Source organism: Nocardiopsis alkaliphila YIM 80379, from assembly GCF_000341005.1.
In the GTDB taxonomy this organism is placed as follows: domain Bacteria; phylum Actinomycetota; class Actinomycetes; order Streptosporangiales; family Streptosporangiaceae; genus Nocardiopsis; species Nocardiopsis alkaliphila.
Genome location: NZ_ANBD01000054.1, coordinates 1 through 57442, shown reverse-complemented (window position 1 = coordinate 57442; position 57442 = coordinate 1). Strand labels below are relative to the sequence as shown.

55 protein-coding genes, 3 tRNA genes, 1 other RNA gene and 1 pseudogene (1 of these 60 cut by a window edge) are annotated in these 57442 nt (G+C 66.6%); 30 read left to right on the top strand and 30 right to left on the bottom strand.

Annotated features, from left to right (window positions below; all coding sequences use genetic code 11):
- Nucleotides 1-285, bottom strand: partial view of a WYL domain-containing protein gene (locus tag D472_RS25095; protein WP_017604100.1) — the 5' portion only. The gene continues 147 nt to the left of window position 1, outside the view; only the first 285 of its 432 coding nucleotides appear in the window; the start codon lies at nt 283-285; its stop codon lies off the left edge, out of view.
- 246 nt (nt 286-531) lie between these two features.
- Here D472_RS25095 and D472_RS0108715 point away from each other — a divergent pair, with 246 nt between their 5' ends.
- Nucleotides 532-930 carry a helix-turn-helix domain-containing protein gene (locus D472_RS0108715; protein ID WP_239642937.1) on the top strand — a complete coding sequence of 133 codons (399 nt, stop codon included), beginning with the start codon at nt 532-534 and terminating at the stop codon, nt 928-930.
- The gene (locus tag D472_RS0108710) at nt 923-2194 is read left to right on the top strand and encodes a HipA domain-containing protein (protein ID WP_017604098.1); all 1272 of its coding nucleotides are present in this window, start codon (nt 923-925) and stop codon (nt 2192-2194) included. Before D472_RS0108715 ends, D472_RS0108710 begins: the two co-directional genes overlap by 8 nt.
- Before the next feature lie 86 nt (nt 2195-2280).
- Here D472_RS0108710 and D472_RS27500 read toward each other — a convergent pair whose 3' ends face one another.
- From D472_RS27500 to D472_RS0108695, 4 genes are all read right to left on the bottom strand, one after another.
- Nucleotides 2281-2691, bottom strand: coding sequence for an integrase core domain-containing protein (locus tag D472_RS27500; RefSeq protein ID WP_152447919.1), 411 nt, complete (start codon nt 2689-2691; stop codon nt 2281-2283).
- 162 nt (nt 2692-2853) lie between these two features.
- Nucleotides 2854-3201, bottom strand: coding sequence for a helix-turn-helix domain-containing protein (locus D472_RS28120; protein ID WP_161625102.1), 348 nt, complete (start codon nt 3199-3201; stop codon nt 2854-2856).
- 421 nt (nt 3202-3622) lie between these two features.
- Nucleotides 3623-3698, bottom strand: a tRNA-Arg gene (locus D472_RS0108700).
- 151 nt (nt 3699-3849) lie between these two features.
- A complete protein-coding gene (locus D472_RS0108695; protein WP_017604097.1) occupies nt 3850-5100 on the bottom strand; it encodes an aspartate aminotransferase family protein in 1251 nt (416 codons plus the stop codon).
- Nucleotides 5101-5239: 139 nt separating this feature from the next.
- Between D472_RS0108695 and D472_RS0108690 the strand changes: the two genes are divergently transcribed.
- Nucleotides 5240-6706: an NAD-dependent succinate-semialdehyde dehydrogenase gene (locus tag D472_RS0108690; RefSeq protein ID WP_017604096.1), complete on the top strand. Its 1467-nt coding sequence runs from the start codon at nt 5240-5242 to the stop codon at nt 6704-6706.
- A gap of 90 nt (nt 6707-6796) precedes the next feature.
- Here D472_RS0108690 and D472_RS0108685 read toward each other — a convergent pair whose 3' ends face one another.
- The 4 genes from D472_RS0108685 to D472_RS0108670 form a co-directional block, all read right to left on the bottom strand.
- Nucleotides 6797-7501 carry a GntR family transcriptional regulator gene (locus tag D472_RS0108685; RefSeq protein ID WP_017604095.1) on the bottom strand — a complete coding sequence of 235 codons (705 nt, stop codon included), beginning with the start codon at nt 7499-7501 and terminating at the stop codon, nt 6797-6799.
- Nucleotides 7502-7608: 107 nt separating this feature from the next.
- Nucleotides 7609-8355 (bottom strand): maleate cis-trans isomerase family protein, encoded by a 747-nt coding sequence (locus D472_RS0108680; protein WP_017604094.1) that lies wholly within the window; start codon nt 8353-8355, stop codon nt 7609-7611.
- 66 nt (nt 8356-8421) lie between these two features.
- Complete coding sequence (locus tag D472_RS0108675) at nt 8422-9249, bottom strand: maleate cis-trans isomerase family protein (RefSeq protein WP_017604093.1); 828 nt, start codon at nt 9247-9249, stop codon at nt 8422-8424.
- A 144-nt stretch (nt 9250-9393) separates the two neighbouring features.
- A complete protein-coding gene (locus D472_RS0108670; RefSeq protein ID WP_017604092.1) occupies nt 9394-9876 on the bottom strand; it encodes a DUF3830 family protein in 483 nt (160 codons plus the stop codon).
- A gap of 322 nt (nt 9877-10198) precedes the next feature.
- Here D472_RS0108670 and D472_RS0108665 point away from each other — a divergent pair, with 322 nt between their 5' ends.
- The 8 genes from D472_RS0108665 (at nt 10199) to D472_RS25085 (ending at nt 18025) form a co-directional block, all read left to right on the top strand.
- Nucleotides 10199-11236 carry a D-2-hydroxyacid dehydrogenase gene (locus tag D472_RS0108665; protein WP_017604091.1) on the top strand — a complete coding sequence of 346 codons (1038 nt, stop codon included), beginning with the start codon at nt 10199-10201 and terminating at the stop codon, nt 11234-11236.
- 26 nt (nt 11237-11262) lie between these two features.
- Nucleotides 11263-12765 carry an amidase gene (locus D472_RS0108660; RefSeq protein ID WP_017604090.1) on the top strand — a complete coding sequence of 501 codons (1503 nt, stop codon included), beginning with the start codon at nt 11263-11265 and terminating at the stop codon, nt 12763-12765.
- Between the two features lie 244 nt (nt 12766-13009).
- Nucleotides 13010-13681: a response regulator gene (locus D472_RS0108655; RefSeq protein ID WP_017604089.1), complete on the top strand. Its 672-nt coding sequence runs from the start codon at nt 13010-13012 to the stop codon at nt 13679-13681.
- A gap of 126 nt (nt 13682-13807) precedes the next feature.
- Nucleotides 13808-14191, top strand: coding sequence for a hypothetical protein (locus D472_RS0108650; protein ID WP_017604088.1), 384 nt, complete (start codon nt 13808-13810; stop codon nt 14189-14191).
- Nucleotides 14184-15809, top strand: coding sequence for a HAMP domain-containing sensor histidine kinase (locus D472_RS0108645; protein WP_017604087.1), 1626 nt, complete (start codon nt 14184-14186; stop codon nt 15807-15809). Before D472_RS0108650 ends, D472_RS0108645 begins: the two co-directional genes overlap by 8 nt.
- Nucleotides 15806-16465 (top strand): response regulator transcription factor, encoded by a 660-nt coding sequence (locus D472_RS0108640; RefSeq protein ID WP_017604086.1) that lies wholly within the window; start codon nt 15806-15808, stop codon nt 16463-16465. Before D472_RS0108645 ends, D472_RS0108640 begins: the two co-directional genes overlap by 4 nt.
- A 97-nt stretch (nt 16466-16562) precedes the next feature.
- On the top strand, nt 16563-17168 hold the full coding sequence (locus D472_RS0108635; protein WP_033303422.1) for a DUF4956 domain-containing protein: 606 nt from the start codon (nt 16563-16565) through the stop codon (nt 17166-17168).
- Nucleotides 17165-18025: a polyphosphate polymerase domain-containing protein gene (locus D472_RS25085; protein WP_017604084.1), complete on the top strand. Its 861-nt coding sequence runs from the start codon at nt 17165-17167 to the stop codon at nt 18023-18025. The genes D472_RS0108635 and D472_RS25085 overlap by 4 nt, the downstream gene beginning before the upstream one ends.
- A gap of 242 nt (nt 18026-18267) precedes the next feature.
- Here D472_RS25085 and D472_RS0108625 read toward each other — a convergent pair whose 3' ends face one another.
- From D472_RS0108625 to D472_RS0108615, 3 genes are all read right to left on the bottom strand, one after another.
- Nucleotides 18268-18570, bottom strand: a complete 303-nt coding sequence (locus tag D472_RS0108625) for a hypothetical protein (protein ID WP_338036512.1) — start codon at nt 18568-18570, stop codon at nt 18268-18270.
- A gap of 193 nt (nt 18571-18763) precedes the next feature.
- Nucleotides 18764-20713, bottom strand: a complete 1950-nt coding sequence (locus tag D472_RS0108620; protein WP_017604082.1) for a heavy metal translocating P-type ATPase — start codon at nt 20711-20713, stop codon at nt 18764-18766.
- A 251-nt stretch (nt 20714-20964) separates the two neighbouring features.
- Complete coding sequence (locus D472_RS0108615) at nt 20965-21750, bottom strand: phosphatase PAP2 family protein (RefSeq protein WP_017604081.1); 786 nt, start codon at nt 21748-21750, stop codon at nt 20965-20967.
- A 711-nt stretch (nt 21751-22461) separates the two neighbouring features.
- Between D472_RS0108615 and D472_RS0108610 the strand changes: the two genes are divergently transcribed.
- The 6 genes and pseudogenes from D472_RS0108610 (at nt 22462) to D472_RS0108585 (ending at nt 28741) form a co-directional block, all read left to right on the top strand.
- Nucleotides 22462-23139: a GntR family transcriptional regulator gene (locus D472_RS0108610; RefSeq protein WP_017604080.1), complete on the top strand. Its 678-nt coding sequence runs from the start codon at nt 22462-22464 to the stop codon at nt 23137-23139.
- Between the two features lie 535 nt (nt 23140-23674).
- Nucleotides 23675-24753, top strand: a pseudogene (locus D472_RS26675) (thiamine pyrophosphate-dependent enzyme).
- Nucleotides 24754-24769: 16 nt separating this feature from the next.
- Entirely contained in the window at nt 24770-25783 is a 1014-nt protein-coding gene (locus tag D472_RS0108600; protein WP_017604079.1) for an alpha-ketoacid dehydrogenase subunit beta, read from the top strand.
- 12 nt (nt 25784-25795) lie between these two features.
- A complete protein-coding gene (locus D472_RS0108595) occupies nt 25796-27124 on the top strand; it encodes a dihydrolipoamide acetyltransferase family protein (protein ID WP_017604078.1) in 1329 nt (442 codons plus the stop codon).
- 119 nt (nt 27125-27243) lie between these two features.
- Nucleotides 27244-28338 carry a hypothetical protein gene (locus D472_RS0108590; RefSeq protein ID WP_017604077.1) on the top strand — a complete coding sequence of 365 codons (1095 nt, stop codon included), beginning with the start codon at nt 27244-27246 and terminating at the stop codon, nt 28336-28338.
- 22 nt (nt 28339-28360) lie between these two features.
- Entirely contained in the window at nt 28361-28741 is a 381-nt protein-coding gene (locus D472_RS0108585; protein ID WP_033303420.1) for a DUF952 domain-containing protein, read from the top strand.
- Nucleotides 28742-28940: 199 nt separating this feature from the next.
- On the opposite strand, the gene D472_RS0108580 is transcribed toward D472_RS0108585, so the two are convergent.
- Nucleotides 28941-29324 carry a PLD nuclease N-terminal domain-containing protein gene (locus D472_RS0108580; RefSeq protein ID WP_017604075.1) on the bottom strand — a complete coding sequence of 128 codons (384 nt, stop codon included), beginning with the start codon at nt 29322-29324 and terminating at the stop codon, nt 28941-28943.
- Between the two features lie 347 nt (nt 29325-29671).
- Here D472_RS0108580 and D472_RS0108575 point away from each other — a divergent pair, with 347 nt between their 5' ends.
- Nucleotides 29672-30406, top strand: a complete 735-nt coding sequence (locus tag D472_RS0108575; protein WP_017604074.1) for a GntR family transcriptional regulator — start codon at nt 29672-29674, stop codon at nt 30404-30406.
- A 118-nt stretch (nt 30407-30524) separates the two neighbouring features.
- On the opposite strand, the gene D472_RS0108570 is transcribed toward D472_RS0108575, so the two are convergent.
- The 4 genes from D472_RS0108570 to D472_RS0108555 all read right to left on the bottom strand — a co-directional run bounded on the left by D472_RS0108570 (nt 30525) and on the right by D472_RS0108555 (nt 34126).
- Nucleotides 30525-31583 (bottom strand): aspartate-semialdehyde dehydrogenase, encoded by a 1059-nt coding sequence (locus D472_RS0108570; protein ID WP_017604073.1) that lies wholly within the window; start codon nt 31581-31583, stop codon nt 30525-30527.
- Nucleotides 31580-32851, bottom strand: coding sequence for an aspartate kinase (locus D472_RS0108565; protein WP_083903415.1), 1272 nt, complete (start codon nt 32849-32851; stop codon nt 31580-31582). Before D472_RS0108565 ends, D472_RS0108570 begins: the two co-directional genes overlap by 4 nt.
- 181 nt (nt 32852-33032) lie before the next feature.
- The gene (gene recR / locus D472_RS0108560; protein WP_017604071.1) at nt 33033-33632 is read right to left on the bottom strand and encodes a recombination mediator RecR; all 600 of its coding nucleotides are present in this window, start codon (nt 33630-33632) and stop codon (nt 33033-33035) included.
- A gap of 158 nt (nt 33633-33790) precedes the next feature.
- On the bottom strand, nt 33791-34126 hold the full coding sequence (locus tag D472_RS0108555; RefSeq protein ID WP_026117509.1) for a YbaB/EbfC family nucleoid-associated protein: 336 nt from the start codon (nt 34124-34126) through the stop codon (nt 33791-33793).
- 607 nt (nt 34127-34733) lie between these two features.
- Here D472_RS0108555 and D472_RS0108545 point away from each other — a divergent pair.
- Together D472_RS0108545 and D472_RS29015 are read left to right on the top strand one after the other, a co-directional pair.
- Nucleotides 34734-35882: a methyltransferase domain-containing protein gene (locus tag D472_RS0108545; RefSeq protein WP_026117508.1), complete on the top strand. Its 1149-nt coding sequence runs from the start codon at nt 34734-34736 to the stop codon at nt 35880-35882.
- A gap of 142 nt (nt 35883-36024) precedes the next feature.
- Nucleotides 36025-36153 (top strand): hypothetical protein, encoded by a 129-nt coding sequence (locus D472_RS29015; protein ID WP_017604067.1) that lies wholly within the window; start codon nt 36025-36027, stop codon nt 36151-36153.
- Nucleotides 36154-36244: 91 nt separating this feature from the next.
- On the opposite strand, the gene D472_RS0108535 is transcribed toward D472_RS29015, so the two are convergent.
- Complete coding sequence (locus tag D472_RS0108535) at nt 36245-38419, bottom strand: DNA polymerase III subunit gamma and tau (RefSeq protein WP_017604066.1); 2175 nt, start codon at nt 38417-38419, stop codon at nt 36245-36247.
- 116 nt (nt 38420-38535) lie between these two features.
- An RNA gene (gene ffs / locus D472_RS27490) (signal recognition particle sRNA small type) lies at nt 38536-38631 on the bottom strand.
- Between the two features lie 108 nt (nt 38632-38739).
- Between ffs and D472_RS0108530 the strand changes: the two genes are divergently transcribed.
- The 3 genes from D472_RS0108530 to D472_RS0108520 all read left to right on the top strand — a co-directional run bounded on the left by D472_RS0108530 (nt 38740) and on the right by D472_RS0108520 (nt 41861).
- Nucleotides 38740-38827, top strand: a tRNA-Ser gene (locus D472_RS0108530).
- A gap of 408 nt (nt 38828-39235) precedes the next feature.
- Nucleotides 39236-41257 carry an NADPH-dependent 2,4-dienoyl-CoA reductase gene (locus tag D472_RS0108525; RefSeq protein WP_017604065.1) on the top strand — a complete coding sequence of 674 codons (2022 nt, stop codon included), beginning with the start codon at nt 39236-39238 and terminating at the stop codon, nt 41255-41257.
- 55 nt (nt 41258-41312) lie between these two features.
- The gene (locus D472_RS0108520) at nt 41313-41861 is read left to right on the top strand and encodes a PadR family transcriptional regulator (RefSeq protein WP_017604064.1); all 549 of its coding nucleotides are present in this window, start codon (nt 41313-41315) and stop codon (nt 41859-41861) included.
- Between the two features lie 36 nt (nt 41862-41897).
- Here D472_RS0108520 and D472_RS0108515 read toward each other — a convergent pair.
- From D472_RS0108515 to D472_RS0108500, 4 genes are all read right to left on the bottom strand, one after another.
- A tRNA-Ser gene (locus D472_RS0108515) sits at nt 41898-41985 on the bottom strand.
- 10 nt (nt 41986-41995) lie between these two features.
- Complete coding sequence (locus D472_RS0108510; RefSeq protein WP_033303426.1) at nt 41996-42448, bottom strand: nucleoside deaminase; 453 nt, start codon at nt 42446-42448, stop codon at nt 41996-41998.
- Between the two features lie 44 nt (nt 42449-42492).
- Complete coding sequence (locus D472_RS0108505; RefSeq protein ID WP_017604062.1) at nt 42493-42981, bottom strand: tRNA adenosine deaminase-associated protein; 489 nt, start codon at nt 42979-42981, stop codon at nt 42493-42495.
- A gap of 39 nt (nt 42982-43020) precedes the next feature.
- Entirely contained in the window at nt 43021-43521 is a 501-nt protein-coding gene (locus D472_RS0108500; protein WP_033303417.1) for a tRNA adenosine deaminase-associated protein, read from the bottom strand.
- A 323-nt stretch (nt 43522-43844) separates the two neighbouring features.
- On the opposite strand from D472_RS0108500, the gene upp reads away from it, so the two are divergent.
- The 6 genes from upp to abc-f all read left to right on the top strand — a co-directional run bounded on the left by upp (nt 43845) and on the right by abc-f (nt 48882).
- Entirely contained in the window at nt 43845-44498 is a 654-nt protein-coding gene (upp, locus tag D472_RS0108495) for a uracil phosphoribosyltransferase (RefSeq protein WP_017604060.1), read from the top strand.
- Nucleotides 44499-44946: 448 nt separating this feature from the next.
- Nucleotides 44947-45189, top strand: coding sequence for a hypothetical protein (locus tag D472_RS0108490; protein ID WP_017604059.1), 243 nt, complete (start codon nt 44947-44949; stop codon nt 45187-45189).
- A gap of 360 nt (nt 45190-45549) precedes the next feature.
- The gene (locus tag D472_RS28605; RefSeq protein ID WP_017604058.1) at nt 45550-45714 is read left to right on the top strand and encodes a hypothetical protein; all 165 of its coding nucleotides are present in this window, start codon (nt 45550-45552) and stop codon (nt 45712-45714) included.
- A 19-nt stretch (nt 45715-45733) separates the two neighbouring features.
- Nucleotides 45734-46249, top strand: a complete 516-nt coding sequence (locus D472_RS0108480; protein ID WP_017604057.1) for a PH domain-containing protein — start codon at nt 45734-45736, stop codon at nt 46247-46249.
- Between the two features lie 252 nt (nt 46250-46501).
- On the top strand, nt 46502-46732 hold the full coding sequence (locus D472_RS0108475) for a hypothetical protein (RefSeq protein ID WP_017604056.1): 231 nt from the start codon (nt 46502-46504) through the stop codon (nt 46730-46732).
- Between the two features lie 455 nt (nt 46733-47187).
- Entirely contained in the window at nt 47188-48882 is a 1695-nt protein-coding gene (gene abc-f, locus D472_RS0108470; RefSeq protein ID WP_017604055.1) for a ribosomal protection-like ABC-F family protein, read from the top strand.
- A 73-nt stretch (nt 48883-48955) separates the two neighbouring features.
- Here the strand turns inward: abc-f and dnaB are convergent, their stop codons facing one another.
- Nucleotides 48956-50308, bottom strand: coding sequence for a replicative DNA helicase (gene dnaB / locus D472_RS0108465; protein WP_017604054.1), 1353 nt, complete (start codon nt 50306-50308; stop codon nt 48956-48958).
- Nucleotides 50309-50654: 346 nt separating this feature from the next.
- Between dnaB and D472_RS0108460 the strand changes: the two genes are divergently transcribed.
- A complete protein-coding gene (locus D472_RS0108460) occupies nt 50655-52004 on the top strand; it encodes an MATE family efflux transporter (protein WP_017604053.1) in 1350 nt (449 codons plus the stop codon).
- A 19-nt stretch (nt 52005-52023) separates the two neighbouring features.
- Here the strand turns inward: D472_RS0108460 and D472_RS0108455 are convergent, their stop codons facing one another.
- From D472_RS0108455 to D472_RS25070, 6 genes are all read right to left on the bottom strand, one after another.
- Nucleotides 52024-52857: a peptidoglycan recognition protein family protein gene (locus D472_RS0108455; RefSeq protein ID WP_017604052.1), complete on the bottom strand. Its 834-nt coding sequence runs from the start codon at nt 52855-52857 to the stop codon at nt 52024-52026.
- Between the two features lie 176 nt (nt 52858-53033).
- Nucleotides 53034-53480, bottom strand: coding sequence for a 50S ribosomal protein L9 (gene rplI, locus D472_RS0108450; RefSeq protein ID WP_017604051.1), 447 nt, complete (start codon nt 53478-53480; stop codon nt 53034-53036).
- Nucleotides 53481-53507: 27 nt separating this feature from the next.
- Nucleotides 53508-53744: a 30S ribosomal protein S18 gene (gene rpsR / locus D472_RS0108445; RefSeq protein WP_013155832.1), complete on the bottom strand. Its 237-nt coding sequence runs from the start codon at nt 53742-53744 to the stop codon at nt 53508-53510.
- A 117-nt stretch (nt 53745-53861) separates the two neighbouring features.
- On the bottom strand, nt 53862-54443 hold the full coding sequence (locus tag D472_RS0108440) for a single-stranded DNA-binding protein (protein ID WP_017604050.1): 582 nt from the start codon (nt 54441-54443) through the stop codon (nt 53862-53864).
- Nucleotides 54444-54560: 117 nt separating this feature from the next.
- Nucleotides 54561-54851 (bottom strand): 30S ribosomal protein S6, encoded by a 291-nt coding sequence (gene rpsF, locus D472_RS0108435; protein ID WP_017604049.1) that lies wholly within the window; start codon nt 54849-54851, stop codon nt 54561-54563.
- A 297-nt stretch (nt 54852-55148) separates the two neighbouring features.
- On the bottom strand, nt 55149-57442 hold a 2294-nt coding region (locus tag D472_RS25070), incomplete at its 5' end, for a transglycosylase domain-containing protein (RefSeq protein WP_017604048.1).

The following is a 57442-nucleotide window of genomic DNA, read 5'->3' as shown; positions in this document are numbered from 1 at the left end:
CGACCCCATCCTCAGGAAACACTTCTCGTCACTCACCGGTTCCACCGTGCCGAGGGTCGGGGGCACCTCATCGGCCACCTCGGTGGCCGACCCATGCGTCATCAGTACTGCCTCGTAGCGAAACCGTGCGGTCTTCGAACCGGTGGAGAAGAAGTCGGTCAGGTCATCGACCGGCAGCGACCGCGAAGAGAACCCGGGACCTGGCGGCGCACGGATCTCCAGCCGATCCTGAGAGTTCCGCACACCCTGCGCCGCCCATGCCGTGGGAGCCGACTCGAGTCCCATGACCGACGTCAGACGGCGGCCGCGGGATGGTCTTGCCCCGCTGCGCAGGCCATGCCGCACGAAACCCACAGAATCTCCTCGGCAGGGCGAGTCGGAGTTTCGTGTGGACGCCCCCGCATGTTCATCGGTCGACCTGAAGTCGTCCACCGCCCATCGATTCTACTGTCCTCGCTCGAGGACAACTCGTGTTTGTCCTCGTTCGAGGACATGCTTACAATGTCCTCGAACGAGGACGGAGAACATGCGATGCCGGAAGAGTTCACGCTGACAGGGTGGTCCAAACTCGGCGCTCTGGTCCGCGATAAGCGGCTCTCCCAGGGCCTCAGCCAGACGGCCCTGGCAGTCCGGGCCGGTGTCTCCCGCTCCTGGCTGGCCCGCGTCGAGGCCGGACACCGCGGCGCCGAATTGGAGCCCTTACTGCGACTCTTCGCCGCCCTGGACCTCACCCTCACCCTGCGATCAAACGGCGACGCGCCACAGGCGCAGCAGAGCTCCGATCGGACCCGTGCCGCACCCGCGCAGAAGACGGGCACCCGGCAGGACGAACCGGACGACGTCGGCGCCGACCTGAGGACGGCCTCGCGAGCGCGCCGGGCCTCCTGGGGCCTGCCGACCGCTGACACCAGGAGCACCGACGATGATTGAGCGCTTGGCCGTCCTACTGTCAGGTGAGGTCGTGGGACACCTGGAACGCGCAGCCTCCGACGAGGACCCGACGTTCTCCTATACGGCTGAGTACGTGCGCGACGGCGAGGTGGCACTCTCCGCGCGCCTGCCCATCCAACGAGCCGCACACCCAGCGAAAAGAGTCAGCCCGTACCTGTTCGGGCTGCTTCCCGAGAACGAGGGCGCGCGCGCCGCGTGGTCCGACCAACTCGGGGTCTCGGTCGACGATGCCTTCGGCATCCTCGCGGCGATGGGCTGGGACTGTCCAGGAGCCGTCCAGTTCTGTCGCGAGGAGGACCTGGAGGAGCTTCGCACACGCGAGGGCGAACACCAACCGACCAGCGACACCGAGATCGCCGCGCGGATCCGCGCACTCGCCGGAGATGAGCCGTCCTGGACGATGCCAGGGGAACACTGGTCGTTGGGCGGGCAGCAGGAGAAGTTCGCACTCGCGAGGATCGACGGGCGCTGGCACACGGCCCACGGCAGCGCTGCCACCACGCACATCGTCAAGCCGGGGATCAAGCAACTGCACCACCAGGCCCTGGTCGAGCACGTCACCATGGAGGCGGCCTCGGCCGTGGAGGTGGTCGTCGCCAAGAGCACCCTCACCCGGTTCGACGACCAGTGGGCCATCGTGATCGACCGCTTCGACCGGTCCCTGTCCGGCGATCGTGTCCTGCGCACGCACCAAGAGGACTTCGCGCAAGCGTGCGGGCGAATGCCCGCGCACAAGTACGAGTCCCGCAACGGACCGGGACTCGCGGACATGATGCGGGTCCTCATCCGCGAGTCGACCGGTTTGTTCGACGACCGGCTCGCCCTCGCGGACTTCCTGATCGTCAACCTGGTGGCCGGAGCCCCCGACGGGCACGCGAAGAACATCTCTGTGCTGCGCGCACCGGGGCTGACCCGGGTGGCTCCGCTGTACGACCTGGCCACGGGTCTGGCCTACGACGCTCGGAAAGTCGACAGGTCGGTGGCCCTGTCCATCGGCGGGGAGCGCATCGCGTCGCGGATCAGACGCCACCAGTTGAGGAAGGCCGCTGACACCCTCGGGCTGGATCCGGAACTCCTGATCGGGCGCGTGGTGATGTTGGCCGAGGCGTTCCCGAGGGCGTTCGAGGAAGTACTGGAAGGGCTTGCCGGTTTCGTCCCAGGCGCCCAGGATGTTGCTGAGAGGGCTCTTCCCGTGCTGCGGGCCCACACCCGGCACATCCTGGACCGCCTCGGCGATCACTGATATCCGATGGCTTCACCCCCGATCTTCTGAGGCCACCGCCGTGGGGCATCGCGGAAGATGTCAAGTCAAATGAGACGTTGACCTGCTCAAACAATCTGTGGTGTGGGGTCTGAACGGCGGGCCGGGTCGTTGATCCACACCGTCTCGGGCAGCCGAGGCGGCTCCGGTCGGCGCGAGAACCGCTCCGGATGGGCGGCATAGGCCTGGTCCAGGGCCCGGGCCCGCTGCTCGCGGACCTGCCCGGCGGTACCGAAGTGCACCGACGCAGGGCTGTGGTACCCGATCCCCGAATGTCGGTGCTCGTGGTCGTAGTAGGCCATGAACCCCTCCAACCACTCACGGGCGTGCGCCAACGACGCGAACCGGTCCGGGTAGGCGCGTACTCGAGGGTCTTGACTGCGCCTCGGAGTACGGGTTATCGGAGTTCTCGGGCCGCGAATGCGAACGCTCGATAACCCCAGGTCCAACAGCAACTGACAGACCTCCTTGGAGGTCATCGCCGCACCCCGGTCGGCGTGCACCACCCCGGGAGGCACCCCGTTCGCCGCGGCCAGACCCTTGAGCAGCTCCGCGCCCGCGCCCCGGACTCGGCCCGCTCCACCGTGTGCGCCACCACGTACCGGGAGTAGATGTCGATGACCCCGTAGGCGTGGAAGTACTCACCACGCCGGGGAACTTTGAGGCGGGTGATGTCTCAGGTGAACACCTGCCCCGGTGCGTCCGCGCGGAGTTCGGGCACGGTCTTGGGCGGGTGGGTGGCGGCTCTCTCCGGCCTGGCCGTGTGTGCGCAGGATCCGGTACATCGTGGACACCGAGCAGTGGCAGCGGCCCTCGTCCAGTTTTCGGGCGCAGATCTGGGCGGGCGGCAGGTCGGCGTAGGGCTCGCTGTTCATCAACTCCAGCACCCGGACCCATTCATCGTCGGTGAGTGCAGCCGGGTAAGGGTCGCGTGGCCGGCTCCTTTGACCGGGGTTGGTGCGGGGGCAGGCGCCAGTGGTAGGTGTCACGGGAACGGCCGAGCAGGCGGCAACGCCCGTCGATACAGGTAGTAGACCCCGTGCTCTTCCCCGGCCGGATGTCAGCGGTCGATGCCTTGCTTCGAGCGAGGCATCATCCGCAAGGAGTTTTTCCGATCCCGGGTGGGGGATCGACCTTGAAGGGCCTGCTGGAGGCCTGATCCCCACCTTCGGGCCAAAGGACGGTGTTCTGGGGGCGTGGATACGGTAATCGCAATCCGACGAAAGTCGGCCGAACATCTGAAACGGTTGGCTCCCACCGGAGCTCACAGGAATAACAGCAGCTCAGAGCTGGTATGTCTTGGAGTCCACTTGGCTCCCATGCCGGAGCCGGGTGTGCACCGGCACCGCGAACAGAATGGCCCCGAACCGCGTTTCCGCAGTTCAGGGCCATTCTGCCACTGTCTCAAGGTGGCGCACTCGGGAGGACTCGAACCCCCAACCTTCTGATCCGTAGTCAGATGCTCTATCCATTGAGCTACGAGTGCATGTTGTTCAGTTGTGTGTCGCCCGGGTGGCTTGGTGCTCTCCCTTACGACGTCTCCGACTCTATCACGGTGTCAGAGTGGGTTCGCGCCATTTTCCGGTGTGAGCCAGGCCATGCGGACGCCGCCGATCGATCGGCGGCGTCCGGGCGGGTCAGGCGACCTCCTCCACGGAGGACGCCCACAGTTCGAGGGCGGAGTCGACCTGGTCGGCGTCGACGATGAGCGGCGGAATGAAGCGGACGACGTTCCCGGCCGGGCCGCAGGTCAGCAGGAGCAACCCGTTCTCGGCGGCTGCCCGTTGAGCGCGCTGTGCGGTGTCGCCGTCGGGCGAACCGTCGGCCTTGACGAACTCGCAGGCCCGCATCAGGCCGCGGCCTCGAACGTCGCCGATGGCCGGGTGCGACTCGGCGATCTTGGCCAGGCCCTGTTGGAGGCGCTCCCCTTGGCGGGCGGAGTTCTCCACGAGCCCTTCTTCTTGGATGACGTCCAGGGTGGCCAGTGCTCCGGCGCAGGCGACGGCGTTGCCGCCGTAGGTGCCGCCTTGGGACCCCGGCCAGGCCTTGTCCATGATGGCCGAGGGCGCGGCGATGGCGGAGAGCGGAAAGCCACTGGCCAGGCCCTTGGCGGTGATGACGATGTCCGGTCGGATACCGGAGGGCTCGTGGCCCCAGAAGGTGCCGGTACGCCCGAAGCCGGTCTGTACCTCGTCCGCGACCAGCAGGAACCCGTGCTGGTCGGCGCGCTCGCGCAGTCCTTGGAGGAAGGTGTCCGGAGCAGGAACGTAGCCACCCTCGCCCAGGACCGGTTCGATGAACACGGCGGCGGTGTCCTTGGGGGAGGTGACCGTGGCGAACTGGTAGTCGAGTTCACGCAGGGCGTGGGCGACGGCGTCGGCCTCGGACATGCCCAGACGGTAGGCGTACGGGAAGGGACTGACCACCACACCGGGCACGAGCGGGCCGATCCCGGCGCGGATCTTGGTGCCGGAGGTGGTCAAGGACGCGGCGCCCATGGTTCGGCCGTGGAAGGAGCCCTGGAAGACGATGGCGTTCTGACGTCCGGTGGCTTGCCGGGCCAGGCGCAGGGCCGCCTCGACCGCCTCACTCCCGGAGTTGACGTAGAACAACCGGTCGAGCCCTTCGGGCAGAACCTCTCCGAGGCGTTCGGTGAGTCGCAGCAGTGGCCGGTGCATCACGGTGGTGTACTGGCCGTGGATCAGCGTCGCGACCTGTTCCTGTGCGGCGGCGACCACCTTGGGATGGCAGTGACCGGTGCTGGTCACGCCGATTCCGGCGGTGAAGTCCAGGAAACGGCGGTCGTCCTCGTCGTAGATGTGGACACCTTCACCTCGCGCGGCGATGACCGGGGTCGCCTGCTTGAGGGCCGGGGAGAGATCCGCCATGCGATGGCCTCAATTCCTTCTGTTGGATTCCGTAGGATTGTTGACAATCGACGATGCTATGGAAACATCCGGGGCGCGGTGGTGTCCAGCGGACTCACGCCGGGCAGTTCTTTGACACGAGTCGATCGAGGAGCCAGGCATGTCGGATCGGGAAGCACACGTCGTCGCGCAGGTGAACAAGATGCTCTTCCTCGGCGGGAAGTGGCGTGAATCCTCATCGGGGTCCACCTTCCCCGTCGAGGACCCCTCTACTCGCAAGGTGCTCTGCGAGGTCGCGAACGCGAGCGAGGACGACGCCATGGAGGCCCTGGAGATCGCGGACAGGACCCAGCCCGAGTGGGCGAAGACCTCCCCTCGAGAGCGCAGCGAAATCCTGCACCGGGGCTACCGACTGTTGATGGACCATCAGGAGGAACTGGCGATCCTGATGACCCTGGAGATGGGCAAACCACTGGCCGAGGCCAAGGGAGAGATCGCCTACGCCGCCGAGTTCTTCCGCTGGTTCTCCGAGGAGGCGGTGCGGATCGAGGGTGGGTTCTCCACCTCACCGGATGGCAAGTCGCGCTTCCTCATCATGCGTCAGCCGGTCGGACCCAGCATGCTCATCACCCCTTGGAACTTTCCCATGGCGATGGGCACCCGCAAGATCGGGCCGGCCATCGCAGCGGGCTGCACGATGATCCTCAAGCCCGCACAGCAGACCCCCTTGTCGGCGCTGGCGTTGGCCAACATCCTCACCGAGGCGGGCCTGCCCGAAGGTGTGCTGAGCGTCCTGCCCACCACGGACGCGGGCGGGATCACCGAGCCGCTGCTCACCGACGGCCGGATCCGCAAGGTGTCCTTCACCGGCTCTACCGCGGTGGGGCGCAAACTGTTGGAACAGAGCGCCGGTCAGGTGCTGCGGACCTCCATGGAGCTGGGTGGTAACGCCCCGTTCATCGTGTTCGACGACGCCGACCTGGACGCCGCGGTCGATGGGGCGATGCTGGCCAAGATGCGCAACATCGGTGAGGCCTGCACGGCGGCGAACCGGATCTACGCCCAGTCCGGGATCGCGGAGGAGTTCTCACGTCGGCTCAGCGAACGCATGGGCGCGCTCCGTTCGGGCCGGGGCCTGGACGACGACGTGGAAGTGGGGCCGCTGATCGACGAGAAGGCCCTGCGAAAGGTGCAGGAGTTGGTCGACGACGCCGTGGAGCGCGGCGCGAACGTACTGGTGGGCGGCGGCCCCGGTGAGGGGCCGGGACACTTCTATCAGCCGACGGTGTTGGCGAACGTACCGTTCGCGGCGGAGTTGTCCACCACCGAGATCTTCGGTCCGGTGGCCCCGGTGATGCCGTTCGACACCGAGGAAGAGGTCGTCCAGGCGGCCAACGACACCGAGTACGGCCTGGTGAGCTACCTGTACACCCAGGACCTGAATCGTGCCTTCCGAGTCAGTGAGGCCTTGGAGGCCGGCATGGTCGGACTGAACCAGGGTGTGGTGTCCAACCCGGCGGCCCCGTTCGGCGGGGTGAAGCACTCGGGGCTGGGTCGCGAGGGTGGCCGGGTCGGCGTCGAGGAGTTCCTGAACACGAAGTACGTGGGGATCGGCGGGCTCTCCTGACCACCGGGATCCTTCGGGACGGAAAGGGGCCGGGGCCGCCGCGCGGTGCCCGCCCCTCTTCCTCGGTCCTGGTGTCCGGTACCTTCCGGCTCAGTCCACCGAATCGGCCCCCGGCCGTTCGCCGTCTCCCGCCTCGACCTCCCCGTTGATGCGAGCGACGGTGTCCAGCATGTGCGACTCGATCAGGGAGAGCAGCCGCTCCTCCGCGCCCTCGACGATGGCGTCCAGGATTCGTCGGTGCTCCTCCAGCAGCTCCTCCGGCTCGGGATAGACCTTCTGCATCACCGTCAGGCACATACGGGTCTCCACCAGCAGCGTCTGGGCCATGCGCTCCAGCCGAGAGTTGCCCGAACAGCTCACCAGGGTCCGATGGAACTCCTGGTCGGCGTCGCTCATCTCGTCCCGGTCTCCATGAGCGGCGGCCTCCACCAGCCGGTCCACCGCAGGGGTGAGTCGGGCCAGCGCCTCACCCCGGTTGCCCCGCATGATCAGCTCGCACGCCGCCCGTTCCACCGCGAGCCGGGCGACGTAGACGTCCCGGACGTCCGAGGGGGCCAATTCCCGCACGAACAGGCCCCTGTGTCGTTCGCTGCGGAGCAGACCCTCTTGGACCAGACGCTGCGTCGCCTCCCGGAGCGGCCCTCGGCTCACTCCGAGTCGTCCGGCGAGTTCGGCCTCACCGAGCTGGTCTCCGGGGGACAGGGAACCGTACATGATCGCCGAACGCAGTTGGTCGGCGATCAACTCGGCGGTGGAGCGCCGTGGGACGGGTCTGAGCTGGCCAGGGGCTGACATGGGTTTTCCCTTCTCGGGGTCGGGGTCACAAGGCGATCGAGACGTCGGCCGAGGTCATGGGGTGGCGGCCCTCGATGAACACCACGGGCACGGGCCGGCCACCGAGGCTAACGGGCGGCGAAGGCGCTACGGACCATGGAGGATCCGGAACGGAACAGGTCGCCCGGTCCAGAACGCGCATCGCCTCGGCCCGCCAGACGCAGCCCTTCCCAGACACTGACCTGGTTGGCGGTGAGCACCGTCTTGCCCACAAGCGCCTCCATGGGGTCGATGAGATCCGCACTGTGCAAGGCGGTGTCCGGCACCAGGATCGCCTCGGCCCGGGGGTGGTCGTTGGAGATGACGAAGTCGAGAGCCTCCTCGGGTTCCACAAGTCCCACCTCCGCCGCGGTGGTGATGCCACGAGCGGTCATGGACACGACGGTGATTCCCGCTTCGGTGAGCAAGTCCACGAAGCGTCGGGCGACGTCGTCGGGATAGGTCGCGGCGATGGCGACCCGCCGAACGCGTAGTTGGCGCAGGGCGTGCACGAAGGCGAAGGAAGTGCTGGAGGTGGGGACTCCCACGATGTCGCGCACCCCTTGAACCTGCCGGCGGGCCCCCTCCCAGCCGTACACGAAGCTGCCACTGGTACAGGCCCAGACCACGGAGTCGACCTCCATAGTGGCCAACTCTCGGGCTCCTTCGGCCAGCACGTCCTGACCGCCGACCTCCAGCAGGGCGTCCACCCGGTGTGCGTCCTCGCGCATGAGTGTGTGGACCAAGGGCAGTTCGACACCACCGAGGCGCTCGGCGAAGACCGGGTAGTCGTCCTCGGCGCTGTGACCGGGGTAAAGGAATCCGACGCGGGTCATGTTCTCTCCTTGGGTCCGTGATGCCCTCCCGGGCGGTGGCTGGAAGTGCCGGCGTGGGCGTGTTCCTCAGGCGGCGGTGGGCGCGGCCACGTCGATCAGGCTCTGTCCGTGTGCGACGGCGCGGCGGCCGGCCGCGTGCATGACGGCCCACATGGTGACCTGGTTGGCCGCGATGACCGGTTTACCCAGTTCGCGTTCCAAGGGCGCGATGATGTCGTAGGTGAGGACGTTGGTACAGCTGATGAACACCGCTCGCGCCTCGGGGCGATCGACCTCCCGCACCGCGCGGGAGACCTCGGCGTAGGTGACCCTCCAGATGTGGCTGAGCAGGCCGAGCCCGACACTGGAGGTGACGCCGATGCCGTGTTCGGTGAGGTAGTGCAACAAGCGTTCGGTCACCTCGTTCACGTACGGGGTGACCACCGCGATCCGATCGACGTCGAGGATCTCCAGGGCATTGATCAGCGCCCCCGAGGTGGTGACGGCCCGTGGGGCTCCCGCCGCGAGTATGGTGCGGTGGAGTTCGCGTTCGCCCTTGGCGCCATGGACGAAGCTGCCGGAGGCGCAGGCATAGCCCACGGCCAAGGGTTCGGGGGCCATGAGCGCCCGGACGGCCCGGGTCACCCCCCTCCCCTTGCTGAGGACGGCGGCCTGGTCGACCGTGACCGGCACGTGGACGTAGGGCAGGCGGGTGACGTGCAGCGAGACGTCATCGGGCGTCCACCTCCACAGTTCACGGTCGAGGGCGAAGTCATAGGGGGCGATGACGCCCACCCCGGCCTGCCAGGGTGTCGTGGTCGCCGCCGACGGTTCGACGACACTCTGCGTGGGCACCACTCCGGTCGTGTGTTCGGGGCCGCCCTCGAGGGCCGCTCCGGTTCCCTGGGTTCGCATCGGTCACTCACCTCCCGTTGATGTGCTCGGTTCGTGTGCGAAATGACTGGTGTGCGGGGTGATGCGGTGTGGAATGGAACGGCGGCGGAGCTCTTCCGAAGACCCCCCGACGCGCGGTGGTGGCCACTGGACGAGGGTCGCCGGTCAGCGTTCCCATCGTTCGTACAGGAGGCGTTCGCCGACACTGCCGGAACGCCAGACGTCGTTGCAGGCCTGGGCCATGGCGGGCAGGTTCTCCACGACGGTGGCGAACACGTTGCCGGGCACCCAGCCCACGTCACCGTTGATCAGCAGGTTGTTGCGGCCGTAGAAGAGGGCCAGGTCGGTCACCCCGGGGAGGTGGCCGATGCCCTTGTCCTCCTTGAAGGAACGGTCGAGCATTCCGGAATCGAAGGAGAAGTAGACGATGTCGCCGGGGATCGGCGTGACGGTGGGGTTCTCTTGGCCGGGTTCGGGATCGGCGAACCTCGGCACCATCGTGTAGACCTCGTTGCGCGCGTACTTGGCGTGTTGGGCGGCGTCGCCTTGGGGCAGCGCGTTCCACACGGCCTCACAGGTGCGGGGTGCGTCCTCGTCGAGGAGTTCCGCGACACACCAGACGCCGCGTCGAGCGAGTGTGACGGTCATGTACCTGGGCAATCGGGTTCCCTTCGGCGGGGCCTACAGGGTCCACAAGAGCGACCCGACCCGTGGTTCCGGGCCACTGAGGTCACAGTGATGTTGATTGTCGACAATCCTAGGATCAACCAACCGGGTACGGCAATAGTTCTGCTTCGGTACGGGTATCCCAGCAGTGCCATCGGGGTACAGAAGTGCACTTTCGCCCCAGAACGAACACTTTTGTGGATTGTTGACAATCCCATGTGCGCTCCCTAGCGTTTCTCGTGCAGGGCGAACCAGCACCCCGACGGCACCACAGGTAACCGTCGCTACCGGAAAGCTCTCATCAGTGAACCGTCCGCCCAGTACCAACACCGTCTTCGCACCCGAACGCCCTCGGCTGCTGGTTCTCCACGGGGAGGACCTGCCCCCGGACCACGAACGCCTCGATGACCACCCCGGCCTCGGCGAGGTCGTCTACACCACCGCCGACGGACTGTCCGCCGCCCTTCCCGGAACCGACGCGCTCTTGGTGTGGGATCTGTTCACCGAGGCTTTGTCCTCCTCCTGGGGCAAGGCCGACAATCTGCGGTGGATCCACGCCGCCACCACCGGAGTGGACAACCTGATGTTCCCCGAGCTGGTGGACAGCGACGTGGTGGTCACCAACTCGCGTGGCGTCTTCGACGAGCACATCGCCGAATACGTCCTCGGGCTGGTCATCGCCTTCGCCAAGGACTTCCATCGCACGTGGAACCTCCAACGGGAACGCCAGTGGCGGCATCGCGAGACCGAGCGGATCAGCGACAAACGTGCCCTGATCGTCGGCACCGGCCCCATCGGCCGCGCCATCGGACGCAAACTCGCCGCCGTGGGCCTACGGGTGCGCGCCTCCGGTAGCCACGCTCGGGACGGGGACCCCGACTTCGGGCAGGTGTTCGCCTCCAGCCTGGACAAACGTACCGCCGACGGCGGGCCCACCCTGTACGACGCGCTTCCCGAAGCCGACTACGTGATCATCGCAGCGCCCCTGACCGACGCCACCCGAGGGCTGGTCGACCAGCGCTTCCTCCACCGAATGAAACCCACCGCGCGGCTGATCAACATCGCCCGCGGACCCATCGTCGTCCAGTCCGACCTCGTCGTCGCCCTGGACCAGGAAACGATCGCCGGGGCGGCCTTGGACGTCTTCGAACAGGAGCCCCTCAAGGCCATCAACCCGCTGTGGGGCCTGCCAGGCTCCCTCGTCTCCCCGCACATGTCCGGTGACGTGGTCGGGTGGCGCGAGGACCTGATGGAGCTGTTCCTGGATGGTCTCGCCCGTTACCTGGACGGGCGTGAACTGCGCAATGTCGTGGACAAGGGCCGAGGCTACGTGCCCGGCTGATCCTTCGCGTGACTTGGGAGGCTGAAGTGACGATCCGTTCCGACCGGGCCGGGACCGAAGACATGGGCACACCCCTCGGTGGGACCGAGGCGAGCCACGCCGTCCCCCCGGCACGCACCGGTGAGAGCACGCCGGCCGACCTGTCCGCCGAGCAACTCCTACACGCCTACTCCACCGGGGAACTGTCCCCGGTGGAGGCGGTGGACTCCGTGCTCGAACGTATCGATCGGGACAATCCGGCGCTCAACGCGTTCTGTCTGGTGCGCCCGGAAGAGGCCCGTGAGGCCGCCCACGCCTCGGCACGGCGGTGGCGGCGGGGCGAACCCGTGGGGAAGCTCGATGGGGTGCCCGCTTCGGTCAAGGACATCCACCTGACCAAGGGCTGGCCCACGCTGAAGGGTTCGGTGACCTCCTCCCAGGAGGGGCCGTGGGAAGAGGACTCCCCGGTCGTGGCGCGTATGCGTGAACACGGAGCGGTCTTCGTCGGCAAGACCACCACCCCCGAACTGGCGTGGAAGGGCGTCACCGACGGCCCGCTCACCGGTATCACCCGCAACCCGTGGGACTTGTCCACCACCCCGGGCGGCTCCAGCGGGGGGTCGGCGGCGGCGGTCGCGGCCGGGATGGGCCCGTTGTCCACGGGAACGGACGGAGGCGGTTCCATCCGCATCCCGGCGAGCTTCGCCGGAATCTGCGGGATCAAGCCCACTTGGGGACTGGTGCCGCACTATCCCGCGAGCCCGTTCGGTTCACTGGCGCACACCGGTCCGATGACGCGGACCGTGGGTGACATGGCGTTGTTGCTGGACGTGATCTCGGGGTTCGACTCCCGAGACTGGATGGCGATGCCGACCCCCGGCCACGGCCTGGCCGAAGCCGGACACGGCGACGACCCACGCCAGATGGTCCGGGGCATGCGGATCGCCTACAGCCCCACCCTGGGTGGTTTGTCGGTGGACCCGGAGGTGGCTCGATCGGTGGCCGAGGCGGTACGCGTGTTCGAGGACCTGGGCGCCAGGGTGGAGGAGGCGGACCCTGGACTTCCCGAGTCCATGGAGGAATTCCACGTGCTCTGGTACTCGGGTGCGGCCAAGGCCACCGAGAAGCTCACCGAACGCGAACGTGAACTACAGGACCCGGGACTGCGGGAGATCATCGAGGAGGGCCTGACCTACTCGGCGCAGGACTACCTGACCGCGATGGCGCTGCGGATGGCCATGGGGGCCCGAATGGGTCGTTTCCACGAAACCTACGACCTACTCCTGACACCGGCCACGCCGATGGTGGCCTTCGAGGCCGGGCTGGAGTCGCCACCGGAGTCGGCCGGGAAACGGTGGACCTCGTGGGCGGGATTCAGCTACCCGTTCAACATGACGCAACAGCCGGCGGCGAGCGTGCCCTGCGGATTCAGTGGATCGGGGCTGCCGATCGGCCTTCAGCTGGTGGGTCCCCGTCACTCGGACGCCCGAGTGTTGCGGGCCTGCCGTGCCTTCGAGCTGGCCCGTCCGTGGGCCGACCATCGCCCCTGAGGGTTCCGCGCCCCGGGGCCGGTTCCCCGGGGCCCTGCGTAGCGATACGGTGACGGTGGCGCGGCGATCATCACGTCCGTACCGCTCGCGGACATCCCCCTTTTCCGTGCACCGAATTGGCCGGTTATGGGACTTTTGACCGGGCAGGTTGATGTCCTAAGACCCCCGACTGACCTCTTACACGTATTAACGTCTTCCTCGGAGTGGTGTGGCGAGCGTACGGACTCGACAAAAGGGAGGACCGATGTCGGGCGTTGGAACCGAGGAGACTCGGAAGCAGATCAGGGTCTTCCTCGTCGACGACCACGAAGTCGTCCGGCGCGGTGTCGCGGCGCTGTTGGAGACCGAGGACGACATGACCGTCGTCGGTGAGGCCGGAACCGCCGAACAGGCCCTATCGCGCATCCCCGTCGTTCTGCCCGACGTCGCGGTGTTGGACGTGCGACTGCCCGGTGGTTCAGGGGTACAGGTGTGCCGGGAGATCCGTTCCGACCACCCCGAGATCGCCTGCCTGATGCTCACCTCCTTCGCCGACGAGGACGCTCTCTACGACGCCGTCATGGCCGGCGCTGCCGGTTACGTGCTCAAACAGATCCACGGTGCCGACCTGGTCGGCGCGGTGCGCACCGTTGCCGCCGGGGGTTCCCTGTTGGACTCGGGTAGCACCGGAGCGATGCTGGAGCGCCTGCGCGGCACGCAGGCCGAACCCGACCCCCTCGCCGAACTGACCCCGCAGGAACGACAGATCCTCGACCTCATCGGTGAGGGGATGACCAACCGACAGATCGGTGAACGCCTGTACCTGGCGGAGAAGACCGTGAAGAACTACGTGTCGGCGCTGCTGGCCAAGCTGGACTTGAAGCGTCGTACCCAGGCCGCCGTCCTGGTCGCCGAGCTCCGCGGTCGCCGCTACTGAACTCCTTCCTCGAAATCTCCTGAATCGAGCCGTACCGCCCTGCCTCCCCCGGATGAACTGGGAAGATGAAGACTTCCTCATGTCCGTTTCATGCTCACTTCCTGCGAGGCGAGGAGGCTCGATGGCATGAGATCACCTCTGGTGCCACTGGCGGCCGGGGCGTTGACGATCGTCCTCGTGGCCACCGCCGCCCTGGTCTGGGCGCTATCCCTACGCGGCCCGCAAACCGCCCCCGCCTCGGAGGTGGTGGTGGGTGAGTCATCCGGAGTCGCCACCACCGAACCCGGCGATGGTGTGGACGATCCTCCTCAGCCGCTCACCGAAGAACCCCTCGATCCGGTCGAGGAGGACTCGGGCACCACCGAGCCATCACCGGTCCCCGAGCGATCGACCGGATTCCCCTTCGATTGCCTCGACGGACACACCGGTCACGAACACTGGGACGAGGACACGTGGGACGACTGGTGGGAGGCGTGCCTGGACGCGCGTTTCGAGGACGACGATGACTGAGCGAGACGACACCGAGGCCACCACCGTCCACGTCCCGTCTGGGAGTGGACCCGGCGAAGGCCCATCCGTGCATACGTCGCTCTTGCCGACACTGGTGCTGCGCGGCCCCCGACCCGACATCCCTCAGCGCCGACGCGTCCCCGCACGACTGCTCATCATGAGCTGGGTGATCCTGCTGATGGCCATCGTGCTGTTCCTGGTCAACGTGGTCACCTGGAGTGCCCTGAACGCACGGACCGACGAGCGGATCGACCGGGCGCTCAGCCAGGAGACCCGGGAGTTCGAGGAATTCGCCTCCATCGGTGTCGACCCGCGCACCGGAGAGCCCTTCACCGACGTGTCCTCCCTCATCCGTGTCCACCTGGAACGGCAATATCCCGACCACTCCGAGATCCTCTTCGGCTGGGTCGATGAGGGAGAAGGCACCGAGGGCGCGCCCCAACGGGCGGGCGCCCCCGGCAGCGAGGGCGATCCGGCCATCGAGTCGGGTCGCATCCGGCAGGGGCAGGAGCCGCCGTACGACCTGTCCGCGGATCCGGAGGCCGTAGAGGCCATCTTGGGCTCGACCAATGCCCGCGGCATCCTGGAGACCCCGGCGGGACCGGTGGAGTGGGAGAAGCTCCGCGTGCTGCCCCCCGAAGGGAACGACGGCCCTGGGGGCTGGTTCGTGATCGGTTACTTCACCGATCAGGAGCGTGCCACCGTCAACGCCACCATGGGCACGATCGCCCTGATGAGCACGCTCGGTTTGTTCGCCACGGGTAGCGCGGCGTGGTGGGTGGCCGGGCGCATCCTCGCTCCGGTCAGGCTGGTGCGCCGAACCGCCGCCGCCATCAGCGAGGAGGACCTCACCCAGCGCATCGAGGTTTCCGGGCGGGATGACATCGCCGCCTTGGCCGAACAGTTCAACATCATGTTGGATCGGCTGGAGGGCGCGTTCAACGAGCAACGACGGTTCGTCGACGACGCCGGTCACGAGCTACGCACCCCCATCACGATCGTGCGTGGCCACCTGGAACTGATGGGTGACTCCCCCGAGGAACGGGAGGAGGTGGTCCGGCTGGTCACCGACGAACTGGACCGGATGGGGCGCATCGTGGAGGACCTGCTGCTGCTCGCCAAGGCGCAGCAACCCGACTTCGTGCGTCCCGAACCCGTTTCTCTGGCCGAGCTGACCAGTGACATCGACGCCAAGGTTCGGCCGTTGGGCGATCGTTCATGGCGTCTGGAGGCCGTCGCCGAAGGCACCGCCCGACTGGACCCACAACGGATCACCCAGGCGATGGTGCAGTTGGCCGCCAACGCCGTCCGGTATGGCCCGCCCGGCTCGACCGTGCGCATCGGTTCGGCCCTGGTGGGTTCGAACGTGCGGCTTTGGGTGTCGGATCAGGGGGCCGGTATCCCGGCCGAGGACCACGGCCGAATCTTCGAACGATTCTCACGTGGTGGCCGAACCGCCCGCGGTGGTGACGGCGGCGCCGGGTTGGGGCTGGCCATCGTCCGGGCCATCGCCGAAGCCCACCACGGCCGGGTGGACCTACGCTCCACACCCGGTCACGGATCCACGTTCACCCTGGTCATACCAGTCGATGGGACCGTTGGAAGGGAGCGCGCGTGAGCCGCGTACTCATCGTCGAGGACGAGGAGCGGATCGCCTCGTTCGTCCGTAAGGGTCTGACCGCCAACGGGTTCGTCACCACCGTGGTGGGCACCGGGTCGGAGGCCGTGGACTACGCCATCACCGGTGGGTTCGACCTGATGTTGTTGGACCTGGGCCTGCCCGACACCGACGGCTTCGACGTTCTGCGCCGGATCCGGTCGATGGGGGTGGACACCCCCGTGGTGATCCTGACCGCACGGGACGGGGTACGCGACACCGTGACCGGGTTGGAGATCGGGGCGGATGACTACGTCACCAAACCGTTCCGGTTCGAGGAACTACTGGCCCGAGTGCGGCTGCGGATGCGCAACGAACGCACCGCCGACCTGACCGTGCTGCGCGCGGGCGGGCTGTCCTTGGACCTGCGCACCCGCAGAGCCTCGGTGGACGATCTGACGGTGGACCTGACCGCACGCGAGTTCGCCTTGCTGGAACTGCTGATGCGGCATGAGGGCCAGGTGTTGAGCCGGCAGCAGATGCTGTCGCACGTGTGGGGTTACGACCACGACCCGGGATCCAACGTGGTGGACGTGTTCGTTCGTGCGTTGCGCCGTAAGGTGGGCCCGGAACGAATCGTGACGGTACGGGGTATGGGCTACCGGCTGACCGGGTGACCTCCACACCACCTGGGCGACCGCCCGCTGGCGTTCATGAGGTTTTCCTCATCCAAGGATCATGGTCGTCTCACCACCACCGCACAGGATGACGACCATGATCTGGTTCGCGTTGGCGGTCGACCTGGCCGCGATCACGGTGTTGTCCTACGTCCTCTACTTCCGTCGGCACGGCCGCCGGGACCTGCTCTTGGCCTATGTGGCCTTGAACATCGGCATCTTCGCCGTGGTGTCGACGCTGGCCCGTCAAGAGGTGGGGTTGGCCGTCGGCTTCGGGTTGTTCGGTGTGTTGTCGATCCTACGACTGCGTTCGGACCTGATCGGTCAGGGCGAGATCGGCTACTACTTCGTCGCCATCGCACTGGGACTGGTGAACGCGATCGCCCCACCACCGATCATGATCGGGCTGAACGTCCTATTGTTGGGCACCCTGTACGTGGCCGGGCATCCGAGGCTGCTGCCTCGCATCCAACGGCGGATCATGACACTGGACGTGGTGCACGAGGACCCGCTGGCGCTCCGCCAAGACCTGGAAGGACGCCTTCGGTCCCGGGTGCGGCACGTGGAGGTCACCGAGGTGGACTACGTGCGCGACCTCATGGTGGTGGACGTACGGTTCCTGGAACCCGATGCGGGCCCGGTTCCGGGCCCGACATCCGGCGAGCGCCGTCGCTCCATGCCGGCCTGGTGGGGTGGGCTGTGAACCATCGAGCCGCCGAAGACCCGGCCAGGCCCCTCATCGTCGACCCTTCCCCCGCTCACTCCCCCGATCAGGCACCGCCCGGCCTGGACCGACTGCGACCCATGTCCCTGGCCGAGGTCAACGAACGCGCCGCACTGGTCACCCGCACCTGCCGCAAGTACCTGGTACCCATCGAACTGATGCCCGTGCTCTTCGCAGGGGCGGAACGGGACCTCGGGGTGCTGGAGATCGACGGACGGACCTCCTTCCTCTACTCGTCCACCTATCTGGACACTCCGGACCTGCGGACCTTTCACGACCACCGGCAGGGACGACGGCTTCGGTACAAGGTGCGCACCCGCACCTACGTGGACACGGGCACCAAGATGTTCGAGGTGAAGTCGAAGGGCGCGCGTGGTGTCACCGACAAGGCGCGGTTCGAGTTGCCCATGGAAGCGCCCTCGGATCGGTTGACCTGGCGGACCCGGGAGTTCCTCGACCGGTCGCTGGCCCGATACCGGATGGAGTCGCCGGACAGGCTGACGCCCGCCGCGGTGACCGACTACCACCGCACCACGGTGGTCTCCTTCTCCGGGGAGGAGCGGGTGACCGTGGACAGTGGATTGGTCGGGCATCGAGGAGATCGATCGGTGCGGATGCGCCCGGACGTGGTGTTGTTGGAGATCAAGACACGAGGTGGATTGACCACGACCGAGCGCCGACTCCACGAGTCAGGGTTGCGCGAGGTCCGGTTCAGCAAGTACGCGGCCACCCTGGTCGCATTGGAAACGGGACTACGGGGCAACCGTTGGATACGGGCGATGGGGCGCTGCCTGGACCATCCCGAACCGGCCCACACTCTGAAGATGGACGCATAGCCGCAGGCCAAAGCGGCACGAACACCTCTCCCGTGTTTCACGTGAAACATGGGACACACCCCACGCGTTGAGGGCCGAGCAGTCCGGTCACGGGGTGGCCGCCGCCTCGTAACCGGTCGAGACGGCGGCCCTATCGTGAGCCCCCTCCCGCTACAAGAGGGCGAACACGACTCTCCAATCCTGCCACCGCCCGCTTCAGGGATCCAGACCATGAAAGTGGCCGGAGTCTGCCATTACCGGGGTCATCCGATCCCAGGGCGGGTGAGCGCGTGGGCGACACGGCGCCAGTCCACGTCACCGAGTCCTCCCGTCCGCAGGTCCCCCTTCACCGACTCCAGGGTGCGCAGGTCGTAGTCATCGATGATGGGAGTGGAGCCGTCACGATGATCGCGCACCAACTCCGTGACGTAGGCCCGCAGCCGCTCCGGGCCACGTCGGGCCTGTTCACGTGCCTGCGTGTGCCACCGCGCGTCGTGCGGAAGCCAGGCCTCGATGACCTCGGTCGGTTCCGGATCGACCGGAGGCACTAGGACCGTCCGTTCCACAGCGACGACTCCACACGAACACCCAGTGGGCGCAGACAGTTCCTGCACTTCTGGTTCACTCCACCGTTCCAGCTCCCGCAGTAGTCGCAGTACATGTGAGCTCCTCCCGTCCCGTTTCTGCTGACGGTAGAGGTATTCGAGCCTCGACAGGGGTGGAATGGGACAAGTCGCCGACCGATGAACGCGTCCATGGTCAGTCGGTGGGGCGCAGATCCAAGCTCCGCAGCAGTTGGGCGTTGAGCGCCACGATGATGGTCGACAGGCTCATCAGGACGGCGCCCACGGCCGGAGCCAGAACGAATCCGAGGGGCGCCAGGACGCCCGCTGCCAGCGGCACCGCGACGACGTTGTAGCCGGCCGCCCACACCAGGTTCTGCACCATCTTCCGGTAACCCGCCCGTGACAACTCGCGAACGGAGATCACCGCGCGCGGATCGTCCGAGGCGAGCACCACACCGGCGGACTCGATGGCCACGTCGGTCCCGGCCCCGATGGCGATCCCGACGTCCGCGCGGGCGAGCGCGGGCGCGTCATTGACCCCGTCACCGACCATCGCCACCCGGTGCCCGCGCTCCTGAAGATCGCGAACGACCGCGTCCTTTTGGTCCGGAAGCACCTGGGCGAACACCTCGTCCAAACCGAGCTTTTCGGCCACGGCGTCGGCTACGTTACGGGCGTCACCGGTCACGAGTGCCACCCGCACTCCCTGCTCCTTGAGCCGAGCGACGGCGGAGGCCGATTCCGGGCGGACCTCGTCGGCCAGGGCCAGTGCTCCGATCACGGCCCCGTCGGCGATCACGTGCAGGACGGTCGACCCTTGTTCCCGCCAGGGCCGGGTGTGTTCGGCCAACCCTTCCGGTTCGGTGAGTTCGAGGGAGTCCAAGAGCGCGGGCCCACCCACGTACGTGTCGATTCCGTCCACGGTGGCCCGGACGCCGTGTCCGGGCAGAGAGCGGAAGTCAGAGGCCGTGGGCACCGGCCCCGCCTCGCGGGCCGCTGTGAGGATCGCCTTCGCCGAGGGGTGTTCGGAATCGGCCTCCACGGCACCGGCCAAGGCCAGGAGCCGTTCGATGGACCCATCGCCGAAGGCGGTGAGATCGACGACGGCGGGCGTGCCCTTGGTGAGGGTGCCGGTCTTGTCGAAGAGCACCGTGTCCACCGAGCGGGTGCGTTCCAACGCCGAACGGTCCTTGACGAGGATGCCGTTGCGCGCGGACAGGGAGGTGGAGATGGCGATGACCAGGGGTATCGCCAGGCCCAGAGCGTGGGGGCAGGCGATGACCAGCACGGTGACGGTCCGTTCCACGGCCTGCCCGGGTTCACCGAGCATCACCCCCCAGACCAGGGCGGTGATGACGGCTGCGGTGAGAGCGAACCAGAACAGCCAGCCGGCGGCCCGATCGGCGAGGGCCTGGGAGCGGGAGCGTGATTCCTGCGCCTGACCGACCAGGCGTTGGATCCCCGCGAGAGTGGTCTGGTCACCGACCGCGTCAACACGAACGCGAAGGGAGGAGTCGGTGGCCACGGTCCCCGCGACCACCCGATCACCTTCGGTGCGGGTGACGGCGCGGGACTCACCGGTGATCATGGACTCATCGACGTCGGCCCGCCCTTGGAGGACGACGCCGTCGGCGGGTACACGACCTCCGGAACGGACCAGAACGGTGTCGCCCGCGGCCAGGTGCGCGACGGGCACCTGTTCGACCCGACCATGGGCGCCGACACGTTCGGTCTGATCCGGCAGGAGTGAGGCGAGTGCCTCCAACGCCCCCGACGCCTGTCCGAGCGCGCGCATCTCCAGCCAGTGGCCGAGGAGCATCACCACGACCAAGAGGACGAGTTCCCACCAGAAGTCGAGTTCCGTGCCGACCACCCCGAAGGTGGCGAGCATGCTGGCCCCGAAGGCGACGGTGATCGCCATGGCCACCAGGGTCATCATGCCGGGCCGGCGGTCGCGCAATTCCGATGGAACTCCGGCGAGGAAGGGCCATCCGCCGTAGAGGAAGACCACGGTGCCCAGGGCGGGCGGCACCCAGGTGAGCGTGTCCGGCACGTGATAGCCCAGCCAACCGGCGACCATGTGACTGGTGAACACCACGGGCACGCTCAGAAGCAGGCTCCACCAGAACCGGCCACGGAACATGGCGGCGTGATCCCCATGCCCCTCATGGCCGCCGTGACCGCCATGGCCGTCGTGACCTCCAGAGCCATGGCCTTCGTGCTGCGAGTGCCCATGGGCCTGATGGCCGCCGGCCGTGTGACCTGTGCTCATCTCCTACCTCCGCCACAGAAAATACCCCCACGGGGTATATTAGGCAAGAGGCGGGACATGAAGAAGGGGCGTCAACCGATACTCTCGGTGAACGCCCCTCGTGCGACCCTTGGCACGACTCCCTATCCCTCGGCCTCGGACCCCCCGCCGTACCACGGCCACCATTGGACGGTGTGCCCATGCGGGATCATCCGGTCCAGGCGGATCGTGAGCCGCAGCGCGAACCCTCCCGCGATCATCCCGGCCAGCAGATCCGTGAACCAGTGGAAGTGCAGGTAGATCGAGACGGTGGACTGGAGTACGGCGATACCCACGATGCAGTACGCCAACCGTTTGATGATGTGCGGTCTGGCCGCCCCGAACCTGATGATCAGGAACAGCACCAGCCCGTAGATGAGGATCGCGTTGGCTCCGTGCCCCGAAGGGAAGGCCACGTTGCCCATCCCCGCGAAGAAGTCGGGGTCGAAATTCTTGGCGTGGCCCCGATTGAAGAACAACTTCATCACCGAGACCATCGACATCATGCCGAAGACGCCGCCCGCCCCCAGGATGATGGGTCTCCAACTTCGGTGCCAGTAGGCCAACTGCAGAGCGGTCACCCCCAGAACCGGCAGAGCCACGTAACGGGAGGCCACGTTGTCCGGCCAGAAGATCAGCGGTTCGCGCAGGAGGTCCCAGTAGGGTCGATGCAGCTCGTTGAGGAAGTTGTCCACCGGATGCAGTGGTCCAGCGGCGAGCATCGTCATCACGATGAGCGCCACGAAGAGGATGATCGCGATGCGGTCCGAGGCGAGCCCCCACGCGATCTCGCTCACGCTCGGCCACTTCACGGCGCGCACGACGGGCGGGCCGGGGGCGAACTCCTTGGCTCGTACCACGGGAATCGGACCGCTGTAGGGTCCGGACACGGGTGTACGCCGCTCCGGCTCGTGCGGCGGAGGCGTCTGTCTGGACCATGTGCGCCGGGTCCTCGAAGAATGCGTCATGTGCTCAGTGCTGTCTCACACGTCGTGGGCTCGCCTGTGGCACTGCTGAGGTGTGGGGGACGGGCTAGCCATGGTTGTTGGGACTTGTTCTGACGTCCTCGGGACCACCGCCGGATGCCGGTAAGGTACCGAGGGGGTCCTTGCCCCCGCACCTGGTTCGACGGCGGAACCCTCCGCCTGGTTCGCGACCCTCGCGAACGCTCGTTCAACGGGTCCGATCTCCGACGAGCGGAACTGGTCATCGAATGGCGTCGCCACCGGCGCCGACTTCCACTCCAGTTCTGTTCGCGCAGGTCAAGACACCCTCTTCGGGCCGTGGCCGTGACATGGATTACACTCCGTCCGGCCTTGTCTGAATATCGCCGACAGATGAGCCTACCTGGAGACACCGAGCATCGACGGCTCGGGCGGCCAAGTGTGACCCTTCTACCTTGGACTCTGCCGGTGCCACCCTCACCGTCTTCACCCACTTCGCCGGGGCGCGATGGTTTCGTGAGCACTTCGTTACCACCCTGGGTCCGGCCGTCCGGGCGACCCATCCACGTGTGGCACCCTTCAAGGAGCCTGTCAGACAGTGAAGTGCGTCGGCTCGTGCGCCGGTCGCGCACGGGACGGAGAACGGAAGGGCCCTGGATGGTCGACCTCCCACAGTTGCCGGACGATCCTTCGAAGCTGGCCCGTGAGCCCTTGAGGGAGCAGATCCGGCAGGTACTGGTCGAAGGGCTGCTGTCCGGCCGCTGGAAGCCGGGTGAGCGCATCGTCGAACGACGTATCGCCACCGAACTCAAGGTGAGCCAGGCCCCGGTCCGCGAAGCACTACGCGAATTGGAGACCCTGCGCCTGATCGAGACGGTGCCGAACAAGGGAGCCAGGGTCAGGGCGTTCGGTGTCCAGGACATGGCGGAGATCTACCCCGTTCGCGCTGGTCTGGAGTTGGTCGCGGCCCAATTGGCCGCTCCACGTCTGGCCCAAGACCCCTCGCCGTTGGAGCGAGAGGTCGAAGCCCTACGGGCGGCGACCGTGCGAGGCGACGTCACCGAGCAGATCCGCCACAGCGTGGAGTTCCACCGCGAGATCGTGCGTGCCGCCGACAACAGCGTGCTCCTGCACACCTGGGAATCGCTCGGTGTGGAGGTGTGGACCGCCCTTTCGGTGCGTTGGCTCAACATGGAGCTGCACGCCAAGGCGGCCGACCACGCCCAGATCACCCAGGCCTTCCGTGAAGGCGATCCGGCCGTGGGCCGGATGCTCAGCGACCACGTCCTCAACTACGTGGAAGCGGCGCTGAAGACCCACGAGGGCAACCGCTAGCGCGGGCGGACCTCACCTTCGGCTCTACCCGATGTCGGTCGGGCTACTCGACGTGCACGGGGTTCCTCGGCGCTCCGCGACCTTTCACCAGTGCGTCTCGACACGAGCAGGGGTGGCGCACCGAATTTCCGTTATCTCCCGTAAGGTTGCATTGATCGATCATCGATCAGACCGTAGAGTATGCGCGACGCACATCACATCCGAGTGCGCGCCCTGAGGGTGTGGGGTCGTTCATCCGGCCGGTGAACGAACCTGACGACCTATCCAGGGATGCATACGGAACCCCAGACCGGGAAGCAATCCCCTCAAGGGTTACGGCGCAACAACTGCACACGCGACCCGACACACTTCGCGCCCTCGCTCGGCCCCGCCAAGGCCACGATGGGTGCGCCCCGCAACAGCCACGAGTGTCGCCGCCGATGAGCCCGGTGGCGACACACGCCCCGACCACGCCCGACAGCGAGGCCGGAGCGGGCCACGTCACCCGACCCACAGGCCGGGAAGGCGGGCCTTCTCTCACGTAGAAAGGCACACCATGGCTGACACGGCCAAGCCGAAGGGCGGCGGCGCCCGGACCTCCGGGTCCAAGCGGCGCAGCCGCAAGACCACCGGACTCGAGAACGAGAAGCCGGAGACCCTCCTCGACTACTACCGTCAGATGCTGTTCATCCGGCGCTTCGAGGAGCGCACGGGCCAGGCCTACACCCAGGCCCGGATCGGTGGTTACTGCCACCTCAACCTCGGTGAGGAGGCCACCATCGTCGGCCTGATGACGGCCCTCCAAGAACGCGACTACCTGTTCACGAACTACCGTGACCACGGGTACGCGATCGGCAAGGGTATGGACCCCAAGCGGGTCATGGCCGAGCTCTATGGACGCGTCGACGGCGTGGCCAAGGGCTGGGGCGGTTCGATGCACATGTACGACACCCAGACCCGTATGNGGGCCCCCTGCCACTGGCCACCGGTGCGGCCCTGGCCGTCACCTACCGTGGCGGCGATGAGGTCGTCATGTGCCAGATGGGCGATGGCACCACCAACATCGGCGCCTGGCACGAGTCCCTCAACATCGCCAAGCTGTGGGACCTGCCCGTCGTCTTCGTAGTGATCAACAACTTCACCGGTATGGGTACCACCGTGGAGATGTCCTCCGCCGAACCCGACCTGTACAAGCGGGGCGCCGCCTTCCGCATCGAGGGCGAACGGGTGGACGGACGTGACGTCCTGGCCGTGCGCGACACCGCCACCAGACTGGTCGAGCGCGCCCGCAAGGAACAGACACCGTTCCTGTTGGAGGCGTGGAGCTATCGGCAGAAGGGCCACTCGGTCGTCGACCCCGCCAAGTACCGCTCCGAAGAGCAGCGCGAGGAGGCTCGGTCCGACGAGAACGACCCGATCGTGATCTTCGACCGTGTGCTGACCAAGGCCGGCGTCCTCACGGACGAACTCCGCGACGAGATCACCGCCTCCGTCAAGGAGGAGGTCACCGAGGCCGCCGACTTCGCGGAGAACAGTCCGCACCCGGACCCCTCCACGCTCTTCGACTACACGTACGCCACCCCGGTCCCCAACGAGTCGCGGCGCATGCCCGCCGATCCGGTGTTCGCGGAATAGGGAAGGAACCAGTCACATGTCCGTGATCACATACCGCCAGGCTCTACGGGACACCTTGCGCGCCGAGATGGTACGCGACGAGAACGTCCTCGTCATCGGCGAGGAGATCGGTGTCTTCGAAGGCTCCTACAAGATCACCGAGGGCCTCCTCAAGGAGTTCGGTCCCAAGCGGGTCAAGGACGCTCCGATCGCCGAGGAAGGCTTCGTCGGCGCGGCCGTCGGCGCCGCCATGCTGGGCCTGCGCCCGGTCGTCGAACTGATGACGATCAATTTCTCGCTGATCGCCATCGACCAGATCGTCAACCACGCCGCCAAGATCTACGGCATGTTCGGCGGCCAGACCAGCGTGCCCATGGTCATCCGCACTCCCGGAGGTGGCGGCCAGCAGTTGGGCGCCACGCACTCCCAGAACATCGAACTCTTCTACTCCTTCATCCCCGGCCTCAAGGTGATGGCTCCCAGCACCCCGGCCGAAGCCTCCTCCATGCTGCGCGCGGCCATCCGCGACGACGACCCGGTCCTGTTCCTGGAGAACCTGGGCCTGTACAACTCCAAGGGCGAGGTCCCCGACGACTACGCCGAGCCGGAGAACGACACCGTCGCGACCATCGGCCGCGCCGCGGTCACCCGTGAGGGGAGCGACATCACGTTGATCGGTTACTCCCGGATGGCCATGGTCGCCGAAAAGGTCGCCGAGAAATTGGCCGAGGAGGACATCAGCGTCGAGGTCGTGGACCTGCGCAGCCTACGTCCGCTGGACCGGCAGACCTTCGTGGACTCGGTCAAGAAGACCGGCGCCGCGGTGGTCTGCGAGGACGACTGGCTCACCTACGGGATCGGTGCGGAGATCGCCGCGTCGATCCAGGAGGGGGCCTTCGACTACCTGGACGCACCGGTCCGTCGAGTGGCCATGGCAGAGGTACCGATGCCCTACGCCAAGCCTCTGGAGACCGCGGCCCTGCCGTCGATCGAGTCGATCAGCACCGTGATCAAGGAGACCCTGAGCGCCGTCGGCAAACGGGTCGGGTAGAGGGAGTAACCAGTGAGCGAAATCCACATGCCGCGCCTCTCCGACACCATGGAGGAAGGCGTCATCTCCACCTGGGTGAAGAAGGTGGGGGACGAGGTCTCCACCGGTGACGTTCTGGTCGAGATCGAGACCGACAAGGCCGTCATGGAGTTCGAGTCCTACGAGGACGGTTACCTGGTCGAGCAGAGGGTCTCCGAGGGCGACACCGTGCCGATCGGCGAGGTCATCGGCGTCCTCGCCGACTCTCCGGACGCGGTGCCCGAGAAGCCCGGTGGCTCGGAGGCTCCCGAGGCCGAGGAGAAGGGCACCCAGGACAAGGCGCCCGCGAAGGCCCAAGAGTCCGAGGACAAGGGGTCCGCTGAGGCCGAAGAGCCCAAGGCGGCCGACGAGTCCGAGGACGAGTCCACCGAATCCGCGCCCCCGGCTCGTCCGCGTACCTCTCCGCTGGCCCGCCGGTTGGCCAAGGAGTACGGCCTGGACATCGGCAAGATCAAGGGATCCGGGCCCAAGGGTCGGATCGTGCGCGCCGACATCGAAGCCGCCGCCAAGGGTGGCGCCGCCGAGCAGGAGGCACCGACGACCCAGGAGAGCATCCCGAGCGCTCCGGCCCAGACCGCCCCCGCCGCCGACCGAGGGTCCTTCGACGATGGTCGCGACTCCGAGGAGCTCAAGACCAGCAACGTGCGCAAGGTGATCGCGCGCCGGCTGACCGAGAGCAAGCAGACGGTTCCGCACTTCTACCTGCGCCGTGCGATCGACGCCGAAGCCCTCAAGGCCTTCCGCGCTCAGATCAACGAGCAGTTGGCGAGCACCGGTGTGAAGGTCAGTTTCAACGACCTGATCGTGAAGGCGTGCGCCACCGCGCTCAAGCTGCACCCCGCGGTCAACACTTCCTGGGTGGACGACAAGCTGGTCCAGCACCACCGGATCAACGTCGGTGTGGCGGTCGCCGTGGACGCCGGTCTGGTCGTTCCCGTACTGCACGACACCGACAAGGCCACGTTGTCGGAGATCTCCTCGCGTACGCGTGATCTGGCCGGCAAGGCGCGTGACAACAAGCTCAAGCCGCAGGAGATGAGTGGCGGCACGTTCAGCGTGTCCAATCTGGGCATGTTCGGGGTGGACAGCTTCTCGGCGGTGATCAACCCGCCGGAGGCCGCCATCCTCGCGGTGGGCGCCATGCGTCAGGAGCCGGTGGTCGTGGACGGTGAGGTGGGGGTGCGCAACCGCATCGCGCTGGAGCTGTCGGTGGACCATCGGGCGGTGGACGGTGCCGTCGGCGCCGCCTTCCTCAAGGAACTCGCGGAGATCCTGGAAGAGCCCATGCGGATCATCCTGTAGGACACCCGCGCCATCTTCGCGGGTCGAAGCGGCGAGACGCCCCGGTCGGAGCTTTCTCCGACCGGGGCGTCCGACGTTGCCGGCATGATCGACGCGTCACCATGGAAAGGGCGCACATCATGACGAATCTTCTCTGGCCCGCTGAGCGGATCGCCACACTCGGCACACTGCTCTGGAAGCTGGACCCCGGGAAGTGGACCGAGGCCGACCTGTCCCGGATGGCGGTCGACCAGGGCTGGCGGTGGGAGTCCGAGGAATGGGGGCCGGTCCTGCGCACACGCTCCCACGGGGACGCCTGGTTGCGCCCGATCAGCGATCACATGGGGATCCACGTGGTCCATGAGGAGTACGTGGGCCTGCACTTCCCGTTGGGCCGTGTCGAGGGCCAGACACGCGAACGGGTCGAGGCGTTCCGGGACGCGGGCCGTGCCCTGCGCCAAGCATTGGGCGAACCGAACGTCATCGGTGCCGACGACACGAGGGTTCCCTTTCATGGTGAGGCACCGCTCTGGGGCGCCCCCTTCCTGCGCTGGCGCCGGAGCGAGCACAGCCTGGAACTACGCGCCGGACTCCAAGGCCCGGTCCTGTGCCTGATGCCGACCTCCCCTGCCGAGGGTTGGTATTGGTACCACCGTGAGCACGGAGGCGACACGACAGCCGGTTTCCTCGGTGTGTCCCTGACCGGTGACGTCGGCGGCATGTCCCTCGCGGGGATCACCGGCTCCGATGACTGGAAGTCCTACACTCGCCGACTGGTCGAGGCCTTCCGCACCATGCCCGCCGAACTGACCGCGTTGGACCTTCGACGGTCCTTCGGCTTCCACGGACGTTTCCCTGGTGAGGAGAGCGGACCGTGGGTCTTCCACCTGGAAATCGGCGAGCACGTGGAACTGAACCTGGACGAGGCGGCCGGCGACGCGCTCACCAAGCGCCCTGATACGCCCTCTCCCGAGGAGCTGGGTTGGGTCGAGGCCACCGAGGAACGTCATCTGCGGTTCGGCATCTCCCACTGCGGCCCCCGCTATCGTTTCGACGAGGTCAACCCGGTACGTCTGGCGATGCTCGTGTTGGAGACCGCCGAGGCCCTGGGCATCCACTCCCCCGATGACCTTTCGCTGACCGACGGTGGCGACACCATTCCTCGGCCCGGTGGCGATTGGCGTACCGCTTACACGGTCAGCGACTACGGGCTCGGAGTCACTGGTAACCCCTGACCTCCATGGGTACCGTCCGCCCATGAGCCTTGTACTACATCTAACCGAGATGTCCCGTTGGCGACGTGGCGGGGACATCGAGGCGGAATCCTTGTCCACTCAGGGCTTCCTGCACGCCTCCGCCGACGAAACCGTCATGCTCGCCGTGGCCAACGCGCTCTACGCCGAACCGACCGAACCCCTCGTGGTCCTGGTGGTGGACACCGAGCGGGTCGACGCCGAGATCCGTTGGGAGGCCGCCGATCCCGCTCCCCCGCCCGGGGTCGGTCCGAACGTGCTCTTCCCACACGTCTTCGGTCCGATCCCGCGTCGTGCGGTGGTGGCGGTGCGGCGGCCGGTCCGTGATCGATGGGGACGTTACAGCGCCCTGGAGGATGTCGAGGAGTCCGGTCACCCTCATTGATCCACGCCGGTTCGGTTCCGTATCGGAGACGCGTCGCCCGGTGGAAGCGGTGTCGTGTCCACAGGCTGTGGACGACCCACTTCGGTTGACCGTGTGCCGGAACCCGGGCTTGCGCGGTCGAACATGACGGGGCCCTGGAGGCCGGAGATCTCCTCCGCACCGCCCAGGGCTCCGTTTTCACTTCTCGAAGCGCGAACGCTCAGGCGGGTTCGAGCCGCTCCTGCTTTGGCACGACATCGCTGTGCTGGCCGACACTGACGGGGATCCTGTGCCGGGCTCGACCCTTGTCGATGCCGAGGAACCGGTTGAGGTGACCCTTCTTGCCGACCACGAACCAGGAAATGGCCCCGAAGAAAGGGAACCAGAGGATGAAAACCGTCCACAAAAGCTTGCCACCCTTGGAGGTGTCGTCGTTGGCCATGGTGGAGATGATCGCGGTGATCATCAACAGAGCGACGACCAACAACGCGGCCCCGAGTAGGGCACCGAGGATCCCACTCATCCAAAGGACCGTAGGTTCGGCGTTGTTCGCCAACCGGGTCGCCTGTGCCAACGGCGGCAATTCCAACAGGTTCACGATCATGACTCCCCCGAGCAATGTGTAGTTGCTTCGCTACTAAGAGTAATAACCTGACCGGTCAAGCACACACATTCCTTTGGTTTCGGGCGTTTCCCCTGTCGCCCTCGGGAACTCCGATTCCATGGTCCCCCGTTGGCAGAACCGGCTACTTTCCGGTAGTGCCCCCCACCAGGTCTTTCCACTGCTTTACTGGAACCATGGGCGAGCTTTGGCGATCTGGCAGGTTCACTCCGTCCTCCCGACTCCACGTCGACACCGGCCGAGGAGGAGACATCGACCCCCACCTCCCGCGCCCCGAGCCCAGAACGGGTCCGCCCCGCCGAGCCCCACGGTCGAAGGTCCGGTGAGAGGTGGCCAGGCGACCCCGATACCTCTGGTTGGCCGAACAACTGCGCACACCCATCCTCAGCGGAAAAATGGCGCCGGGCAGCCGCCTGCCCTCCCGAACCCATCTGGCCCGCACCTACCGGGTCAGTGAACAGATCTCCCGGACCGCGCTGCGACTCCTGGTCACCGAAGGACTCATCGAATCCCGCCCCGGTTCTGGATACTTCGTACGCGCCGTCCCCGAGGTCTACCGGCTGCCTCGCACCGACGCCACCTCGGGTTTCGGTTTGGGAGCACTCCACCGGGAACGGCTCGGCACCGAACAACAACGATGCTCCGGCCGGGTCGGCACCCGGCTCCGTCTACGCGACGGCGATCCCGTCTACCGAACCACCTCACTCGGGCTCGCCTCGGATCGGCCGGTCACCCTGCACCACTCCTGGGAACCGGCGGTCCTCACCGCGGGCACCCTGCGCACCCCCTTCGACGCCCCCGAGGACGGCCCCGTGGAGCGACTCGGCGCGGCGGGCCATCCGGTGGACCGGGTCGTGGAGGAGGTCGGAGTCCGTTCCCTTCGCGACGCCGAAGCGACCCTGCTCGACAGCACTCCGGGAATGCCCGTGCTCGTCGTCGAACGCACCCACTACAGCGGAAACCGTCCCGTGGAGACCTCCGACCTCATCGGGTCCGCCGAGCACTGTCGACTCCTCTACAGATTGTCCTTGGCGCACCCCCGAGGGCGCAGGCCTCCGGCGTGACCGGTCTCCTCAGGAATCGCAGCCTCCCGAAACGACCCCTTCCGAACGACTAAGGGCGGCGGTCCGCCTCCTCTCGGAGAAACGAACCACCGCCCTCGGTGCTGTGCGCCCGGTCCTGCTAGGAGGTGAACTCCTTGGCGACGACCTCGGCGATCTGCGCGGTGTTCAGCGCGGCCCCCTTGCGCAGGTTGTCACCGCACAGGAAGAGGTCGAGCGACTTCGGGTCGTCGAGCGACTGACGGATCCGGCCGACCCAGGTCGGGTCGGTGCCCACCACGTCGTTCGGGGTCGGGAATTCGCCCTTGGCGGGGTCGTCCAAGACCTCGACGCCCTCGGCTCCGCCGAGCAGCTTGCGGGCGTCGTCGGCGGCGACCTCGTTTTCGAAGGTGGCGTGCACGACCAGCGAGTGCGTGGTGATCACCGGTACACGGACACAGGTCGCGGAGACCTTCAGGTCCGCGAGGCCCAGGATCTTGCGGGACTCGTTACGGACCTTCAACTCCTCCGAGGACCAACCGTCGTCCTTGAGCGAACCCGCCCACGGCACGACGTTGTAGGCCAGCGGCGCCGGGAACGGACCGAGTTCGTCAACGGCGGAACGCATGTCGCCCGCCTTGTCACCGAGGGTGCGGTCCTGCCCGGCCTTGGCCATCTGGTCGCGCAGGACGTCGATGCCCTCCTGACCCGCGCCAGAAGCGGCCTGATAGGAGGAGACCACGAGCTCCTTGACACCGTAGGTGCGGTGCAGGGCACCGATCGCCACGATCATCGACAGGGTCGTGCAGTTCGGGTTGGCGATGATACCCCGCGGGCGGTTGCGGACCTGATCCGAGTTGACCTCGGGGACCACCAGCGGAACGTCGGGGTCGAGCCGGAACGCACCGGAGTTGTCGACCGCGACCGCGCCACGAGCGGCGGCGATCGGCGCCCATTCCTTGGAGACCTCGTCGGGGACGTCGAACATGGCGACGTCGACCCCGTCGAAGACCTCGGGGGTCAGGGCCTGGACCACGACGTCCTCGCCGCGTACGCTCAAGACCTTGCCGGCGCTACGCGCGGAGGCGACCAGACGGATCTCGCCCCAGACGTTCTCACGCTGGGTGAGGATCTCGCGCATGACGGTGCCAACGGCGCCGGTCGCACCGACCAAGGCCAGGGTGGGAAGACGGTTACTCATCGGCCGGTACCTCCATAAACGATGGCCTCTACCTGGTCTGCGTCGAGCTGGAACTCACTGTGCGCGGCCTGGACCGCGGCGTCGACCTGGTCCTCCTCGACGACCACCGAGATGCGGATCTCCGAGGTGGAGATCATCTCGACGTTGGTGCCGGAGCCGGCGATCGCGTCGAAGAAGCGGGCGGTCACACCCGGGTAGGAACGCATGCCGGCGCCGATCAGCGAAACCTTGCCGATCTTGTCGTCGTAGCGCAGGGAGTCGTAGCCGACCTTCTCCTGGACCTTCTTCAGAGCGTCCACGGCCTGCTTGCCGAAGTCCTTGGGGACGGTGAAGGAGATGTCGGTGCGGGAAGTGGAGACCGCCGACACGTTCTGCACGATCATGTCGATGTTGATCTCGGCGTCCGCGAGCGCCTTGAAGATCGTCGCGGCCTCACCGATACGGTCGGGGACACCGACGACGGTGATCTTGGCTTCGCTCCGGTCGTGGGATACCCCGGAGATGATCGGCTGTTCCATGCCTTCGCTTTCCTCGACTTCCGAAACGACCCACGTCCCGGGCTTCTGACTGAACGACGAGCGGACGTGCAGGGGGATGTTGTACTGGCGCGCGTACTCGACGCAACGCAGGTGCAGGATCTTGGTTCCGCCGGCGACCATCTCCAACATCTCCTCATAGGAGATCTTCGGAATGCGCTGTGCGGTGGGCACGACACGCGGGTCGGCGGTGAACACGCCGTCCACGTCGCTGTAGATCTCGCAGGCGTCGGCGTCGAGCGCGCCGGCGAGGGCCACTGCGGTCGTGTCGGAACCGCCGCGTCCCAGGGACGTGATGTCCTTCGTGTCCTGGGAAACGCCCTGGAAGCCGGCGACGATACAGATCGCGCCCTCGCCGATGGCTTCCTGGATACGTCCGGGTGTCACGTCGATGATCTTGGCGTTGCCGTGCAACGACGTGGTGATGACTCCGGCTTGGGAACCGGTGAAGGACCGGGCTTCGTAACCGAGGTTCTCGATGGCCATCGCCACAAGGGCCATGGACATGCGCTCCCCCGCGGTGACGAGCATGTCGAGCTCGCGAGCCGGCGGCATCGGGGAGACCTGTTCGGCCAGGTCCAGCAGTTCGTCGGTCGTGTCGCCCATCGCGGAGACGACGACCACGACGTCATGTCCCGCCTTTTTCTGAGCCACGATCCTTTGGGCTACTCGCTTGATGGCTTCCGCGTCGGCCACGGAAGACCCACCGTACTTCTGCACGATTAGGGCCACGATCGATGCTCCTGAGGAGTTGGGACCAAGACAATTAACAAGGGAGTGTAGTCAGCGACACCCAGCCGTACCCTCTGCGACCTGCGACGGGAGGGCGTGGCGTCTTGACACACCAGCGTTCGGGCCTACCCGCTCGAACGGAGGTTACTCACGATCGGACCGGTCGACGGTCAAGTGTGAGCTAGAACTCCAGGTTTCGGCGGCCTTCGAAGGCACGTCCGAGGGTGACCTCGTCGGCGTACTCCAGGTCACCGCCGACGGGCAGACCACTGGCCAGGCGGGTGACTTTCAGGCCCATGGGTTTGACCAGCCGCGCCAGATAGGTCGCGGTGGCCTCCCCTTCCAGGTTGGGGTCGGTCGCCAGGATCAGTTCGCTCACCTGGCCATCGGCCAGACGGGTCATGAGTTCCTTGACGCGCAGGTCGTCGGGGCCCACACCCTCGATGGGGCTGATGGCGCCCCCGAGCACGTGGTAGCGCCCCCGGAACTCACGGGTGCGTTCGATGGCGACCACGTCCTTGGACTCCTCCACGACACAGATGATCGCGGAGTCACGGCGGGTGTCACGACAGATACGGCACTCGGTTTCCTCGGCGACGTTGCCGCAGATCGAGCAGAAGCGGACCCGTTCCTTGACCTCGATGAGCGCGTTGACCAGGCGTTTGACGTCCGCGTGCTCTGCGGAGAGTAGGTGGAAGGCAATGCGTTGCGCGCTTTTCGGACCGACGCCGGGCAACCGCCCGAGTTCGTCGATCAGATTCTGAACCGCGCCTTCGTACATGCCTACCTACCTGGTCGAAACCGAACCCCTGGGTCCGGCGGGGCCACTGATGCCCCTCATTCCACCGTATCGGGGAGTGGCGACCCCTTCTGACAACGGACCCGAAACCGGCGGGTACCAGGGCGTGCCGCCCCTCCCAGGCAGCACGCCGAGGTTTCTCAGAAACCGGGCAGGCCGGGCATGCCACCACCGGGCATCCCCTCGGCCAGCGGCCCCATCTTCTCCTGCTGTAGACGCTCGACCTGTGCCTCGGCGTCACGGATGGCCGCCAATACCAGGTCCGCCACGGTCTGGGCGGTCTCCTCCGCGTCCGCGGGGTCGATGGCTTTGGGGTCCACGGTGATGTCCTCGACCTGGCCGCGTCCGCTCAGCTTGACCTTGACCAGGTCACCACCGGAGGTGCCCTCGACCTCGGCCTCCTCCAAGGCCTGCTGGGCCTGTACCAGTTGCTGCTGCATCTGCTGGGCCTGCTGGAGCAGGGCCTGCATGTCCATTCCGCCAGGGTTCACGGCCGTCTCCTCGCCGCACTCGTGGTGCTGGATGTCGCTGCTGGGTGTCACTTTCCTTGTGAGGGTAGTCGGTGCGGCCCCCGGATTCGGGCACTCATCAGGAGCACCCCACCGATCGACTGTTCCGTCCGATCCCCACTTCGCCGGATGACCCGGCCAAGGGCCTGCCTCGTGTGTTCGAGGCCGAGGAGGGACCGGGACACACGCTCACGTTCGGAGCACAGGCGGTCGTTGCGTGAGAGCGTCACCCGGTCGGCGAGGGACGGGCCGACCTGGTCTCGGGGGGCGACCCTACATCGCCCCCCGACCTGGCCGAGCGTGTCGCGGCCGGGACCTCCTGGGCAAGGAGCAGGGAGAAGGACTTCCACTACACGTCCGGGCCGCACGGCTACGTGGACCACCCCGCCCATGGGCAGGAGCCGTGGGGGAAGGATTTGGTGGCTCCGTTGACCTGATTTCACCAGCGAAGAAGCCGAAGAACAGCGCGAAGAGCACCATGGGTTGAAAAGATGGGTATCGAGCCCGAAGGGCTTCTCGGTGTCTTCACGCACCGGCTTCGACCAGCGACGACGATCAGGGGACTGAGAACGTGTTGACCGCAAGAGAACGCAACTCGGCATTGATCGAGGCGATAATCGCGGACGGCACACTGACGGACGCCGCACTCGTGGACGCGTTCCGCTCCGTGCCCCGGCACCTGTTCATCCCGGAGACGGGTGCACTGACCACACGCGGCGGCACGCTGAACACCGAGGGGAACTCGAATCGGTGGCTGACCGCCGTTCACGCCGACAACGCCATCACCACTCAGGTGGAGGGGGGAAGGGCTCCCAGACCGCGTGAGTCCGGTCGGAGCACCGCCACCTCCTACGGTTCGGCACCGACCGTACTGGCGCGGATGCTGGAACTGGCCGATCTCACCGATGGCCAACGGGTCTTGGAAGTGGGCACCGGCACGGGCTGGAACACCGCCCTGCTCGCCCATCGCCTGGGTGAGAGCCGGGTCGTTTCGGTGGAGATCGACGACCGCCTGCTGGAAGCGGCTCGCCGTGCGCTACGGAGTGCCGGCCTGGCACCCGCCACCCATCTGGCCGATGGTCACACCGGTCACCCGGAGGGCGCCCCCTATGACCGGATCATCAGCGCATGCGGGGTCCGTCGGGTTCCCCACTCTTGGCTGGGTCAATTGGCCGAGGGCGGAATCGTGGTGTGTCCGTGGGGGTTGCTGGAAAGCGCGGGCGTGCTGATGCGACTGGAACTCGGCTCGAAGGACTCGGCGGTGGGTCGATTCCACGAAGGTGTGGGGTTCGTACCACTGCGTACCCCGGGCCCGGTGTCGTCACCGGTGCACGACGCGGGCCAACAACCGGACGAGTACCGGCTCACCCAGACCGATCCGGTCTCTCCACTGTTGACCTTTCCCTCTGCCTTCGCCTTGTCGGTGATGGTGCCGGACTGGCGGATGCGACGGCGCTGGATCGGTACGGGCTCGGGGTTGTGGTTGTGTGATCACCAGGGGGCTTCCTGGGTGCGGATCTACCCCTATGGCACTTCGTGGATGGTGGAACAGGGCGGCCCGCGAAGCATTTGGGACGAGCTCGAGGAAGCCTTGGAACTCTGGGCGGAACTGGGCCGGCCGGAACCGGATCGGTTCGGTCTGGTGGTGGACCCGAAGGGCGATCAACGGGTGTGGTTGGACTCTCCGGACGAACGGTCCTGGCCGGTCGGGGCCCCTATCTGAGCCACCCCTGAACGGAAGCGGCGGACACCGCTCCCCATCACCGAAGCCCTCACGCGCGCGGCCCTCCTCGACGCCGCGGCCGAACCGCTGGGCGAGGCCGGTCACACCGGGCTGACTATAGGGGCCATCACCGCATGAGCGGTTGACCGGACCAGACCTTCAGGCGTTCCGGAAAAGACTCGGTTCGGCCCGCGAACCCGGAGAGATCTTCGCCGGCATCGATCCGGACCCGGCCGTGGAGATGCTCAATGGTCCCTTCCGCGACCGGTGACCACTGAGGACCGGGCCGACCGACCACGCGTACACGGACGCCTTGGGCGTGGCGGTCCTACGCGCGTCGCGGCCCTGGACCACGGGCCTCCTCACAGTTCTTCGCTGGGCGCCTCGTGTTCGATCTCCTCGATCAGCTTGCCGCCCAACTCGGTCTCGATGAGAAAGACACCGCCACCGGAGCCCGATGCCGGCGCGGTCGCACCGTTCGTGGCGGCCACGCCTGCGGGCGCGGAGTCGGAGGCCACGGCCCCGGGGGAGGGCTTTTCACCGGTCGCCGAGCCTACCGAGGCCGGCTTCTCGACCGTGGGGCCCTCGTTCCATCCGCCCCGTGGTCGTTGTTCCGAAGCCGACGCCGGAGCGGCGTGTTCCTCCGGAGGTGGGGCGGACGCGGCGTCCTCGTAGGGGTCCGGCGGCGGCTCCGGGCGATCACTGAGCAGCCGTTCCGGGGGTGGGCCCGCCGGGCGCGCGGGTTCGGGGGGCGCGGCCTGCGGTGCGGGTGCGCTCTGGCGGGGTGGAGCGTCCCAGCCGGAGGGTTCGGCCGGACGCGGTGCGGGCTGGGCACGGCGTGCCGGAGCCGGTCCGCCGGTACCTGCGGGAGCCACCCGCACCTCGACCCCCAGCACCTGCTGGATCGCCGCGGCGACGACCTGGTCACTGCCGCTGTTGCCGAATCCCTTGGCCTCGTTGGGTCGGTTGAAACCGAGCAGGACGGTGGCGCCCTCCACACCGACCGGCTGCACGTCGCCACCGTGCAACATCATCCAGGTGAAGCGGCGTCGGCCCTTGACCGCTTCCAGGATCTGGTGCCAGGCCCCCTGAAGCCGACCCAGGTCCACCGCCCCGCCACCGCCGTCGGGAGCCGATGCGGGAGCGTACTGCTGCTGGGCCGGTTGGGACCGAGAGGGTGTCGGAGCCTCCCACCCGGCGGGTTCGCTCCGAGGGGCGGGGCGCGGCGCGGGTTCGCCGGGTCGCATAGACGCGGGTGCCGTGGATCGCGCGGTGGGTGTCGAGGGCGTGGTGGAAGGTTGAGCGACCGGTACCGGAGCGGACTGCGCGGCCGGGGCCGGCCCGACCGGGGGCGGGCCCGCAGGCGTCGCGATCCCGGCGGCCAGTCGGCGCTCCATCTGCTCCAATCGGGCCAAGAGTGCGTTCTGGTCACCGTCGGTGGCGGGCAATAGGATCCGTGAGCACAGCAACTCGAGGAGCAGGCGTGGTGCGGTCGCGCCCCGCATCTCGGTCAGTCCCTGGTTGAGGACCTCAGCGGCCCGGGAGAGTTCGGCGGGCCCCAGCTTCGAGGCCTGTTCCTTCATCTGGTCCACCGACTCCGGAGAGACGTTGACCAAGCCCTTGTCGATGGCGTCCGGGACCGCGGCCAGCACCACCAGATCTCGGAAGCGTTCCAGCAGGTCGGTGGTGAATCGGCGAGGGTCGTGGCCACCTTCCACCACTCGGTCCACCAGACCGAACACGGCGGCGCCGTCCCGGGCCCCCAGAGCGTCGACCATCTCACCGAGCAGGCTGGAGTCGGTGTAGCCGAGCAGGGAGACGGCGCCCTCACGGGAGATGCCGCCCTCATCCGAACCGGCGATGAGCTGGTCCAGCACGGACAGGGTGTCCCGCGCCGAACCGGCGCCCGCACGCACCACCAGGGGCAGGGCGGCCGGGTCGTAGGGGACCCCCTCTTGTTCGAGGAGGTCTTCCATGAGCTCCTTGAGGGTGCTCGGCGGGATGAGCCGGAAGGGATAGTGGTGCGTTCGCGAGCGAATCGTGCCGATGACCTTCTCGGGTTCGGTGGTCGCGAACACGAACTTCAGGTGGGGTGGGGGCTCCTCGACGAGCTTGAGCAACGCGTTGAAACCCTCACGGGTCACCATGTGCGCCTCGTCGATGATGTAGATCTTGTAGCGCGAGTTGACCGGCGAGAAGAACGCGCGCTCCCGCAGGTCACGCGCGTCGTCCACACCACCGTGGGAAGCGGCGTCGATCTCGATGACGTCGATGCTGCCGCCACCGTCCGGGGCGAGCGCGACACAGGAGTCACAGGTACCGCACGGATCCGGTGTGGGACCCTCGGCGCAATTGAGGGAGCGCGCGAGGATGCGCGCGCTGGTGGTCTTGCCACAGCCGCGCGGTCCGCTGAAGAGGTAGGCGTGGTTGATGCGTCCGCTCCGCAACGCTTGGCGCAGCGGGTCGGTCACGTGTTCCTGGCCGCGCACCTCACCGAACGTCGCGGGACGATACTTGCGGTACAACGCGATACTCACGGTGTGATCACTCCCCTGGTCCCTGCCACGGTCCCATTCAACCCGTTGGAGGTGACAACTCGCACCGGGTCGCGAGAACCGGAAGGGGCGGATCCGGGGTGAGCACCCCGAAGACAACAAAGGACCCCCCGCGCACCCGCCAGAGCCCACTTATCCTTGCTGCCTTCCGGCCCTGGGGAGGTTCATAGGATGACGCCGCACGAGGGGTCTGTCTCCGAGTGTATCCGAATCGGGGACCTCTCCCGCAACCCGTGGACCCCTCCCCCATCGACCGCCGGAACCGGTCGAAGCACTCCTCACGAGCCTGTACAGTTGTCCGTGGAGGATTCGCCTAGTGGCCTAGGGCGCACGCTTGGAAAGCGTGTTGGGGGCAACCCCTCAAGGGTTCGAATCCCTTATCCTCCGCCACGGCTCACCAGCCGCAACGCAAGGCCCCGACCGCACACCGGTCGGGGCCTTCGTCGTTGGTGGTCTCGGTTCTGGTGCCGGCCGAGCGGTGCTCTGGTCCGCCCAGGCTTCGACAGCGCGTTCGAGTCGATGACCACGTCCACCGGTACCGGCCCTTCGGCGGCCATCAGGGGGCGTAGGCGCCGTTCGGCAACGGTGTTCCCGCCCAAGACGCGCCTTCCAGGAGGCGGCACGACCGAGGAACACGCGCCTTCACCCAACGCTGGGAACGCCGTGTCCCGCCCGCGGCACCACACCACGATGATCGGATTTCTTCCAGGGGTGGCCCTCGCAGGCTTTTGCAACTTGTTGCATAATGAAGGGAGGTCGGCCGGACACCGACCGAGAGGCACCGCACGAGGAGAAGCGATGAACGACTACCCCCACCTTCTGGAACCACTGGACCTGGGTTTCACCACCCTGAAGAACCGCGTGATCATGGGCTCCATGCACGTCGGTCTCGAGGAGGCCCCCAATGGTTTCGAGAGGATGGCCGCCTTCTACGCCGAACGTGCCCGCGGTGGCGTCGGCCTGATCGTCACCGGCGGCATCGCGCCCAACCCCGAGGGCGCCACCTTCAGCGGCAGCGCCAAGCTCACCACCGATGAAGAGGTCGCCGAGCACCGCCTCATCACCGAGGCCGTGCACCGTGAGGGTGGTCGGATCGCGATGCAGATCCTGCACACCGGCCGCTACGCCTTCAGCGAGGAATCCGTCTCCGCCAGCGCGATCCAGGCGCCGATCAGCCCCTTCGTGCCGCACGCGCTCACCGAGGAGGAGATCGAGCGCACCATCGAGGACTTCGCCCGTTGCGCCGAACTCGCCCAGCGCGCCGGCTACGACGGCGTCGAGGTCATGGGCTCCGAGGGCTACCTCATCAATCAGTTCATCGCCCCCGCCACCAATAAGCGCGAGGACCGCTGGGGCGGCTCCTTCGAGAACAGGATCCGTCTGCCCCTGGAGATCCTCCACCGGGTCCGTGAGCGGGTGGGCACCGACTTCATCCTCATCTATCGTTTGTCCATGCTGGACCTGGTCCCCGATGGCTCCACCTTCGACGAGGTCGTCGAACTCGGCCGTCGGGTNGGGGGGGGGCCCGCCGGTACCGACATCATCAACACCGGCATCGGCTGGCACGAGGCCCGCGTGCCCACCATCGCCACGTCCGTTCCGCGCGGCGCCTACACCTGGATCACCGAGCGCCTCAAGAAGGAACTGTCCGTCCCGCTGGTGGCGGTCAACCGCATCAACACCCCCGAGGTCGCCGAACGCATCATCGCCGACGGCCAGGCCGACATGGTCTCCCTCGCCCGCCCGATGCTGGCCGACGCCGACTTCGTCGCCAAGGCCGCGGCGGGCGTCCCCGAAGAGATCAACACCTGCATCGGCTGCAACCAGGCCTGCCTGGACCACACCTTCAGCCTCAAGATCACCTCCTGTCTGGTGAACCCACGCGCCTGCCACGAGACCGAACTCGTGCTGTCCCCCACCAAGACCCGCAAGAACGTCGCCGTGGTCGGCGCCGGCCCGGCCGGACTCGCCTTCTCGGTCTCGGCCGCGAGCATCGGCCACAGCGTCACCTTGTTCGACGCCGCCGCCGAGATCGGTGGACAGCTCAACATGGCCCGTCGCGTGCCCGGCAAGGAGGAGTTCGACGAGACCCTCCGCTACTACCGCGTGCAGCTGGACAAGCACGGCGTGGACGTACGTCTGAACACCCCGGTCACCGCCGTCGACCTGGCGGGCTACGACGAGGTGGTCATCGCGACCGGCGTCACCCCGCGCACTCCCCGGATCCCCGGGGTCGACCACCCCAGCGTGGTCGGCTACGTGGATGTTCTGCGTGGTGGCGCCGAGGTCGGCGAGAAGGTCGCGATCATCGGTGCCGGCGGCATCGGATTCGACGTCGCCGAGTTCCTCACCGACACCGGTGAGGAGGCGAGCCAGGCCCCGGAGGTTTTCTTCCGGCAGTGGGGAGTGGATCTCGACTACGAGGAACGTGGTGGTCTGCGCGCCCCCGAGCGCATCGCCCCGCCCCGCAAGGTACACCTGTTGCAGCGCAAGACCAGCAAGGTCGGCAAGGATCTGGGCAAGACCACCGGCTGGATCCACCGCTTGGAGCTGCGGCACCGGGGTGTGGAGATGATCGCCGGCGCCGAGTACCGCAGGATCGACGATGAGGGTCTGCACCTGACCGTGGACGGCGAGGATCGCGTGCTCGACGTCGACACCATCGTGCTGTGCGCGGGCCAGGACCCACGCCGGGACCTGGCGGACGCCCTCATCACCGCCGGACGCACCGTGCACGTGATCGGTGGCGCCGACGTGGCCGCCGAACTCGACGCCAAGCGCGCCATCAAGCAGGGAACCGAGCTCGCCGCGGCCCTGTGAACCCCTCGGCCGCGGACCCGCCCGGTCCGCGGCCACCCCTTCCTAGAATGCGCTCATGTCCCTGCCCCACGCGATCCTCACCGCCCTGCTGGAGAAGCCTTCCTCCGGCCTGGAACTGACCAGGCGCTTCGACCGCTCCATCGGGTACTTCTGGTCCGCCACCCACCAGCAGATCTACCGAGAGCTGGGCAAGTTGGAAAAGTCCGAGCTCATCCGTGTCCTACCGGCCGCGTCTCCCACCCGGGGGCAACGCAAGGAATACGAGGTGCTGGCCGCGGGCCGCGACGAGCTGGAGCGTTGGGTGACCGAGCGTGAGGAACCCCGATCTCCACGAGACCCACTGATGTTGCGCCTGCGCGCCACCGGGGTGGTGGGGTTGGACGCCGACTTCGTGGCGGAGCTGCGTCGGCATCGAAGGCTGCACTCCGAACGGCTCGACCAATACCGCGAGTTCCAGCGACGCGACGCGGCCCGGGACCAGGGAAGTGAGCGTGATCGGGTCCAAGGGCTGGTGCTCCAGGGAGGTATCGACCTGGAGCTGTTCTGGGTGAACTGGCTGGATCGGGCCATCGCGGAACTGGAGGACACCGGTGGCCACGAATGAAAGAACCGCCCCCGGCGAATAGCCGGGGGCGGTTGGTGGCGGTGGAGGAGGGATTTGAACCCTCGAAGGGTTGCCCCTTACCCGCTTTCGAGGCGGGCGCCATCGGCCACTAGGCGACTCCACCGAGAGAAACTCTACCGGATACGGCGCCGTGCGAAAAACCGAGTGAGCAACTCCGAGCATCTTTCGGCCACGTTCTCACTGATCAGATCAGGCGGAATGACTTCGGGACAGTGGTTCTGCCGAGGGTCTCGGATCAGGTCCCAGCAGGATCCAGCAGCGCCCGCCTTGGCATCACGCGCCCCATAGACCACTCGGTCCACTCGGGAGAGCATGGCGGCCCCGGCGCACATCACACAGGGTTCCAGGGTGACCACCAGGGTGCAGCCGCTCAAGCGCCACTCCCCGCCCGCCCGAGCGGCCTCACGGAGTGCCAGCACCTCGGCGTGCGCGGTGGGGTCACCGGTGGCCTCACGCTCGTTGTGGCCGCGTCCCAGCACCGTCCCATCCGGGCCCAGAACGACCGCGCCGACCGGAACGTCGTCGGACTCCAGAGCGAGCTCGGCCTCGGACAAAGCCTCGAGCATCGCCCCGTCGAGCAGAGCGCGGTCGAACTCGGAAGGGTCCTCGATCACAGGCGCATCGCGTCGAGGAGTTCGGCGAAACCGGAGCGTTCGGCCACCAGCGCCAGGACGTCGCCGGGCAACACACCGCCGCCCACGGACAGGGACCGCAGTTCCTCCGCGGGCACGCCGAAGTCGGTGAGCAGGTCGTCGTCTCCGTCGGGTCTGGGGTCCGGCCGGGTGCCGGCGCTCTCGGCGGGAAGCGGGGACCCCAGGCCACCGGCCTCGGACAACACCTCGGCGACCGGATGGTCGTGGACGACCCGACCATCGGAGAGGTAGACCCGCGGATCGGTGCCGGTCTCGTCCACACGAACCACGGCGAACCATTCGTCGTCGGCTTCGACGAGGAGAAGGGCCATGTCGCTGTCCCACTCCGTGCCGAGATCGAGCATGAGGTCGGTGACGTCATCGATGGCCTCCACGTCACCGAGATCGACCTCGGCTCCTCGCCAGGTCCCGCCGTTGAGGGCGAAGACAGCTGCGAAGGTCGACACGGCACCCTCCCGTCTCTCCTGGTCGTTTCGGGGGCGTCCTTACCCCATCCCATCGAGGACACGCTGAAAGGCCTGAGCGAATCCAAGCCTTTCGGACACACTGGCCAATACCTCGTCCGGGTACAGGTCCAGGTCACCGGCCAAGGCGCCCAACTCCATCTCGTCCAGTCCCAGATCCGCCACGACGGACAGGTCACCGGCGGGAAGTACCTGGTCGAGGTCGTCATCGTCGGGAAGGTCGATGTCCAGGTGATCGAGGACGTCCCGAGCCACCTGCCAATCCACCGAGGCGGTCACGTCGGACAGGAAGAGGGAGACCTCCTCCCCGTACACCCGGACGATGATGAAGAAGTCGTCGCCGACGGACACCAACCCGAGGGAGCCGCTGATACTCGGTTGTTGACGCAGAGCATGAATCAGACCCTTGAGGTCGTGTGTCAGCGCGGCGGGAAGAAGGTCGACATCCCAGTACTCCTCTTCCCTATACGCGACGGCCGCGAAGTCACCCGAGTCGTCGTCACCATGATCGAGCACTGCCATCGTCACTCCAACCCGGACGGTGTATCGGTGCGGACGAGAGGACCCGGCTCGTCCGTGCGAGTGCCATGGTAACGATCACTCACACCTCGCAGCCGTCGCTCATCCGCCAAGGACCGGACCCACGTTCTCACGAGAGGCGCCTCCCCCGCGCCCCGAGCGTCCTCCCAGGCGACCTCATCACCCTTTCCGAACGCGATGGGCCACGTTCGGATCACGTCTTTTCGGGGTCTTGGCGCCCCGGCTCCAGTGATACGCGCGGTTAGACTCAAGGCGCCCCTCCGCCCATCCACCTTCCTGTTATCCCAGCTCACCCGGAGAACGTTTTGGAAACCCTGGTCGTCGATCACCCGTTGGTCGCGCACAAACTGACCACCCTGCGCGACGTGCGGACCGACTCCCCCACCTTCCGGAGATTGACCGACGAGCTGGTGACCCTGCTCGCATACGAGGCGACACGGGACGTTCGAGTGACAGAGGTCACCTTCCAGACCCCACTCGTCCAGACCACCGGAACCCAGCTCTCACGTCCCACTCCGTTGGTCGTTCCGATCCTGCGCGCGGGGCTCGGCATGCTCGACGGCATGACCCGTTTGCTGCCCACCGCGGAGGTCGGCTTCCTGGGCATGGCACGCGATGAGCAGACCCTCCAACCGGCGACCTACGCCGACCGTCTTCCCCAAGACCTGTCCGGTCGCCAGTGCTACGTGCTGGACCCGATGCTGGCCACCGGTGGGACCCTGGCCGCCGCGTTGAAGCTGCTGGTCGAACGGGGCGCCGACCACATCACCGCGATCTGCCTGCTGGCGGCCCCCGAGGGCCTGACCGCGGTGGAGCACAAACTGAGCCAGACCCTTCCCCAGGACCACGGGGCCACACTGCGCGTGGTGACCGCCGCGGTGGACGAGCGGCTCGACGAGAACGGCTTCATCCTGCCCGGGCTGGGGGACGCGGGTGACCGCCTCTACGGCTGCTCCTGAGACCTCCCGAGAAGGACGAAGGGCCTGAAGCCGGAACCCACGGCGGCTCTGAGCGACCAACCGGATCACCGATTGGTCGCTTTTTCGGTTCTTTTGCGGTCAGCATGAATGAACGTCCGAAAACCGGGCATTGGACCCCCACGACCACACCCGCACGAGTGTCGCCCCAGGTCGAACCCGCTCGGCCGACACCGAGAAGACACGGTGCTGCATTAGCCGAATTCATTTCGAGATTGGAACGTAACAGATTAGGGCGATCATAGTTCCTGACCACCCGTAACAGGACCGATCCACCAACCGAAACAGTCCCCCAGGGACTACACCACCGACCTCCGAACGCTGCCGCCCATTTCGGGAGCGGTGTTCAGGCGACCCCCCGGAAACTACGCATAGCCTCCGCGCGCGTACACCCCGTACCGATCTCCACCCGCAGCCCAGAAGGAGCGAGATGCCCGAGAACCCCTCTCTCTCGACCACCCAGGCCGCCGGCGACCCCCACTTCAGCCCCGTGATCAGTCGTCTGCTCTCGGAGTTCTCGCACGTCCACCACTCTTCCACCATCTCCCGTTGCGTGGACGCGGCTCGCCACGGTGCCCAGGACGTGACCGGACGGGCCACTCCGGACCTCGTGGAACGGATCGCCCGTCAGCACCTCCAGGTCTTGGCCCTGGCCTTCGCCGAACGTCGCTGAACCCGCCGATGCGTTTCGGCCCTGCACAACCCCCCACTTCGGAAGACCGGGATCCGACATCATCGTGGTGTCGGAAAACCCTCCTCCCGGAATCCGGTCCCGGCATGCACCACTGATAGGCCCGCCCACAACACACCGATCACCTCACCCCGCCGCACCTGACCTGCGGTGGAGGGAAAACCTTTCTGGTCCGCCTTTCACAGGGTTAACAACAGCACCGGAACCGGACACAACCCGCAAGTGTCGAACCTCCGACATACCGCCACGCCGAGGGTGCGCCTCAGGCTTTACGGGCATGATGGTCGATGCAAGAATCACTGCTGGGTTGGTGGGTCAGGTGGATTCCAAGGGGAGTCAGTCGTGGCGAAGTTGAAAAAATGGGGCGGCTACGCGCTCATCGCTTTCGTGGCTTTTTATCTGCTCACGCAGCCGGAAAGCGCGGCCGGGGTGATCCAGAGCGCCCTGGGCGGCCTGATGGGCGGTGCGGAGTCGATGTCCCGCTTCGTCAACGCGTTGTTGCCATAGGCACGAGAGAGCGGGTGCCATGAAGCTCGTAGCGTCCAGCAACGCGGCACCGGCGTCGGTCAACCGCTATCTCCTGCCCCATGAGCAGGATGTGGTGACCATTCGCCGGCACCCCGCGGTCCTCATCGGACCGGTGGCGGTGGTGTTGGTGGCACTGATCCTCGCCGGGGTCCTGAGCAGAACGATCGGCAGCGGCCCGAACGGGGGCACGGTCCTGGCCATCATCTGGTGGCTCTGGTTGCTGGTCCTGGTGTGGTTCGTCTGGCGGGTCGCGGAGTGGTCGGTGGACTACTTCGTCATCACGTCGGCGCGGTTGTTGCTGACTCAAGGACTGATCACCCGACAGGTGAACATGATGCCCTTGGGCAAGGTGACGGACATGCGGTTCGAGCGCACCCTGCTCGGCAGGTTCCTCGGTTACGGCACCTTCGTCATGGAATCCGCGGGTCAGGATCAGGCACTCAGCAAGATCGCCTTCATTCCCTACCCCGAACAGCTCTATCTCGAGGTCGTGGGACTGATCTTCAAGGAGTGACCGCACGGCACCCGAGGTGACAGTCATCCGGAAGCACCCGTCCGAGCGACGGGTGCTTCTTCGTCTCCGGGCCGAGGTTCGGGTGTGCCTCGTGGGGCAGGAGTCGGTTACCGGTTTGTTCATCTTATGTTCACCTTGGCTGTTCAACCCCTGAAAAAGCCTGGTCGGCAAGCACCACGACTCGAGCCTGCTTGACCAAAGGTGAACAGATGGTTAACATGAGTCATCACTCAAGGAAACGAGGAGGGCTCCATGGCACGTTGGACCGACCCCGCGCCGCGCCCCTCTCGTCCGTTGACCACTCGTCGGCGCACTCGATCCGCTGCCGAGAGCCGCCGCCTGGCCGGCCTGGCTCCTCAGCCCACGCAGGTCCCACGACCTCGCGAGCACGCCGACGCGATCACTTCGGAGCACCCGATCATGCACTGGGTTCTGATCACCGACGAGAACGGCCGCACGCGCCCCGAGGCACGCTGGCTCTGAACGAGCCCCCTCGGATCGACGCACGGGAAGGGCCATCCGCGCACCGCGGGTGGCCCTTTCGCATGCCTCCGCCGACCGCCGAATCGCTTTGTCGATAAATCGGTAAGACCATAAATCTGGTTACAGTCAACCGAATCGTGAGCACCCATCTCAGTATCAAGCGATCCTGGTCTCACGGAAACTCACTTGACCTCTTCTGAGACGAGACGTAGCATCTGGCGCATGAGGCTCTACTTCCACCTGTAACCGCATCGGGCACCCACGTTCCGAGCACATCGCGTTCATCGATGCACGCGGCTCCGTCGGTGTCCCTGTTTCGCGGCAAGGGGAAGTCATCGCCCACTTACGGCGACCACCTTCTTTCGGACAGCAGTTCATTCGTGCACCAATGTCCGAAAACGGATCTTCTCCTGACGCGGCCCACTTTTCGGCCCACAAGCACACAGGAGGACTCCGTGTTCGGAGCACGCCACCGCCGCCACTCCCAACTCACCCTTGGCGAGGTCACCAAGCGGTACGGGGACCACACGGTCCTGGACCGGGTCACCTTCACCATCGCACCAGGCGAACGTGTCGGTGTGATCGGTGACAACGGATCCGGCAAGAGCACGCTCCTGCGTCTACTCGCCGGCGAAGAACATCCCGACAACGGGGAACTCACCGTCCAGGCCCCCGGCGGCATCGGCTACCTGCCCCAGACCCTGGACGGGGTGTCTGGCGGCCTCCCCTGCGGCACCGTGGGCGACGCGATCGACTCCGCTCTAGGGCACCTGCGTCGATTGGAGAAACGCATCCACGACACCGAAGCCGAGCTCGGCACTGCGGGGTCTGAGGAGATGAACGTCTACGGCGAACTGGTCGCCGAGTTCGAGGCACGAGGAGGTTACGACGCAGACGCCCGTGTGGACGTCGGATTGCACGGACTCGGTCTGTCCTCCCTGGACAGGAATCGTCCACTGCGGTCCCTGTCCGGAGGAGAACTTTCACGGTTGGCCTTGGCCGCCACCCTGGCCGCGTCCCCCGAACTTCTCCTCCTGGACGAACCCACCAACGACCTCGACGACCGAGCGGTCGCCTGGTTGGAACAACGCCTCCGTGAACACGACGGCACCGTCATCGCGGTCACCCACGACCGCTCCTTCCTCGCGAACGTGACCGACACCGTTTTGGAGGTGGCCATCGACACCCGGCGAATCCATCGGTACGGCAACGGATACGACGGCTTCCTCATCGCCAGGAAGGCCGCTCGGGACCGATGGCACCGTGAGTACGAGGAATGGAAACAGGAGTTGGACCGACAGCGACGGCTCGTGGCCAACAACGCCCAACGGCTGAACGCGATCCCTCGCAAGATGGAGAAGGCGGCCTTCGGACACGGCGCCTTCAAAATGCGCGGGGCGGCCCACGGCACCATGGGCCGGATCCGCAATGCCAAGGAGAGGGAGCAGCGCCTGATCGAGAACCCGGTGCCGCCACCACCGGTTCCGCTCCAACTATCCGCGAAGTTCGTCGGTACCCGGAACGAGAGCGAGGCTCCGGCAGCCGAAATCGAGCGAATTCGGGTGGGACGGCGACTGTGCGTTCCCTTCCTTCGGATCCTTCGGGGCGAACGTGTACTGGTCACCGGACCGAACGGGGCGGGCAAGAGCACACTGCTCCAGCTTCTTTCCGGTGATCTCCTCCCCGACCTGGGCACTGTCTCCGTGCCGGGCCGGGTCGGGTCACTGCGTCAACATGACCCGATTCCCCACCCTGAGTGGACCGTCCTGCGTGCCTACTCCTCGGGCCGTCCAGGCCACCCTGAGGAGTACCGGGACGAGCTCGCCTCACTCGGACTGCTCCGGACCGGGGAACTCGACCGGACCGTGGGCTCCCTCTCCGTGGGACAACGACGACGGATCGAGGTGGCCCGACTGACCTCGGACGCTCACGACCTGCTGCTGTTGGACGAGCCCACCAACCATCTCTCTCCCGGCCTGGTGGAAGAACTGGAGGAGGCGCTCTCCCGATACACCGGAGCCTTGGTGGTCGTGACCCACGATCGCCGCATGCGCGAGCGCTTCCTCGGACGACATCTGCTGCTGGAGGAGGGATCGGTGATCGGCGACAAGTCGACGAATCGCTTTGTCGACATTCCGGCTCGCACATAAGTCGCCTTATGTACTGACCGATACAACGGGACATGACCGAGGCGGCCACGTCCCGTACTCACGAGGCCCTGGTCTATCCAGGTGCCATGTCGACGAAGCGACTGTAGTGACCCTGGAAGGCCACGGTCACATCGGCGGTCGGACCGTTACGGTGCTTGGCCACGATGATGTCGGCTTCGCCGGCGCGCGGCGATTCCTTGTCGTGCACGTCCTCGCGGTAGAGCAGGATGACCATGTCCGCGTCTTGTTCGATGGATCCGGACTCGCGAAGGTCCGACACCTGGGGCCGCTTGTCGGTGCGCTGTTCGGGACCACGGTTGAGCTGGGAAAGCGCCACCACGGGCACCTCGAGCTCCTTGGCCAACAGCTTGAGCGAACGCGACATCTCGGAGACCTCCTGCTGACGACTCTCCACCCGGCCGGGTGAACTCATCAGCTGGAGGTAGTCGACGATCACGAGCTTGAGGTCGTGTTGTTGCTTGAGCCGCCGACACTTGGCCCGGATCTCCATCATCGACATGTTGGGCGAGTCGTCGATGAACAGCGGCGCACTCGCCACCTCACCCATGCGTCTGGCCAGACGGGCCCAGTCGTCGTCGGTCATCAGACCCGAGCGCATGGTGTGCAGCGGCACTCGTGCCTCAGCGGAGAGCAGACGCATGACGATCTCGTTGCGCCCCATCTCCAGGCTGAAGAAAACGGACGTCATCTCGTGCTTGATGGACGCGGCCCGCGCGAAATCCAAGGCCAGGGTGGATTTTCCAACGGCGGGCCTGGCTGCGATGATGACCATCTGTCCCGGGTGGAGACCATTGGTGAGGGCGTCGAAGTCGGCGAATCCGGTGGGGACCCCGGTCATACTGCCGTCGTTGGCGCCGATCGCCTCGATCTCGTCCAAGGCACCGGGCATGATGTCACCGAGGATCACGTAGTCCTCACCGGTGCGCTTCTCCGCGACCTTGTAGATCTCCGCCTGGGCGTGGTCGACCAGGTCATCGACCTCCCCGTCACCGGAGTACCCGATCTGCGCGATACGGGTGCCCACCTCGACCAGGCGACGCAGAACCGCACGGTCGGAGACGATCTTGGCGTAGTAGCCGGCATTGGCCGCCGTCGGGATCGCCTCGGTGAGGGTGTGCAGGTACGGAGCACCACCGACCCGGGCGGCCTCGCCGCGCTTGGTCAGTTCCGCGTTGACCGAGATGGCGTCGACCGGTTCTCCCCGGGAGAAGAGGTCGACCACGCTCTCGTAGATGATCTGGTGCGCGGGGCGGTAGAAGTCCGCGGAACGGATGATCTCGACGACCTGGCTGATGGCGTCCTTGGACAGGAGCATGCCGCCCAGAACACTCTGCTCCGCTTGAATGTCGTGCGGTGGGGTGCGCTCGTACCCGCCCTCTTCAGGTGGTTGCTCAGCGACACTCACGAACTACTCCCCACACAGGCCGCGTGCGCCGATCCGGATCGGACCGACCCTTCCAGGATGCCCCATCCGAGAGACGAGAGGGCACCGGGCGGGGCCCTGTGGGGACGCCTTTACCATCACATCCCGAGCTCCGTGGGGCATTGTGCACAGAGGTTATGCACATCACCTGTGGATAACTTTGCCACTAGTCCCGCATACCCGACTTGAACTGGGAAAACGCAAGCCTTGGCCAAGACGTGCCAGATGTCTCACCAAGAGGCTTTCCACAGGTTATCCACAGGCTCCGATGGGCCTGTGGATAACTTCACAGCCCCATCGAACTCCTGTCCGGTACTGTGGCTTGGTCATGGCCACTCTCCTCTCGGCTGCCCCCTTCCGGCACCGCCACGATCGCGAGATCTTCGCCCTCGCCATTCCCACCTTCTTCGCCCTCATCGCCGAACCGCTCTTCCTGCTCACCGACACCGCGATCGTTGGTAGCCTCGGGACCCAGGCACTCGGCGGACTCGGAGTCGCCGGGCAGGTCCTACTGACCCTGGCCGCGGTGTGCATCTTCCTCGCCTACGGAACCACCGCGGCGGTGGCCCGCAAGTTCGGTGCGAACGACATCCCCGGCGGCGTACGCGACGGTGTGGACGGTCTGTGGTTGGCGTCCCTGCTGGGCATCGCCGCGATCGGTATCGGCTGGCCGCTGGGCCCGTGGATGATCGACCTCCTCGGCGCCTCACCGGAGGTCGCCCCCTACGCGCTCACCTACCTGCGAATCAGCCTGCTCAGTACCCCGTTCCTACTGATCATCATGGCCGGGACCGGGGTCTTGCGCGGCCTCCAGGATGCCCGCACCCCGCTAGTGGTCGCGGTCGCCTCCTACATCGGCAACGCGGTGTTGTGCGCTACCTTCGTCCTGGTCCTGGACTGGGGCATCGCCGGTTCGGCCTGGTCGACCGTGCTCGCCCAGGGCGCCGGAGCCTTCTGGTACGTGGCCACCATCACTCGCGCGGCCCGTCGTGAAGGTGTCTCCCTGAAACCGAGTGTGGCCGGCCTGCGTTCCTCCGCTTCGGCCGGGTTCGCACTGTTCCTGCGCAGCGTGTCCATGCGAGTCGTGGCATTGGTGACCACGGCGGTGGCCGCGCGTCTGGGCGACGAATCGATCGCCGCACACCAGGTGAGCCACAACATCTGGGCCCTGTTGGTGTTCGCCATGGACGCCATCGCCATCGCCGGCCAGTCGATCGTGGGCCGTTACCTGGGTGCCGGAGATGTTCGTGGTACCAAGGAGGCCACCCGTCGCATGGTCGAATGGGGGGTGCTGGCCGGATCCGTGTTCACGCTCCTGGTGTTCCTGGTGTTGCCGTGGGCGCACGTGCCTTTCACCTCGGATCCCACGGTGGCCGTGTTGATCACGGCCTCACTCGTGGTCGTGGCGGTGATACAACCGCTCAGCGGCGTGACCATGGTGCTCGACGGCGTCCTCATGGGTGCCGGGGACCAGCGCTACCTGGCCTGGGCCTCACTGTGGACGATGCTGGCCTTCCTACCGTTCGCCTTGGTCCTGCCCTACCTGGCCGCGTCCCAGGTATGGGGACTGGTGGGGCTTTGGCTCGCCTTCTCCGTGTGGATCCTGGCTCGGGCCCTCACCCTCGGGCTCCGGGCCCGAGGTACCGCCTGGCTCGTCACCGGCGCCACCCGCCCCTGAAGGGCCAGAACGAACACGCTCACACGGACGTGTCCAGGTCCCCGACCGCAGGACCGTGGTAGAAGGTGGCGACACGTTCGCCCCGGGGCACCTCGGGGTAGCTCGGCAGTTCTTCGATGGTGAGTTCCCGTCCGGCGAAGTGGCTCAGGTGGCTGAGTTGGTCACGCAGTCTGCCTCCCACGTTGTCGCGGAGCTTCGGGAGCATCGAGTAGAGCTTGTCGCCCGGACAGTTGGTGGCGTTGTAGTCGCGGTGGCCCACGATCGCCTTCTGGGGATCCAGTCGGTACACCAGGCACAGCCACGCACAAGTCTGCACCAGGGAGGACATCAACTCCTGGGGCGGATCCTCGGAACTATAGGTTCCCTCGTTCTCGATACCGATGGCGTGCGCGTTGTGGTCGGCGGTGTGCGCACCCAAGACGTGTCCACCTTCCCCGGTGGCCTGGAGGGACCTATCGCGGCCCTCCATGATGTGCCCGCCTCGGCTGATGGTGAACTGCTGGCCGGTGTCGCTCCAACCGTTGCTGTCCATGTGGTAACGCTGAATGGATCGTGACAGGGCGGCGGCGTGACCGGTGGATCTGTCGGACACGTTGCCGGTCGCGGTGTGATGGATGACGATGTGCGTCGGCCCCTTGGCCAAGACCTGGATCGGGCTCTTGGGCGCTCGCGCCTTCCAGTCGGCCCTGGTGTACACCTTGGGTATGGCGGAGGCCAAGGCCCGATCCCCGGACGAAACCCCCAGGGCGCCACCGAGCAGCACTCCCCCTGCGGCGAGCACCGCCCCTCTCAACATCGCCCTACGGTCCATCGCCCTGGGGTGCTCGATCTCGGATCGTCTCTCAACGGACATCGGTATGCTGTCCTCCCCGTACGGAGCTCCGCGGAAAGCGGTGCGACACAGAGAACACGATAAATTACAAAGGGTAATCAAAGGGTGTTTTTCGCCGCTCCGGCGTGTTCATGGGACAGCAAGAACCCCGCCCCTTGAGAAGGGACGGGGTTCTCAGGACCGCGGATGAGCGTCGGCTAGGAACCGACGACCTCCAGCTTGATCGTCGAGACGACCTCGGGGTGCAGGCGGACCTGAACCTTGTGGTCACCGACGGACTTGATCGGGTTCTTGATCTCGATCCGGCGCTTGTCCAGCTCGGGACCACCAGCGGCCTTGACGGCCTCGACGATGTCCCCGGGCGTGACCGAACCGAACAGACGGCCACCCTCGCCGGCGCGCTGCTTGAGCCGCACGGTCAGGGCGCTGACCCGGCCGCCGACCTGCTGGGCCTCGTCCAAGGTACGGATGTCACGCGCCTTGCGGGCACGCTGGATCAGGTCGATCTGCTTCTGACCACCACGAGTCCACCGAATGGCGAACCCACGGGGCAGCAGGTAGTTGCGACCGTAACCGTTCTTCACCTCGACGACATCGCCGGGGGCTCCGAGACCGTTGACCTCGTGGGTCAAAATCAGCTTCACGACAAAAACCTCCCTCGGATATCGCCGCTAGCGAGCGGTGCTGGTGTAGGGCAGTAGGGCCACCTCGCGCGCGTTCTTGATCGCGGTCGCGACGTCGCGCTGGTGCTGGGTGCAGTTGCCGGTCACCCGACGAGCACGGATCTTGCCACGCTCGGAGATGAACTTACGGAGAAGCGTGGTGTCCTTGTAGTCGATGTAGGACTGCTTCTCCTGGCAGAAGAGGCAAACCTTCTTCTTAGGCTTGCGCGCTGCCGGCTTAGCCATCGTGGTGCTCCTTCGCAAGAGCCCCGGGGTCCTCCCGGGGATGGGCTGGGACATTGAAGGGATGACGCGGCGCCGTTCTCGGCGCCGTGTCGGGTGTTACATGGGGTGTGGCGTCGGCTAGAACGGGGGCTCGTCGGAGAAACCTCCGCCGCCACCACCGAAACCGCCACCACCGCCGTTGGTCGCCCAGGGGTCCTCGGCACCAGGACCGCTACGACCACCCTGGCCGCCCTGCGGACCGCCGAAACCGCCGCCCTGGTTCCCGTAGCCGCCACCCTGTTGGGGCTGACCGCCACCGAAACCGCCGCCACCGCCGAAGCCGCCACCACCCTGACGCTGCGTCTTCGTCACCTTCGCGGTGGCGCTACGCAGGGCCGGGCCGACCTCCTCGACGTCGATCTCGAAGACGGTGCGCTTCTCGCCCTCGCGGGTCTCGTAGGAGCGCTGCTTCAGGCGGCCCTGCACGATGACGCGCATACCACGCTGAAGGCTCTCCGCGACGTTCTCCGCGTACTGCCGCCAGACACTGCAGGTGAGGAACATGGACTCGCCGTCCTTCCACTCCCCCGACTGACGGTCGAAGGTGCGGGGCGTCGAGGCCACACGGAAGCTGGCGACCGCGGCTCCACTGTTCGTGAAGCGCAGTTCAGGGTCGTCGACGAGGTTGCCGACGAGCGTGATCTGGGTTTCGCCTGCCATGGATCGGCTCCCGTTCGAGATAGTTCGGATCAGGCGGTTACGCCTGGTCCCCGCATCATCCTCGTCACCTAGGACAAAAACGAACGACGGGGAACAGGGGGTCGGGCACCGGAGCGCCTAGTGAACCTCGGGACGCAGAACCTTGGTGCGCAGCACGGCCTCGGCGAGACCGAGCTGACGGTCGAGCTCCTTGACCGTCTCGGGCTTGGCGGTCAGGTCGATGACCGCGTAGATGCCCTCGGAGTTCTTCTCGATCTCGTAGGCGAGACGACGCTTGCCCCAGATCTCCGTCTTCTCGACCGAGCCGCCGTCGTTGCGGACGACGCCCAGGAAGTTCTCCAGCGACGGAGCGACGGTGCGCTCGTCGAGGTTCGGGTCGAGGATGACCATGATTTCGTAACGACGCATCGGCGTACGTTCCTCCTCTGGACTGTTGCGGCCATGGAATCTCCATGGCAGGAGGGCAGGAGCCCGGGGGGCATGGGGCCCGGTCGGACCGGGGTGCACCACACGGGCTCTGAGCCATACGGGAGTCAAGGCTACCAGCAGCCCGGTACCACTGGTGCTGGCTTCTGCGAGGTCCGAACGCACGACGACCAGGCGGATTCCAACCTCGAACACACGAGTGGGGCGGGTGCCCGAGGATGAATCCTTCGGCACCCGCCCCACGAACCGGCGCGGCCTCACAACCCGCTCAGCCCCGTATCACTCCCTGGGCCTGATCAAGCTGTTGTTGTTGCCCTGGTTCTGCTGGTCGCCGTCGGTCGGAGGACCACCGGGAAGCTCCGGCTCGCCCTCGTCGTCGCAGTGCGGCGGCCTGAAGAAGTCACGATCGCACTCGTCCGGCTGCTCGCTCTCCTCGTCCCGGTCGCAGTCGGGGTCCCAGGGCGGGCAGTCGCCGGGTTCCTCCTCCAGCTCACAGTTGGGGTCACGCGGATCACACTCGGTCTCGGTGGGCTCCTCGGTGGGCTCCTCGGTGGGCTCCTCTTCCTCCGGGGATTCACTCGGAGTGGGGGTGGGCAGGAAGCTCTGGTCCTCACCGACCCACTGCGGGGCGGGGAACTGCTGGTGTTCTTTGCCCTCCATGGCGATCTCCATGAAGGCCTTCCAGACCTTCGCCGAGGTGGTGCCACCGTAGACGTCCCCGAAGGCGGGGCCGAAGTCGAGGGGGTCGCTCTGGGCCCGGCTCAGGCCCACCGCGGTCGACAACTGCGGCGTGTAACCCACGAACCAGGCAGAGACTGCGTTGGAGGAGGTACCGGTCTTACCCGCCACCGGTCGGCCGTCGGCCAAGGCGGCGTTGCCGGCGCCCCCCTCCAGAACGGCCTGCTGCATGGCGTAGGTGGCGTCGGCGGCGACCCCTTCACTGAGGACCTCCGTCCCGGCCTCGAGCTGCTCCGCGTCGTCCGGGGTGATCACCTCACCATCAGCGGTCTGGACCTCGGTGACCATGTGGGCGGGGAAGTGCCGTCCCTTCGCGGCGAAGGTGGCGTAGCCGCTGGCCATGTCGAGCGCGTTCACCTGGTGGGTGCCCAGAGCGATCAGCGGACCGACCGTGGAGGTGGTCTGACGGTCCGGGTGCACGCCCATCTCGACCGCGAGCTCGTCGACCCGGGTCTCCCCGACTCGGATCGCCAGGTCCACGAAGCTGGTGTTGACCGAGTCGGCGGTGGACTGGATGAGGTCCACATCGCCATAGTCGACCTCACCGGAGTTGATCACCGGGCTGGCCAGTCCGGGGAACTCCAGACCGCTGTCACCGTTGAACCGGCTGTTCAGGCCGATACCGTCCGACAGCGCACGGGCCAGTACGTAGGGCTTGTAGGCCGAACCCGCCTGGGTCTGGTGGACCAGGGAGTTGTTGATGACCTCGGCGACGTTGGGACCACCGTTGAAGGCGATGATGCGCCCCGTGCTCGGTTCGACCGCGGTCAGCCCGTGCATGGTGTCCTCGGCCGCCGCCTCGGGGAGGACGTTGAAGGCCTCCTCCGCCGCCACCATCAGTTCCGGGTCCAAGGAGGTCTTGATGGTCAGACCCTTGGTCGCGATGTCCGCGCCGGTGACGTTGGAACCCTCGTAGCGCCGCTCGACCTCGTTGATCACCGCCTGGCGGACGTATCCCAGCTTGGGGTCGTCGGCCGCCGCCTCCGGGTTGTACTCGATGGTCTCGGGGATCTCCAGAGCCTTGGCCTCTGCCTCGGGCAGACCGCGTTCCCCGTCGGTCTCCTCGTACATCTGGGCCAGCTGGTTCTGGACGTAGGGCCAGCGCTCGTCGTTGAGGTAGGTCTCGGTCCAGGAGCCCTCTTCGGGGTTCTCGAAGTTGCTGGGCATCTGGATGATCAGCCCCAGATAGGCGCCCTCGGCCTCGTCCAGCTCGCTCACGCTCTTGCCGAAGTACTCCTGGGCGGCCATCTCGATACCGGAGGCGCCGCGGCCGAAGTAGATCGTGTTGAGGTAGGTGGTGAGGATCTCGTCGTGGCTCAGCTGCTGGTTCAGCTTGATCGCGATGAAGATCTCGCGGATCTTGCGGGTCAGCGGTTCCTCGCCTTGGAGGTCGCTGTAGTAGTTACGGGCCATCTGCTGGGTGATGGTCGAGCCACCGCCGGCCTCACCCCGGGACAACAGGGCGCGACCGATACCCATGATGTTGATGCCCGGGTCCTCGTAGAAGGTGCGTTGCTCGGCCGCGAGCACGCCGTTGACCACGGGTTCGGGGATCTCCTCCCGGGTGACGGCGACACGCTTGACGTCACCGGTGGTGAGGGCGAGTTCTTCCTCACCCTCTTCACCCGCCCAGTAGATCTGGGTGGCCGAGACGGTCTGCTCCGCGTTCTCCTGCAGGTCGTCCTCGTCGGGGGCCATGGCGTACAGGATCGCGAAGGCGGCCACGCCACCGATGATCATCAGACCGCAAAAGGCCAGCGCCGGCTTCCATGCCTTGGCCAGGAACCGCTTGAACCACGAACGATCGTCGGGTTCCTCCGCACGGGAACGACGAC

Excerpts from the sequence above, each read along its gene's own strand:
- D472_RS0108570 (WP_017604073.1), bottom strand. The coding sequence starts at position 31,583 with ATGAGTAACCGTCTTCCCACCCTGGCCTTGGTCGGTGCGACCGGCGCC.
- D472_RS0108620 (WP_017604082.1), bottom strand. The coding sequence starts at position 20,713 with ATGTTCCGTGGCCGGTTCTGGTGGAGCCTGCTTCTGAGCGTGCCCGTG.
- D472_RS0108695 (WP_017604097.1), bottom strand. The coding sequence starts at position 5,100 with ATGGCGGATCTCTCCCCGGCCCTCAAGCAGGCGACCCCGGTCATCGCC.
- D472_RS0108490 (WP_017604059.1), top strand. The coding sequence starts at position 44,947 with ATGCCCGAGAACCCCTCTCTCTCGACCACCCAGGCCGCCGGCGACCCC.
- rpsF (WP_017604049.1), bottom strand. The coding sequence starts at position 54,851 with ATGCGTCGTTACGAAATCATGGTCATCCTCGACCCGAACCTCGACGAG.
- D472_RS0108670 (WP_017604092.1), bottom strand. The coding sequence starts at position 9,876 with ATGACCGTCACACTCGCTCGACGCGGCGTCTGGTGTGTCGCGGAACTC.
- D472_RS0108520 (WP_017604064.1), top strand. The coding sequence starts at position 41,313 with ATGTCCCTGCCCCACGCGATCCTCACCGCCCTGCTGGAGAAGCCTTCC.
- D472_RS0108460 (WP_017604053.1), top strand. The coding sequence starts at position 50,655 with ATGGCCACTCTCCTCTCGGCTGCCCCCTTCCGGCACCGCCACGATCGC.
- D472_RS0108710 (WP_017604098.1), top strand. The coding sequence starts at position 923 with ATGATTGAGCGCTTGGCCGTCCTACTGTCAGGTGAGGTCGTGGGACAC.
- D472_RS0108440 (WP_017604050.1), bottom strand. The coding sequence starts at position 54,443 with ATGGCAGGCGAAACCCAGATCACGCTCGTCGGCAACCTCGTCGACGAC.
- D472_RS0108690 (WP_017604096.1), top strand. The coding sequence starts at position 5,240 with ATGTCGGATCGGGAAGCACACGTCGTCGCGCAGGTGAACAAGATGCTC.
- D472_RS0108675 (WP_017604093.1), bottom strand. The coding sequence starts at position 9,249 with ATGCGAACCCAGGGAACCGGAGCGGCCCTCGAGGGCGGCCCCGAACAC.
- recR (WP_017604071.1), bottom strand. The coding sequence starts at position 33,632 with ATGTACGAAGGCGCGGTTCAGAATCTGATCGACGAACTCGGGCGGTTG.
- D472_RS0108475 (WP_017604056.1), top strand. The coding sequence starts at position 46,502 with ATGGCACGTTGGACCGACCCCGCGCCGCGCCCCTCTCGTCCGTTGACC.
- D472_RS0108610 (WP_017604080.1), top strand. The coding sequence starts at position 22,462 with ATGGTCGACCTCCCACAGTTGCCGGACGATCCTTCGAAGCTGGCCCGT.
- D472_RS27500 (WP_152447919.1), bottom strand. The coding sequence starts at position 2,691 with ATGACCTCCAAGGAGGTCTGTCAGTTGCTGTTGGACCTGGGGTTATCG.
- D472_RS0108455 (WP_017604052.1), bottom strand. The coding sequence starts at position 52,857 with ATGTCCGTTGAGAGACGATCCGAGATCGAGCACCCCAGGGCGATGGAC.
- D472_RS0108645 (WP_017604087.1), top strand. The coding sequence starts at position 14,184 with ATGACTGAGCGAGACGACACCGAGGCCACCACCGTCCACGTCCCGTCT.
- D472_RS0108635 (WP_033303422.1), top strand. The coding sequence starts at position 16,563 with ATGATCTGGTTCGCGTTGGCGGTCGACCTGGCCGCGATCACGGTGTTG.
- D472_RS0108585 (WP_033303420.1), top strand. The coding sequence starts at position 28,361 with ATGAGCCTTGTACTACATCTAACCGAGATGTCCCGTTGGCGACGTGGC.
- D472_RS0108655 (WP_017604089.1), top strand. The coding sequence starts at position 13,010 with ATGTCGGGCGTTGGAACCGAGGAGACTCGGAAGCAGATCAGGGTCTTC.
- D472_RS0108680 (WP_017604094.1), bottom strand. The coding sequence starts at position 8,355 with ATGACCCGCGTCGGATTCCTTTACCCCGGTCACAGCGCCGAGGACGAC.
- D472_RS0108600 (WP_017604079.1), top strand. The coding sequence starts at position 24,770 with ATGTCCGTGATCACATACCGCCAGGCTCTACGGGACACCTTGCGCGCC.
- rpsR (WP_013155832.1), bottom strand. The coding sequence starts at position 53,744 with ATGGCTAAGCCGGCAGCGCGCAAGCCTAAGAAGAAGGTTTGCCTCTTC.
- D472_RS0108590 (WP_017604077.1), top strand. The coding sequence starts at position 27,244 with ATGACGAATCTTCTCTGGCCCGCTGAGCGGATCGCCACACTCGGCACA.
- D472_RS0108580 (WP_017604075.1), bottom strand. The coding sequence starts at position 29,324 with ATGATCGTGAACCTGTTGGAATTGCCGCCGTTGGCACAGGCGACCCGG.
- D472_RS0108510 (WP_033303426.1), bottom strand. The coding sequence starts at position 42,448 with ATGCTCGAGGCTTTGTCCGAGGCCGAGCTCGCTCTGGAGTCCGACGAC.
- D472_RS0108480 (WP_017604057.1), top strand. The coding sequence starts at position 45,734 with ATGAAGCTCGTAGCGTCCAGCAACGCGGCACCGGCGTCGGTCAACCGC.
- D472_RS0108500 (WP_033303417.1), bottom strand. The coding sequence starts at position 43,521 with ATGGCAGTGCTCGATCATGGTGACGACGACTCGGGTGACTTCGCGGCC.
- D472_RS0108715 (WP_239642937.1), top strand. The coding sequence starts at position 532 with ATGCCGGAAGAGTTCACGCTGACAGGGTGGTCCAAACTCGGCGCTCTG.
- D472_RS0108650 (WP_017604088.1), top strand. The coding sequence starts at position 13,808 with ATGAGATCACCTCTGGTGCCACTGGCGGCCGGGGCGTTGACGATCGTC.
- D472_RS0108555 (WP_026117509.1), bottom strand. The coding sequence starts at position 34,126 with ATGGACATGCAGGCCCTGCTCCAGCAGGCCCAGCAGATGCAGCAGCAA.
- D472_RS0108685 (WP_017604095.1), bottom strand. The coding sequence starts at position 7,501 with ATGTCAGCCCCTGGCCAGCTCAGACCCGTCCCACGGCGCTCCACCGCC.